Origin of the sequence: Streptomyces sp. NPDC006339, from assembly GCF_040612775.1 — a bacterium.
Classification (GTDB): domain Bacteria; phylum Actinomycetota; class Actinomycetes; order Streptomycetales; family Streptomycetaceae; genus Streptomyces.
Window position 1 is genome coordinate 1 of record NZ_JBEXQW010000048.1, and the last position, 57,008, is coordinate 57,008.

Genomic DNA, 57,008 nt, shown 5'->3' on the forward strand with positions numbered 1-57,008 from the left:
GTGGGGGGTGGTGCCGTGGGTCCAGGCGTGTGCGGTGGATTCGATGAAGTGGTGGAGGCTGCCGGCGTTGCGGTGGAGGGTGGGGACGACGGCGCCGGTGCTGTCGAGCGACTCCAGCGTCTCCGTGATGCCGGTGGCGAGGACGGGGTGGGCGCTGACTTCGATGAAGAGGGTGTCGGGGGTGGCGAGTTGGGTGATGGTGTCGGCGAGGCGGACTTTGCTGCGGAGGTTGCGGAACCAGTAGTCGGCGTCGAGTTGGGTGGTGTCGAGGGCTTCGCCGGTGACGGTGGAGTGGAAGGCGATGCGGCCGGGGCGCGGGGTGATGTCGCGCAGGTCGTGGGCGAGGGTGTCGCGGATTTCGTCGACGTGGGGGGAGTGGGAGGCGTAGTCGACGGGGATGCGTCGGGCCCATATGCCGTTGGTTTCGCAGTGGGTGAGGAGTTCGTCGAGGGCGTGGGGGTGGCCGGCGACGACGGTGGAGGAGGGGCCGTTGACGGCGGCGACGGAGATCTTCCCCGGCCAGGAAGTGAGAAGTTCCTCCGCCTCAGCTTCGGGGAGGCTGAGCCAGGCCATTCCGCCGCCTCCGGACAGGACGCGGAGTGCGCGGGAGCGGAGGGCGACGACGCGGGCTCCGTCTTCGAGGCTGAGGCCGCCTGCGACGACGGCTGCGGCGATTTCTCCTTGGGAGTGTCCGACGACGGCGGTGGGTGTGATGCCGCTGGTCTGCCAGAGTGCGGCGAGGCCGAGCATCATGGCCCAGGACGCGGGCTGGACGACGTCGACGCGGTCGAATCCAGGTGCGTCGTTCCCGCCGCGGAGTACGGCGGTGAGGGACCAGTCGACGTAGGGGGCGAGGGCGGTCTCGCATTCGGCGATGACGCGGGCGAACTCGGGGGAGGTGTCGAGGAGTTCGGTGGCCATGCCGGCCCACTGGGAACCCTGCCCCGGGAACACGAACACCGCACGGGAAGAGGACACCCCATGCCGGCCCTCGGCCTCGCCGGAGGCCAGCGCGTCCAGGCCGGCGAGCAGCCCGTCGCGCCCGTCGGTACCGGGCACGACGGCCCTCGACTCGAAGGCGGACCGGCCGGTGGCCAGGGAGTACGCCACATCGGCCGGGCGGAGCTCGGGCCGCTCCCGTACATACGCCGCCAACTGGCCCGCAGCCTCGGCCAGCGCACCGGCGGAACGCGCCGACACCACCCACGGCAGGGTGCTGCCGTCCAGGCGGCCGGCGTCGTCGGGCGCCGTGGCGTCCTCGACCGACGGCTCGATGGGGGCTTCCGCCAGGATGACGTGGGCGTTGGTGCCGCTGATGCCGAAGGAGGAGACTCCGGCCCGGCGGACGCGGTCGTCGCCGGAGGGCCAGGGGCGCGGCTCGGTCAGAATCTCGACGCCCCCCGATGCCCAGTCCACGAGCTCGCTGGGCTTGGTGACGTTGAGCGTGGCGGGAAGTTCGCCGTTGCGCAGCGCCATGACCATCTTGATGACGCCGCCGACACCGGCGGCCGCCTGCGCGTGCCCGAGGTTGGACTTCAGCGAGCCGAGCAGCAGCGGCCGGCCATCGCGCTCGCTGCCGTAGGTGGCGAGCAGGGCCTGCGCCTCGATCGGGTCGCCCAGGACCGTCCCCGTACCGTGGGCCTCGACGGCGTCGACCCCCGAGAACGACACCCCCGCGTCTTCGACGGCGGCGCGGATGACCCGCTCCTGAGCGGGCCCGCTGGGTGCGGTGAGCCCGTTGGACGCGCCGTCCTGGTTGACCGCCGTGCCGGCGACCACGGCGAGGACCTGGTGTCCGAGGCGTCGTGCGTCGGAGAGCCGTTCCACGACGAGGACGCCCACGCCCTCGGCCCAGGCGGTGCCGTCGGCGTCCGCCGAGAAGGACTTGCAGCGTCCGTCTTCTGCGAGTCCGCGCTGGCGCGAGAACTCCACGAAGATGCCGGGTGTCGACATGATGGTGACGCCACCGGCCAGGGCGAGGGAGCATTCACCGGATCGCAGAGCCCGCACCGCCAGATGCAGGGCGACCAGGGACGACGAGCACGCGGTGTCCACGGTCAGGGCCGGTCCCTGCAACCCGAGCGTGTAGGCGACGCGACCCGAGGCCACGCTCGTCGTCGTGCCGGTCAGGCCGAACCCGGCGGCGCCCGCGTCCGCCTCGCCCAGCCGCGGACCGTACTCCTGGGCGATCGCACCCAGGAAGACGCCCGTCGACGTCCCGTGCAGGGATTTCGGCGTGATGCCGGCTCGCTCCAGGGCCTCCCAGGACACTTCGAGGAGCAGACGCTGCTGCGGGTCCATCGCCAGGGCCTCGCGCGGCGAGATCCCGAAGAAGGCGGGATCGAACTCGGCCGCTTCGTGGAGGAATCCGCCGTTGCGGACATACGTCGTGCCGGAGTGGTCCGGGTCGGGGTGGTAGAGGCCGTCGAGGTCCCAGCCACGATCGGCCGGGAAGCCCGAGATCACGTCCCGCTGCTCGGCGACCACGCGCCACAGTGCCTCGGGCGAGTCCACCCCGCCCGGGAAGCGGCAGCCGATGCCGACGATCACGATCGGATCGTCGTTGCCCGCCTCCCGTTCGCCCGCCTCCAGCTCACGGACCCGCTGACGGGACTGGTGGAGGTCGACGGTGAGTCGCTTGAGGTAGTCGACGAGTTTGTCGTTGTCCGTTGTCGTCATGGTGGAGATGCCCCCCGAAGGCGTCGTGAAGTCGTGCGCGGGCGCGGCCCGGGCGCGGCTGCCCGGGGGACGTACCCGAAGGACGTCCCCCAGGGGCCGCGCGCAGTGCACCGGCTGAGCTGTGAGCTGTGAGCTGTGACCTGTGAGCAGATGAGTTGAGGAGAGTGGGCGGAAGGAGGGAAGGGAGGTCCGGCGGCGCGGGCCCGTGGCTCAGAGTTCGGCGTCGATGAAGGCGAGGAGTTCGTCGACCGAGGCCGACTGGACCCGTGCGCTCAGATCGTCGTCGGCACCGTCGCTACCACCGTCACGGCCCGCGTCCCCGCTGCCGGCGCCGTCGCCGATGTCGGACCGGGTCCGCTGAGCCGGTACCCGGGCCACGAGTGCCTGGAGCCTTTGGACGATCTCGACCCTGAGTTCGTCCTGAGTGTCCCCCGGCAGCCCGGCGAGGGTCGCTTCCAGCCGGTCGAGTTCGACCAGGGCGGATGAGGTCCTCGCGTCGGCCGAGTCGGCGGAGTCGGCGGAGTCGACGGACTCCGCTTCCGCCGGGGCCAGTTCGGTGTTCAGGTGGGCCACGACCGCCTGCGGGGTCGGGTAGTTGAAGAGGAAGGTGGCAGGCAGTCGCAGACCGGCGCTGGTCTGCAGCCTGTTACGCAGTTCCACGAGCGTGAGCGAGTCGCAGCCCAGGTCCTTGAAGGACCGGTCGGCGGGAAGGCCGGCCGCCGACGACCGACCGAGCACGGCGGCGGTCTGCACCCGGACGAGGTCCAGCAGCAGTTCCTCCCGCTCGGCCGGGCTCAGCACGGCGAGCCGGTCGCGCAGAGTCTCGGTCGTCGAAGCGGCGGCGGTGGCGGTGGCGGTGGCCGGGTCCTGGGCCGGTCGCGGTGCGGCCGGGGCCAGATCCCGTAGAACGGCGGGAAGCTGGGAACCGAGCGCGCCCAGTGCGGCCCGGTCGATGGGTGCGGGCACGAGCACGGCGGTGTCCCGGCGCAGCGCGGCGTCGAGCAGGGCCAGGCCCTCGGCCCGGTCGATGGGGGCGAGGCCGGTCCTGGCGATGCGCACCCGGTCCGCTTCGGACAGCGCGCCCGCCATTCCGGCGGCCCCCGGCCGCCCGGCGGTGTCCGCCCACATCCCCCAGGCCAGCGAGAGCCCCGGCAGGTGCCGCGCCCTGCGGTGCTGGGCCAGGGCGTCCAGGTAGGCGTTGGCCGCGGCGTAGTTGCCCTGGCCGGCGCCGCCGATGACACCCATGACGGAGGAGAAGAGGACGAAGGCGGCGAGGTCCTGATTGGCCGTCAGTTCGTGCAGGTTCCGGGCGGCCGTGGCCTTCGCGGCGAGCACCGTGTCGAGGCGCTCGGGGGTGAGCGCGGTGATCACACCGTCGTCGAGCACACCCGCGGCGTGCACGACGGCGGTGAGCCGTACCCCGGTCAGCAGCTCCGCGAGCGCGTCGCGGTCGGCGGTGTCACACGCGGCCAGCGTGACCCTCGCCCCCAACGCGTCCAGCTCGGCGGCCAGTTCGGCGGCACCGGGCGCGTCGGCACCGCGCCGGCTGACGAGCAGCAGCCGCCGGGCGCCGTGCTCGCTCACCAGATGGCGTGCGACCAGTCCGCCGAGGGCGCCGGTGGCCCCGGTGACCAGGACCGTGCCGTCCGGGTCGAGGGCGGGAGGCAGCGTGAGGACGACCTTCCCGACGTGCCGGGCCTGGCTGACGTACCGGAACGCCTCCGGTGCCCGGCGGACGTCCCACGTGCGCAGCGGCAGCGGGCTGAGCGCCCCCGACGACAGCAACCGCAGGACGGCCGTGAGCATCTCGGCGATCCGCTCGGTCGGCTCCTGGAGCAGGTCGAAGAAGCGGTAGTCCACACCGGGGTGGTCGGCCGCGACCAGCGCCGGGTCCCGGAGATCGGTCTTGCCCATCTCCACGAAGCGGCCGCCGCGCGGCAGCAGCCGCAGGGAGGCGTCCACGAACTCACCGGCGAGGGAGTTCAGGACGACGTCCATGCCGCGGTCTCCGGTGGCCGCGCCGAACGCGGTCTCGAAGTCCAGCGTGCGGGACGACGCCAGGTGCGCTCCGCCCAGACCGAGGGCGCCCAGCGCCTCCCATTTGCCGGGGCCCGCCGTGCCGTAGACCTCGGCGCCGAGATGCCGCGCCAACTGGACGGCGGCCATGCCGACACCGCCCGCCGCCGCGTGGATCAGGACGCGCTCGCCGGCGGTCAGGCCGGCGAGGTCGACCAGGGCGTGGTAGGCGGTGAGGAACACGATGGGCGCGGACGCGGCCTGGGCGTATGTCCAGTCCGCGGGCATCACGGCGACCCGCCGGTGGTCGGTGACCGCCACCGGGCCGAACGCCCCGGAGAACAGGCCCATGACCCGGTCGCCGACGGCGAGACCGGTGACGCCCGGCCCGACCTCGGTGACCACACCGGCCCCTTCGAGGCCCAGCAGGCCGGGATCGCCCGGGTACAGGCCGAGGGTGTTCAGGACGTCGCGGAAGTTGACGCCCGCGGCGCGGACGGCGACGCGTATCTCGCCGTCGCCCAGCGGGGCGAGGGCCTCAGGGCAGGGTTCGAGCGCCAGGTGGTCCAGCGTTCCGCGGTCGCGTACGGCGAGTCGCCAGGCCGATGCTCCGGCCGGGGGCACCAGCGTGCCGTCCGCCGTCGCCCGGACGAGCCTCGGCACGAGCAACCCCGCCTCGCGGACGGCGAGTTGCGGCTCGTCGCCGACCAGCGGCAGTGCGGTACGGCAGTCGGTGGCCGACTCCACGTCGAGGAGCCCCACCCGGCCCGGGTTCTCGGTCTGCGCCGAGCGGGCCAGACCCCATACGGCCGCGCCGTCGGGATCCACGTCGGCGTCCGGTGCCGTGGCCACCGCCGCACGGGTGACGAGCACCAGCCGTGAGTCGGCGAGCCGGTCGTCGGCCAGCCACTCCTGGAGCAGCGCGAGCGCCCGGTGCACGGCCGGCCGGCCGTCGCCCGTCGCCGGGCCGTCCCCGAGGCTCCCGAGCTCTCCAGGAGCCCCGCTCCGCCCGAGGTCCGCGAGCGGTGCCAGGACCGCGGCGGGAGCGGGAAGCCCCGCGTCGAGAGCGCGGCCCAGGTCCGCGAGATCGTCGTACCGCGGGCCCACGCCCAGGTCGGCGGAGCCGAGGGTGGCGACCGCGGGCATGCTCGTCTCCGCGCCCGGGCCCGCGCCCGTGCCCGTGCCCGTACGCGTGTCCGTACCCGCACCCGTGTCCGCGCCCGCACCCGTGTCCGCGCCCGTACGCGTGTCCGCACCCGTGTCCGGGCCCGTACCCAGGGCCGGCTTCCAGTCCAGGCGGTGCAGCGACCGAGGCACGGCCGCGTCGTCGCTCACCGGGCGCAGGACCAGCTCCTCGACCTCGGCGATCACCGCCCGGGACTCGTCCAGGAGGGTCAGCGACACCGCGTCCGGTCCGGTGGCGGCGAGGAGGACCCGCGCGGCGCGGGCGCCGGGCTGGTGGACGGTCACGCCGCGCCAGGAGAAGGGCAGCAGACGCCGGTCGCCGTCGCCCAGCGCGGCCAGCACGATCGGGTGCAGGGCCGCGTCGAGCAGCGCCGGGTGCAGCCCGTAGGAGGCCGCGTCGGTGACGGACGACGGCAGGGCGACCTCGGCGAGCAGGTCCGCGCCCTGCCGCCACGCCGCGCGCAGGCCCTGGAAGACCGGGCCGTATGCGTAGCCCGCGGCGGCCAGCTCGTCGTAGCAGCCCTCGACGGCCAGGGGTTCGGCGTCGGCGCCGAGACGGCCCGCGGTGGAGGTGGAGGTGGAGGTGGGGGTCGCTCCGTCGTGCGGGGCGAGGGCGCCGGTGGCGTGCAGGGTCCACGGCTCGGCGGCCCCGTCCGGCGTCTCGGTGCGCGCGTGCACGGTCAGTGCCCGCTGACCGTCGTCGCCCGGGGCGGCCACGACGACCTGCACCTCGGTGCGGCCGTCCGCCGGGATCACCAGCGGAGCGAGCAGCGTGAGTTCGGCGACCCGGGGCGTGCCGGTCTGCGCGCCGGCGTGGGCGGCGAGTTCGAGGAAGGCGGTGCCGGGCAGCAGCACCGAGCCGAGGACGGCGTGGTCGGCGAGCCAGGGGTGGGTACGGCGGCCGAGCCGGGCGGTCAGCACGACCTGACCGGATTCGGCGAGCTCGACGGCGGGGCCGAGCAGCGGGTGGCCGGCCGCCCCCTCCGTACCGCGCGCGGTCAGCCAGTAGCGCTCCCGCTGGAAGGCGTACGTGGGCAGGCCGGGCCTCCGCCCGGGGCCGAACACGGCGGTCCAGTCCGGGCCGCGGCCGCGGACGTGGAGGGCGCCGAGCGCGGCGGACAGGGAGCGTCGCTCGGACCGGCCACGGCGCAGGACGGGCACGAAGACCGACGCGTCGTCGTCCAGACAGTCCTGTCCCAGGGCCGACAGCACACCGTCGGGGCCCAGTTCGAGGAAGGTCCGGATCCCGAGCTCGTGGAGCGCGGTCAGACCGTCGGACATCCGCACCTCGCGGCGCACCTGCCGGACCCAGTAGTCGGCGGTGACCTCGACCGGGCGGCCGGTGACGGTGGACACCATGGTGATACGCGGCTCCGCGTACCGGATGCCCTCGGTCACGGCGGCGAACGCGTCCAGCATCCCGTCCATGCGGTGGGAGTGGAAGGCGTGACTGACGACCAGCCGGCGGGTCTTGCGGCCGTCGGCGGCGAACACGGCGGCGACCTCTTCGACGGCCTCGACGTCACCGGAGACGACGACGGCCAGGGGGCCGTTGACGGCGGCGATGCTCAGCTCGTGCTCGCGTCCTTCCAGCAGCGCGCGGACCTCGTCCTGTGATGCCTGGACGGCCATCATCGCGCCGCCGGGCGGCAGGGCCTGCATGAGCCGGCCGCGCGCCGTGACCAGGGCGCAGGCGTCCGGCAGGCTCAGGATCCCGGCGACATGGGCGGCGGCGAACTCGCCGATGGAATGGCCCAGTACGGCGTCCGGAGCCAGTCCACGGTGTTCGAGCAGCCGGAACAGCGCGACCTGGAGGGCGAAGAGGGCACTCTGGGTGTTCTCGGTCCGGTCGAGCGCCTCGGCGTCGTGGAACATCACCTCGCGGATCGGCGGCGAGCCGGGCACGGAGGCGCGACAGGCGTCGAGCTCCCGGCACACCGCGTCCAGAGCGGCGGAGAAGACGGGCTCGGACGCGTACAACTCACGCCCCATGCCGACGCGTTGGCTGCCCTGCCCGGTGAAGAGGTAGGCGAGCCCGTCGTCCGGGCGTGCCGTGCCGACGGTGAGCGCGGCGTGCGGTTCCCCGTGGCCGAGCGCGGTCAGCGCCGCCACGGCCTCCGCGCGGTCCTCGGCGACGACGGCCGCGCGATGGTCGAGCGCGGCCCGGGTGGTGGCCAGGGCACGACCGAGCTCACGGTCGGACACCTCGGGGCCGAGGGCGTCCAGCGCGCCGAGGAGCGCGGTGGCCTGGGCGCGAAGCGCCGGTTCCGTACGGCCGGACAGCACCCACACGGGCGTGGAACCGTCGCCGGACGGCGTGGCATCCTGGGCTGCCGGACCGGCCGGTGCCTCGGCGAGGATGACGTGGGCGTTGGTGCCGCTGATGCCGAAGGAGGAGACTCCTGCCCGGCGGACGCGGTCGTCGCCGGCCGGCCAGGGGCGTGGCTCGGTCAGGATCTCGACGCCTCCCGATGCCCAGTCCACGAGCTCGCTGGGCTTGGTGACGTTGAGGGTGGCGGGCAGTTCCCCGTTGCGCAGGGCCATGACCATTTTGATGACGCCACCGACCCCGGCGGCCGCTTGGGCGTGCCCGAGGTTGGATTTGAGCGACCCGAGCAGCAGCGGTCGGTCGCCGCGTTCCCTGCCGTAGGTGGCGAGCAGTGCCTGTGCCTCGATCGGGTCACCCAGCACGGTGCCGGTGCCATGTGCCTCGACGGCGTCGACTCCGGCGAACGACACGCCGGCGTCTTCGACGGCGGCGCGGATGACCCGCTCCTGGGCCGGTCCGCTGGGTGCGGTCAGTCCGTTGGACGCGCCGTCCTGGTTGACGGCGGTGCCGGCGACCACGGCGAGGACCTGGTGTCCGAGGCGTCGTGCGTCGGAGAGCCGTTCCACGACGAGGACGCCCACGCCTTCGGCCCAGGCGGTGCCGTCGGCGTCCGCCGAGAAGGACTTGCAGCGTCCGTCCTCCGCGAGCCCGCGCTGACGCGAGAACTCCACGAAGATGCCGGGTGTCGACATGATGGTGACGCCACCGGCCAAGGCCAGTGAGCATTCACCGGACCGCAGAGCCCGCACCGCCAGATGCAGGGCTACCAGGGACGACGAGCACGCGGTGTCCACGGTCAGGGCCGGTCCCTGCAACCCGAGCGTGTAGGCGACGCGACCCGAGGCCACGCTCGTCGTCGTGCCGGTCAGGCCGAATCCGGCGGCGCCCGCGCCCGCCTCGCCCAGCCGCGGCCCGTACTCCTGGGCCATGATTCCGGCGAACACCCCGGTCTGGCTGCCCCTCAGGGAATCGGGCGCGATGCCCGCCCGCTCCAGGGCCTCCCAGCACACTTCCAGGAAGGCGCGCTGCTGCGGGTCCATCGCCAGCGCCTCGCGCGGTGAGATCCCGAACAGCTCGGCGTCGAACTCGGCTGCCCCGTCGAGGAATCCACCGTTGCGTACATAAGTGGTGCCCACATGGGCCGGGTCGGGGTGGTAGAGGCCGTCGAGGTCCCAGCCACGGTCGGCGGGGAAACCGGAGATCACGTCCCGCTGCTCGGCGACCACGCGCCACAGCGCCTCGGGCGAGTCCACCCCGCCCGGGAAGCGGCATCCCATGCCGACGATCACGACGGGGTCGTCCTGCTCGGCGCGGGCCTCGGGGGCCGTCGCGTCCTGCTGTGTGTCGGCGAGCAGCGCGGCCAGCGCGGCGGGGCTCGGGTGGTCGTAGACGACCGTGGTGGGCAGCTTGCGCCCGGTGGCGGCGACGAGCCGGTTGCGCAGCATGACGACCATGGCCGAGTCGATGCCCAGCTCCTTGAACGTCCGCCGGGGCTCGATCTCGGCGGCGGAGTCGTAGCCGAGCACGGCGGCGGTGTGCGCCCGCACGAGCTCCAGGGCGGCCGGGCCGCTCAGCGACCGGCTCGGCCCGAGGCCGGGGTCGACACCGAGCCCGAGGCCGTCCCCTTCCGGCTCCGGAAGAACCGCGGTCTGCGCGGCCGACACCGCCTCCGTCGGGGCGACATGCGGCGGCAGGGCGGGTGACGGTACGGCCTCGGGCTGTGCGGTGATCCAGTGGCGGCGGCGCTGGAAGGCGTACGTCGGCAGTGCGACGCGGCGGCCGGTGCCGGCCGGCAGGACGGCGGACCAGTCCACCTCCGCGCCGTGGCAGAACGCCTCGCCGAACGCCAGCAGCAGCCGCTGCCGGCCGCCCTCGTCGCGGCGCAGCGTGCCCAGGGCGGCGACCGGCAGGTCCGCGGCCTCGGCGGTCTGCTGCACGGCGAGGGCGAGCACGGGGTGCGGGCTCATCTCGATGAACAGCTCGTGTCCCGCGTCGAGCAGCGCCCGTACGGCCGGCTCGAACCGCACCGGTTCCCGCAGGTTGCGGTACCAGTAGTCGACGTCGAGCTCGGAGCCGTCCAGCGCCGTCGCCGTCACCGTGGAGTGCAGCGGCACGCTTCCGGCGCGCGGCGTGATCCCGGCGAGCTCCGCCGGCAGCGTGTCCCGTACGGCGTCGACGTGCGGGCTGTGGGAGGCGTAGGCGACCGGGACGCGGCGGGTGCGGACGTCCGCGCCGTACCGGGCGGCGAGCGCGTCCAGGTCGGCGCCGTCACCGGCCACCACCGTCATGCCGGGGGAGTTGACGGCGGCCACGCTCAGTCGTGGGAAGGCGGCGAGGTCCGCGCGCACCCGGTCGGCGGGCAGCGACACGGTGAGCATGCCGCCGCCGCGCCCGGCGAGCGTGCCGAGGGCGGCGCTGCGTACGGCGATCAGCCGGGCCGCGTCGTCGAGGGTGAGGGCGCCGGAGACCGTCGCGGCGGCGATCTCGCCCTGCGAGTGGCCGACGACGGCGGCCGGTTCGACGCCCGCCGCCCGCCACAGGGCGGCGAGGCCGACCATCACGGCCCAGAGGGCGGGCTGCACGACGTCGTCGCGGTCGAGGGCGGGCGCGCCGGAGCGGCCGCGCAGCACGTCGGTCAGCGACCAGTCGCGGTACGGGCGCAGGGCGCGCTCGCAGTCCTCGACGACCCGGGCGAAGACGGGGGCGCTGTCGAGGAGTTCCGCGGCCATGCCGGCCCACTGCGAGCCCTGGCCGGGGAAGACGAACACGGCCTTGCGGACGGCCTGGTGGCTGCTGCCCTCGACCGCGGTCCGGGCGACCCGGCCCTCGGCGATCGCGTCCAGGGCGGTCAGGAGGTCGTCGCGGTCGGCGCCGACGATGACGGCCCGGTGGCTGAAGGCGGTGCGGTCGTGCGCGAGGGCCCGGGCGACGTCGGCGGCATCGAGGTCCGGGTGGGTGGCCAGGTTCTCGCGCAGCCGGGCGGCCTGGGCGCGCAGCGCCTTCTCCCCGCGCCCCGACACCACCCAGGCGACGGCGTCGGACGGGCCGGATTCCACGGGGCGTTCCGCATTTTCCCCGGCCGGCTCCGCGGCCCCGGCGGTGGTGTTTCCCGTCCACTCGCCGAGCACCATATGACAGTTCGTACCGCCCATTCCCACGGATGTCACGCCGGCCATCAGCGGGCCGTCGGGATTCGGCCATGGCTGGGTTTCGGTGACGGCGGCGATCCGCAGATCGTGGAAAGGAATCTGGGGATTGGGGGTGCGGTAGTTCAGGGTCGGGACGAGTTTCCGCTCTTTGATGCAGAGAATCGTCTTGATGAGCCCGGCAATTCCGGCGGCGCCTTCGAGGTGGCCTATGTTGGTCTTGACCGTGCCGAGACCGAGGGGATTCTCATCGGTGCGCGAGGAGGCGAACACGGCGCCCACGGCCGAGGCTTCTATGGGGTCGCCGAGCCTGGTTCCCGAACCGTGGATCTCGACATACTGCGCTTGTTTCACCGGTATTCGCGCGTTTTCCCAGGCTTGGCGTATGACGCGTTCCTGGGCTTTTCCGTCGGGAGTGGGAAGGGTCTCGCTCGCGCCGTCGCTGCCGACGGCCCCGCCGTGCAGGACGCAGTGGATGCGGTCGCCGTCGGCCAGGGCCCGGCTGAGGAGCTTGAGCGCCACCACACCGCCGCCCTCGCCCCGGACGTAGCCGTTCGCGCGGGCGTCGAGCGCGAAGCACCGGCTGTCGGGGGAGAGGCTGCCGAAGGCCGCCAGGGCGTGGGTGCTCTCGGGCGCGAGGTTGAGGTTGACACCGCCCGCCAGGGCCACGACGGACTCGTCGCGGCGGAGGCTCTCGCAGGCGAGGTGCACCGCGACCAGCGACGACGACTGCGCGGTGTCGACCACCATGCTGGGGCCGCGCAGGCCCAAGGCGTAGGAGACCCGGTTGGCGATGATGCCGCGGTGCAGGCCGGTCACGGTGTGCGCGGAGGTGGCGGCGGGGCCGGCGGCGTGGGTGAGGGCCGCGTAGTCGTCGGCGATCGCGCCGACGAAGACGCCGGTGGCGGTGCCGGCGAGGGTGGCCGGGACGATGCCGGCGTCCTCCAGCGCCTCCCAGGCCAGCTCCAGGACGAGCCGCTGCTGCGGGTCCGTCGCGGCGGCTTCGCGCGGAGAGATTCCGAAGAACTCGGCATCGAAGGTGTCGACCCGGGGAAGAAAACCGCCGGGGCGCGGAGAGCCATCGGCTAAGGAGGCGAGGTGGGCGCGATCCGCGGGCGGTTCGGCTATGGCGTCACGGCCGTTGCTGAGGAGGTCCCAGAATTCGGCGACGCTCTCCCCACCGGGAAAGCGACAGGAAAGTCCGACGACGGCCACGGTCCGGTCGTCCGGGTCGATGAGGTTTTTCGGGCCGCTCGGGCCGCTCCGGTCGTCGAGCCGATCGGTTCTCTGCTCAGGCTGCCCTGACGGCGATTCTGCTGCCTGAATCCGGGCATGGCGGATCATGGTTTTCTTGCTCCCCCCGTGAAGCACAACCAACGGCGCGACCGACTCGGCGGTCCAGCCTGATTCGATTCGGACCCTAGCATCGAGTCGGCGCTCCGTAAACCAATGGCCACGGCACGGAGTTGCTATGCGGAAATGAATATTCCGGGTAACCGGGGAGTAGTGTCGACGGTCCGCGTCGCCGTCCTGTCAATGCCGCGGAAACGGCCCGCTCCCCGCGGCGCTCGCCGCCGCGGGGACCGGGCCGCGCCGCGGATCGCGATTCAGGCCGCCGTGTCCGCCTTGGTGAGCGTGCAGACGCCGTCCACGCACTGCCGCTCCAGACGGCCGCGCGAGATGGTCTGCACCAGGCCGACCATCCAGCAGGTGGGGCAGCCCCGGAAGGCGATCAGGGCCAGCGGCGCCGCCAGCAGGGTGGCGGGGCCGGCCACCGGCACCATGGCGATCGAGCCGATGATCAGCCCGAAACCGATGGCGCCGCGCGCCAGATGGCGCGGGACCGACTTGCTGGCGAAGTTCGGCGCCGAGGCCGGGGCCGACGCGGAGCGGGGCGCCGGGGACGGTGCTTGGGCCGGCGCCTGGGCCGGCGCCGACGTGGGCGCCGTGGACGGCGCGGTGATGAGGTCTTTCGTGCTTGGGGCGGGCTTCACGATGTTCACGGTCGTGGGTCTCCTCCGGCTGGTGGGTCGATGGCTCGGTCGGGCGTCTGGTCGGGGACCGCCAGCGCGTCCCGCAGGGCGGCCCGCGCGCGGTGCAGCCGCGACTTCATCGCGGCGTTGCTCAGGCCGAGCGCGTGGGCGACGGTCCGGCCCGGCAGCCCCTGGACGTCCCGCATGACGAGCACCTGTCGCTGCTCCCGGGGCAGGGCGCTGACCGCGGCCGCGATCCGCTCCACCTCCAGCCTGTGCAGCACCGCGTCCTCGGCGGACGGTTCGGCGGACGCCTCCGGCCCGGCCGTCGTCTCGTCGTTCCGCGAGACGAGCAGCCGGACCTGCCGGAGGCACTCGTTGCGCACGATCCGGAACATCCACGAGGCGAGCGCGCCGGTCGCCCGCAAGGTGCCGATCTTCCGGTACAGGATGATCAGCGCCTCCTGCGCCGCGTCCTCCGCGTCCTGCGGCGAGGCGCACAGCGATATGGCGAACTTGCGCACATGAGGCTGCGATTCCATGACGACGGTGGTGAGCGACGTGACGTCGCCGTCCTGAGCGGCCTTGATCAGGCGCTCGTCAGGCCAGGGGAAACGTGGGTTCATGTGCTACTCATACCGGGAAGGCGCCCCGCGCGCAGGCGCCGCTCAGCCGCGGCTCTTGTTGTAGCGCCGCATCAGGTGCCAGCTACACGCGCCCACGAGCAGGACTCCCACGACGACGAGGGCAGTGACCATTGCTGTTTCCTCCCGGTTCCGCCGGCCCGTTCGGCCGGTACGCACATAAGAGGCGGGCGGGTTCGGAAAGGATTCGCCTCCGGGAGAAAAAATTTCGGAACCGGCCCCCGGCGCCCGGCCGGCGGGGGCCGGGGCCCTCGGTCGCCCGGCCCCGTCAGGAGGACTCGGGGAGGGGGCGGGGTTCGAGCGGGCGGACGGCGGGCCCCTGGAGCACGCTGCCGTCGGGGGCGAACCGCGAGCCGTGGCAGGGGCATTCCCAGGCCCGCTCGGCGTCGTTGAAGTGCACCAGGCACCCCAGGTGCGTGCAGCGCGCCGAGACGGAGTGGGGCGTCCCCTGCTCGTCCCGGTAGACCGCGCAGCGCCGCCCGCCGACCCGTACGACGGCCCCCGTCCCCGGCGGGATCTGCTCGACGTCGTCCACGTGGGAGGAGGCGAGCCGGTCCCCGACGAAGTGCTTGAGCACCGAGCCCTGGAGCTTGAGCAGGGAGGTCGCCTCACGCATGTGGAGGCGCCGCGGGTCGTACAGCGCGGACCACGGCAGCTCCTCGCCCGCGATGTGCGCCGCGAGCAGACGGCCGGCCATGACACCGTTGCTCATGCCCCAGCCGCCGAAACCGGTCGCCACGTGGACATGCCGCGAGCCCGGGTGGAAGCGCCCGACGAACGGCACCTTGTCCGTGGTCGAGTTGTCCTGGGCCGCCCACCGGTGCGTGATGCGCGCCTCGGGGAAGTGCTCCGAGGTCCAGGCGGCGAGCCGCTCGTAGCGCGCGCTCACGTCGCCGTCGCCCGGAGTGAAGCTCTCGCCGGTGACGATGAGCAGCCGCCGCCCCTCGCCGTACGGGGCGGTGCGCACGGAACGGGTGTTCCGCTCGTGCGTCAGATACGTCCCGGCGGGGGCGCGGCCGGCGGGCAGGTCCGCCGCGACGACGAGTTCCCGGCGGGGTTCGAGCCGGGAGAACAGCAGCGCCCGGTCGAAGACGGGGTAGTGCGTGGCCACGACGACATCCCGGGCGACGATCTCGGCGCCCTGCTCGGTGGTGAGCCGGCAGGGCTCGCCCTCGTCCAGCGAGACGACCCGCGTGCGTTCGCGGACGATGCCGCCCCGCTCGACGAGGTCGGCGACCAGGGCGAGCAGGTACTTCCGCGGATGGAACTGTGCCTGCCCCTCCACCCGTACCGCGCCGGCGACCGGGAACGGCAGCTCCGTGTCCTCGACGAAGGAGGCCGTCAGGCCCGCCTCGCGCGCCGCGTCGGCCTCCTCCCGCAGCTCGTCCACGCCGTCCGGCCGTTCCGTGTAGAAATGGCTCGGCGCGGACTCCAGCTCGCAGTCGATCCCGAGCTCCGCCGCCACCCGGCCCACATGGTCGACGGCCTCCTGCTGGGAGCGCGCGTACAGCCGGGCGCCCTCGGCGCCGAGCGACGCGCGCAGCCGTGCGTAGACCAGGCCGTGCTGGACCGAGAGCTTCGCGGTGGTGTATCCGGTCACACCCGCCGCGACGCGGTCCGCTTCCAGGAGCGCGACGCGCCGCCCCCGGCGGGCCAGCTCCCAGGCGACGCAGATGCCGGCGACACCCGCGCCGACGACGGCGACGTCGACCTCCAGGTCACCGGTCGGGCCGGGATACGCGGTCCCCGGTGCGCTCTCCATCCAGTACGACTCGTAGGTGCCGGGCTGAGCTGTCATGTCAGTGCCTCCACTTCGCACACGGTACGGGCGGGCCCGCGGGCCCCCCGGTGCGACGCGCTGTGAACCGTTCCCCTGATCGGGCGGACATGGCGCGGCTTCCCGCGACCGCCGCCGCTACCCGTCACCCGTACGTACGGGGAGGGGAACCGCGGCCGGACCGGAAGCCGGGCCCGAGGATCCGGGCCGGGAACCCGGGATCGGGAATCCGGGACCGGGCGGGCGTGGAGTGGCGCGCGCCGGGCAGGCGGATCGGGAACGTTCGCCCGAAAAGCACCCCCCGACACGAGAAAGGAGCGCATCGTGGCCCAGTCATCGAACAGCCGGTCGCAGGGCAAGGCGGCCGACGCCGAGCCCCGGCGCCCGCCGCCGGTCGCCGAGGTGAGCCGGACGGCGAGGGAGCAGCTCTCGGAGCTGCTGAACCAGCCGGCCGAGACCGTGAGCGCCTGCGCGCGGAACGAGGACGGCGGCTGGCGCCTCACCGTGGAGGTCCTCGAACTGCGGCGCGTCCCGGACACGATGAGTCTGCTCGCGTCCTACGAGGTCGACGTCGACCCCGACGGGTACCTCGTCGGCCACCGGCGCACCCACCGGTACGAGCGGGGGCGTGCGGACCGCCGCTGAGCGCCGCGCTCCCCGACCCACCCCCGAGAGAGGGAGAACGAGCATCATGACCGTTGTTCCCACGCAGACCGTTCCGGCCGCCTCCTCCGGCGGCGGCTCCAGCGGTCTCTACGACGTACTGGAACTGGTCCTCGACCGTGGCCTGGTGATCGACGCGTTCGTCCGCGTCTCCCTGGTCGGCATCGAGATCCTGAAGATCGACATACGGGTCGTCGTGGCCAGCGTCGACACCTATCTGCGGTTCGCCGAGGCGTGCAACCGGCTCGACCTGGAGGCCGGACCGCGCAAGAACCCCGGCCTGCCCGAACTGGTCGGCGAGGCCACCGAGTCCGGTGCCCGCTCCAAGACCAAGGGCGCCCTGAGCGGGGCCGCCCAGACCATCTCCGACGCCTTCCACCAGGCACGCGACGAGGCGGTCGAGGAGAAGAGCGGCAGTGGCGGTGACAGCGGCGGCAGCTCGCGCCGGCGCGGCTCGACCCGCGGGGAGGAGAAGGAATGAGCACGTACGTCTACGTCATCGCGCCCGCCGACCGGACGCTTCCCGAGGACATCGAGGGCATCGGCGACCCGCCGAGGCCGGTCCGCAGCGTGCGCAGCGGCGACCTGGTGGCGCTGTGCAGCGACGCGCCCGCCGAGCTGAAGCCGAAGCGCCGTGACCTGCTCGCGCACCAGCACGTCGTGATCCGGGCCGGCAAGGACGGCCCCGTGCTGCCCCTGCGGTTCGGCGGGGTCTCGCCCGACGACGAGACGGTCGCCGCCGTCCTGGCCGAGCACCACGACCGCTACATGGAGCGGTTGAAGGCGCTCGACGGCAAGGACGAGTTCAACGTGAAGGTCCACCACGACGAGGAGGGCGTGCTCCAGGCCGTACTCGCCGACGACGCCGACCTGATGGCCCGTCACACAGCCAACCGCGCGGCGGGCGGCGGCAGTCACGAGGACAAGCTCGCGTTCGGCGAGCTCGTGGCGCGCGCCGTCGCCGAGCGCGAGAGGACCGACGCGGCCCTCGTCGAGCGGACCCTCGCCCCGTACGCGGCGGCGGTGGTGCACGGGCCGGAGGGCACCGGCCGGCTGGCCAACCTGTCGTTCCTGGTGGAACGCGAACGGCGCCAGGAGTTCCTGGACGCCGTCCGCGCCCTCCACCAGGAGCACACGCACCTCCAGGAGCAGGTGACGGGCCCCCTGCCCCCGTACAGCTTCGTCGAGACGGACTGACTCCATGGGACTGCTCAAGGAGATCCTCCTGCTGCCGGCCGCGCCGGTGCGCGGCACCGCCTGGGTGCTGCGGCAGGTCGTAGACGTGGCGGAGCGGGAGTACTACGACCCGGCCGTCGTCCACCGCGAACTCGCGGCCCTCGTGGCGGCCTTCGAGGCCGGGGAGATCGACGAGGAGGAGTTCGACCGGCGCGAGGACGCACTCCTGGCCCGCCTCGACGCCCGCCCGGACGCGAGGAGGACCCCATGAGCGCGGCGCACCGCCGGTGGACGGCGACGTCCCGCCGGGATCGCGCGCGGGAGCACCCGGGCCGGGCGGCCGGCCCCTGGGCGGAGGGAGGCGCATGACCCGCACCGAACGACTCCTCGTCGGCGTCGCCCGGGTCGCGGGCCGGTCCTCCGCCCGGCTCCGGGGTCTCACCGGCGGTCCCGGCGGCCTCGCGTCGCTGACCCTCGCCTGCGCCCGGCGCGCGGGACGCGCCCGGGGAGCCCTCGATGCCGCCCGGGCCGCCGGCACCCGGCGCCTGCGGCGCCTCACCGCGCGGCTGCCCACTGGCCGCGGTCGCGGTCACGGCCCCGGTCGTGATCGTGACCGCGGTCGTGGGCGCGCCCGCGCCCCGGACCACGACCACGACCACCCCGCACGGAAGGAGGAACGGGCATGACGATGGCGTCGGGGCCGCCCCGCCCGTACGACGAACAATCGGCCAACCTCGCCGACATCCTGGAGCGCGTCCTCGACAAGGGCGTGGTGATCGCCGGCGACATCCGTATCAACCTCCTCGACATCGAACTCCTCACCATCAAGCTGCGACTCGTCGTGGCATCGGTCGACCGGGCCAAGGAGATGGGCATCGACTGGTGGGAGCAGGACCCCGCCCTGTCCTCCAAGGCCCGGCGGGGCGAGCTCGGCCGCGAGAACGAGGAGCTGCGCCGACGGATCGCCGAACTGGAGGCGAGGCAGGAGACATGAACGACGAACCGCTGCTGTACGTGTACGCCGTCGTCCGGGCCCCCTTCGGAGAAGACGGACCGCCCCCCGGCCCCGCGTCCGGCGAGACGCTGGGCACCGGGCTCACGACCGTCGAGCACCGGGGCCTGACCGCCGTCGTCGAAGCGGTCCCGGCGGCCGACTTCGACGAGGCGCCGCTACGGGAACGGCTGGAGGACCTGGACTGGCTCGCCGAGGTCGCCCGCGCCCACCACGGCGTGGTGGCCGCGGCGGGCCGTCGGGTCACCACCGTTCCGCTGCGGCTCGCGACCGTCTGCCGGGGCGAGTCCGGCGTCCGCAGACTGCTCGAAGAGGGGGAGCGCGGCCTGTCCGAGGCCCTCGCCCGGCTGACGGGCGTCCACGAGTGGGGCGTGAAGCTGTACGTCGACGAGTCGGCCGCCGCCCAGCGCGCGCCGGCCGTCGGCGTGCCCGGCGGCGCGAACGGCACGGCCCGTGCCGACTCCGGGCGCGACTATCTGCGGCGCCGCCTGGGGGAGCAGCGGGCCCGCCGGGACGCCGGCGACACGGCGGCCCGCACCGCACACCAGGTGCACGAGGTGCTCTCCCGCGCGGCCGTGGACACGGTCCTCCACCCGCCCCAGCAGGCACGGCTGTCCGGCGCCCCCGGCCGCAACGTCCTCAACGCCGCGTACCTCGTCCGCGACGAGGAGGAGCAGCGGTTCCTCGCCGCCGTGCCCCCGGTCGAGGACACGCACCCCGGGCTGCGCCTGGAGATCACGGGCCCCTGGGTGCCCTACTCCTTCGCGCGGACCCCGTCCGATGCCGAGGAAGGGCGGGACCGATGACCGACCAGCGGGAGATCGCGCTGGTCGACCTGCTGGACCGGCTCCTCGCCGGCGGTGTGGTGCTGGCCGGCGACCTCACCCTGCGGATCGCCGACGTCGACCTCGTACGCGTCGATCTGAAGGCGCTCATCAGCTCCGTCGGCGACGCCGTGCCCTCCCCGTGGCAGGAGGCGCCGTGACGGAACGACGACCGCGACGCGTGGAGCTGGACCCCGACACCGTCGAACGCGACCTGGCCTGCCTGGTCCTGACCGTGGTCGAGCTGCTGCGGCAGCTCATGGAACGACAGGCCCTGCGCCGGGTCGAGGCGGGTGATCTCAGCGAGGAGCAGGAGGAGCGGATCGGTCTGACCCTCATGCTCCTGGAGGACCGGATGGGGCTGCTGCGCGAGCGCTTCGGCCTGGAGCCGGAGGATCTGAACATCGACCTGGGGCCGCTCGGCAAACTCCTCTGAAGCCGGGTTTGTTCCGGCGAGGGCCGGTCAGACGAAGCACATGACTGCATCGGAGAAGAGCAACGAGACCCCGTCCCGCCGCAGCAACGGGCGCGCCGCCTCCGCCACGGCGAAGAAGACCGTCCGCGCCGTGGAGGAGACGGGCCAGGAGAGCACCGGAACCCTGACCGCCCTTCCCGCGCCCCTCGCGGAGAAGACCCTCGCGGCCGTCCACGCCGTCCGCGGCACCGGCGACATGGTGTGGAACGCCGTACGGGCCCGCAAGGCGGTCAGCGGAGGCGCGGCCGTCAGCGCCGCGGCCGCGCTCACCGGCGCGTACGCCCTGGGACGCCGGGCCGGGCTGCGGTGCCGCGGCCCGATCTCCCGGCTCACCGGAGGCCGTATCTGACCCCGTGACGCCACGCGCCGCGACGCCACGCGCCGAAGCGGCATGACCGAAGCGGCCACGACCGGCCGCGACACCGCGAAGGGGCGGCTCCGGAAATCCGGAGCCGCCCCTTCGCGGTGCGGCCGTGAGCGCCGTGAGCGTCACGCCATCACGCCATCAGGACCGAGTCGTCCTCGGGACGGGCGCCGGGAAGCTGGTGACGGGCGGCGATCAGTGCCGTGTCCACGTCGCGCGTGCCGGTGGAGACGCAGAGGGTGTACGCGAGGTCGTCCATCCGCTGCCGTACCTCCGCACTGCCGTTCTCGGCGTGCAGCACCCTGAGCGTCTCGTACTGCTCGATCAGATTGCTCAACACCACGGGGTGGGCCATCAGCACAGTGCCACTCCTCTCGTCGGTACGGGCGCCGACCGCCCGGTCCGCTGCGCCGCGTACCCCGCTTTCCGGTCCGTATGCCGGGTGCGACGGCCTTCGTGACCGGCGCCGCTCGTCAACGCCGTCGTGGCGCGCCGTATCCCCGCCCCATCACCGCCGTGTCGCCCGGGACGACCGTTTTCGTCCGGGTCTCCAGGGCAGACGGGGAGCGATGGATCAAGCCGAGGGGCGACGGCATCGGTCAGATGCCGCGATTCCCGGCCGATACGGGTGAGAGCCGCCCGGCCTCCGCTTGGCCGGGCCGCGTCCCGGTTATGGCTGGGAGGTCCCCCCACACCGTCTCTTGGGAGAAACGATGGCGACCGAGCACTCCGACGCCCACCCCGACGCGACCCCGGAAGCGGCCGACGGCGGCCTGCCGGGCAAGCCCGGTCCGGTGTCCCCCACCGTCGAGGAGCCGACCCGGTCGGCGGAGCCCCTGCCGGCCAAGCCGGACCAGAGCGGGCCGGAGACCGTCAGCCCGACCGGGCAGGCCACGGGGGCGGCCCAGGCGCGGGTGGCGCAGAGCGGGGCGTACCTGACGACGGCGCAGGGGGCGCGGCTCTACGACACCGACCACTCCCTGAAGGCCGGCGCGCGCGGACCGGTCCTGCTCCAGGACCACCATCTGCGGGAGAAGATCACCCACTTCGACCACGAGCGGATCCCGGAACGGGTGGTCCACGCGCGCGGCGCCGCCGCCCACGGTGTCTTCCGGGGCTACGGCACCGCCGGTGAGGTCTGCCGGGCCGCCTTCCTGGCGAAGGACGTGGAGACGCCGGTCTTCGTGCGGTTCTCGACCGTCCTGGGCTCCCGCGGCTCGTCGGACACGGTCCGCGACACCCGGGGGTTCGCGACCAAGTTCTACACCGACGAGGGCACCTTCGACCTCGTCGGCAACAACATCCCGGTCTTCTTCATCCAGGACGCGGTCAAGTTCCCCGACATCATCCACGCGGGCAAGCCGCACCCCGACCGGGAGATCCCGCAGGCCCAGAGCGCGCACGACACGTTCTGGGACTTCGTCTCGCTGCACACCGAAGCCACCCACCACACCCTCTGGAACATGTCGGACCGCGGCATCCCCCGCTCGTACCGGATGATGGAGGGCTTCGGCGTCCACACCTTCCGCCTGGTCAACGCCTCCGGGGACACCGTCCTTGCCAAGTTCCACTGGAAGCCGAAGCTCGGCGTGCACTCGCTGGTCTGGGAGGAGGCCCAGCTCATCAACGGGATGGACCCCGACTTCCACCGGCGGGATCTGTTCGACGCCATCGAGGCAGGCGCCTTCCCGCAGTGGGAACTCGGCATCCAGGTCTTCCCCGACACCCCCGACCAGACCTTCGAGGGCATCGACCTCCTGGACCCCACCAAGATCGTTCCCGAGGAGCGGGCCCCGGTCCAGCCCCTCGGCCTGATGACCCTGAACGCCAACACCAAGAACTTCTTCGCCGAGACCGAGCAGGTCGCCTTCCACCCCGGCCACCTCGTCCCCGGCATCGACGTGACGGACGACCCGCTGCTCGCGGGCCGGCTCTTCTCCTACCTCGACACCCAGATCAGCCGCCTCGGCGGACCGAACTTCGCCCAGATCCCGATCAACCGGCCGCACGCCCCCGTCAACGACATGCTGCGGGACGGCATGCACCAGACGGCCGTGCACACCGGCGTCGCGCCCTACCGCCCCAACAGCCTGGACGGCGGCTGCCCCTTCCTCGCCGGTGCCGACACGGGCGCCTACATCGAGACGCCCGTGCAGGTCAGCGAGGCGCGGAAGGTCCGCGAGGCACCTGCCTCCTTCGCGGACCATTTCTCGCAGCCGCGGCTCTTCTGGCTCAGCATGACCCCGGTCGAGCAGGAGCACATCATCGCCGCGTACACCTTCGAACTGGGCAAGTGCTACGAGCAGGCGGTGAAGGAGCGGGTCCTCCAGGTCCTGGCGAACATCGACCCGGTGCTGTGCGAGCAGGTCGCCACCGGCCTCGGCCTGCCGGCGCCCGAGCCCACCGTCCCGCTCGCCCAGGTGGAGCCCAGCCCCGCGCTGTCCCAACTGGGCTCCACCTGGCCGACGGACGGCCGGATCATCGGGATCGTCGCCGACGACACGGCCGACCTGGCCGGCGTGCGCGCCGCCCGGCAGGCCGTCCTGGACGCCGGCATGACCCCGCTCGTCATCGCCCCGACCGGCGGCACCCTCGACGGGGACGGCGAGCCCGTGCCCGTCCAGCGGACCTTCACCACCGCCCGCTCCGTCGAGTTCGACGCCCTGCTCCTGGCCGGCGCGCCCGCGGCGGGCGCCGACGCCTACGGCGCCCGCGACGCGAAGGCCGGCTCGCCCCGGCCGCCGCGAGGACCCGACCCGCGGCTCCTGCTGCTGCTCACCGAGGCGTACCGGCACGGCAAGGCCGTCGGTGGCTGGAACGACGCCACGGCCCTCCTGGAGACGGCCGGCATCGAGGCCGGCACCCCCGGTGTCATCACGGCCGAGAGCGGCGCGGCGGCGGTGGAGGCCACCACCACGGCCCTGGCGGAGCACCGGGCCTGGGACCGGTTCCCGCCCGCCGTCTGAGACCGGGACGGCTCCCCGTCGCGACCGCCCGGCACCGCCACCCACCTCTGGGGCGGCGGGGCCGGGCGGTCGCCGTCGAGCCCCTCACCCCGGCCGTCTCGTCACTCTGCCGACTTCGTCACTCCGCCGTCGTCACTCCGTCGTCTCACTCCGCCACGGGCACGCACTCGTCGAGCAGGTCGAGGACGTCGCGCCAGGCCCGCTCCGCGTGCCGGGCGTGGTAGCCGACGCCGGGGCGGACTTCCTGGTCGACCGGCGGGTGGTGGAAGGCGTGCAGGGCGCCGCCGTAGACCACCAGGCGCCAGTCGACGCCCGCGGCCTGCATCTCGGCGGCGAACGCCTCGCGTTGCGCGGGCGCCATGATCGGGTCCTCGGATCCGACCCCCGCCCACACCGGGCAGTGGATCCGCGCCGCCTCGCCCGGCCGGCCCGTATTCAGCCCGTTGACCGTCGCGATCGCGCGCAGGTCGACGCCGTCGCGCCCGAGCTCCAGCGCGATCACGCCCCCGGTGCCGTAGCCGACGGCGGCGATCCGGTCGGGGTCGGTACGCGGTTCCGCCCGCACCACGTCGAGCGCGGCATGGCCGATCTCCCGCAGGCGGCCGGGATCGGCGAGCAGCGGCATGCAACGGGCCAGCATCTCCTCGGGATCGGTGAACCAGCGGCCGCCGTGGATGTCGAACGCCAGCGCCACGTACCCCCGCTCGGCCAGGGCGTCGGCCCGGCGGCGCTGAACGTCGTTCAGCCCCGTCCCCTCGGGCCCGAGCAGCACCGTCGGCCGGCGGCCCGCACCGGCCGGCAGCGCGAGGTGCCCGACCATCGTCAGACCGTCGGCGGGGTACTCGACCGTGCGTGTGGTAACCGTCGTCATGGGGCCGGAGTGTAATGAGCCTCGAAAATCCGTGCCCTTGCTCCGTCGTCTTCTCGCCAACCCCTCCCGCCCCGCCCCTCCCGTCCCTCCCGACCCACGACCGGGCGACGGGTCACCGCGGGCCGTGCGGGTGGGGGCCGGCGGTCTTCACGGGAGAGGACGGGCCGGCCGCCGACCGGAGCATCTGGCCGGCCGCCAGCTCGCGGTAGGCGGGGCTGGACGCGAGCAGTTCCTCGTGGCGCCCGCAGGCCGCCGTGCGGCCGTTGTCCAGGACGACGATCCGGTCGGCATGCTGGACCGTGGAGAGGCGGTGGGCGATCACCAGAAGGGCGCACTCCTGGGCGATGTCCCGCATGACGGTGGTGAGCGCCGTCTCGTTGACGGTGTCGAGGTGGGAGGTGGGCTCGTCGAGCAGGAGGAGTGAGGGGCGGGCCAGCAGGGCGCGGGCCAGGGCGACACGTTGGCGTTCGCCCGCCGAGAGGGTGCCCCCTCGCTCGCCGAGCATCCCCGACAGACCGCCCGGCAGCCGCCGCGCCACCGTCTCCAGTTGGGCGAGCTCGACCACGCGCCGTACGTCGGCGTCGGTGGCCGCGGGCGCGGCGTAGGCGATGTTCTCGCGCAGGGTGCCGTGCAGGACGTGGGTGTTCTGGTCGACGACGGCGATGCGGGCGCGGCAGGCGGCGCGGCTCAGCTCGGTGGCGGGCCGGCCGTCGAACAGCAGGGTTCCGGCATCCGGTTCGTAGAACCTGGCGATCAGGGCGAAGATCGTGCTCTTGCCGGCCCCCGACCGGCCGACCAGGGCCGTCTGGCTCCGCCGGGGGACGGTGAAGGAGACGCCGCGCAGCACCGGCCGGTCCGGGTCGTAGCCGAAGTGGACGTCGCGGAGGTCGAGAGCCGACGGGGCGGCCGGGCGGTCGTCCCGCCGTCGAGGTTCGCGCGGGACGACGCGCGTCCGCGCACCGTACGGCCTGCCCGGCCCGGGCCGGGCAGGCTCGGCGGGCGGTGCCGGATCCGGGCGCGTGGACTCGGCGGACGGCGGCGGATCCGGGTGCGTGGGCTCGGCCGGAAGGTTCAGTGCCTGGTCGATGCGCTGGTAGGCGCCCATGCCGCGCTGGATGAGGCCGACCGCCCGGAACACCGACGACAGCGGCAGGACCAGGTAGGAGGCGTACAGCAGGAAGGCGACCAGGTCGCCGAGCGAGTTGGCGTGCCCGGTCACCCGCAGGCCGCCGATGACGAGGACGATCAGGAAGGAGCCCTGCACGGCGAGTTCGACGGCCGGACTCATCACGGAGGCGAGCTTCGCGGTCCGTACGCCGGCGCTGTACGCGGTCTCGACGCGCTCTCCGATGCGGGCCCCCTCCCGGTCCTCCGCGCGGTGGACGCGGACCATCGGCAGGGCGCCGAGCGCCCGTTCCAGGTCGGCGGCGATCGCGCCGACCGACGCCTGCATGCGTTCGGACGCGGCCCGGATGCCCTTGAGCAGGGAGGCGACGATCACGGCCGCGATGGCCACGGTCAGGGCCACCAGGAGCAGCAGCAGCGGATCGATCCACACCATGAGCGCGATCGCCCCCGCCGCGACGAGAGCCCCCGTCACCAGGTCGACCAGGGCCTGGGACACCACCTCCCTCAACAGGGTGGTGTCGGCGGTGACCCGCGAGATCAGGTCGCCCCTGCGGTGCCGGTCGTACTCCCTCATCTCCAGCCGGAGCAACCGCGCGACCAGACCGTGCCGCAACTGTCGTACGACTCCCTCGCCCATGCGCTCCAGAACGAAGCGGCCCACCGCGCCCGTGGCCGCCTCGGTGACGAACAGCGCCGCCAGGACCAACAGCAGGGGCCACGGCACCTGCCCCCGCCCGCTGGCGTCCACGACGTGTTTGGCGACGAGCGGCTGGGCGAGGCCCAGCGCGGAACCGGCGAGTGTGAGGACGGTGGCGGCGGCGACGGACGCCCGGTGCCCGTCGGTCAGCCGGTACATGGTGGCGACCGCGGCACGGGTGGAACGGTCGCTCTCGGGCGTCGGCCGTGCCCGGCCCGCGGTGACGTCGGTCATCGGCTCGATCGGCCCCCGGGGGCCACCGTGATGAGCCGGGTGAAGTAGTCGTCGGGAACGCCCTCGTCCACCGGGCGGCCGTCCGCCTCGATCCAGGCGTGTGCGGTGAACGGCGGCACCACGCGTACGCCGGTGCACCAGGTCGGCCAGGTCCCCGACAGACGGCACAGCAGGGCGGCTCCCAGGGAACGGGGCAGACAGCCCTTGGGGCCGGCGCAGCGCAGGCTCACCGCGCACAGGGCGTCCCGGGCGTTCTTGGCCTGCGCGGCGGTGGCCGGCGCGGCCCCGCGGCGGACCCGTTCCAGCACGGCGCGGATACGGCGTGGCGGCAGGAAGGAGAGGGCGAGGGCGGGGAGCAGGACGAGACGGGCGGCCAGGCGCCGCGCGAAGGGGACTCCGGTGGGCCTCTCCAGGGCGCTGGGCGTCGTCATTCGGCCAGCCCCGAGGTCCGTAGCTGCCGGACGAGGGTGTCGACGTCCCGGCTCGCCTGGTCGAGGTCGATGTCGAACTCCTCGACGAGCGCGGCGACCGCGTCCGCCTCGTCGCCGCCCGCCATCAGCGTCTTGACCACCAGGGTGCCGGTGGGGTTCAACTCCCAGTACTCCCCGGCGCGCTGGTCGAGGAGGACCGTGCCGTAATCGGTCTGGGCGGTGGAGACGTCGGCACCGAACTTCAATGCCATGGGTGTGCCTTTCCGCTGGGGGCTGTTGTCATGGGGACGCGGGCGCCGCGGGCTCGGTACGCCGGTCGAGGCCGCGCAGCCAGACTTCGGCGGCGATGGTCGAGTAGAGGATCGCCTCGCGCAGTTCGGGGGTGGCCGGCCGCTGCGCGAGCCGGCGCAGCGCGGCGCCGTCGACCAGACCCAGGCGTTCCAGCCGTGAGTCCTCCCACAGCGCCAGGAGTTCGGCGCGGTGTTCCCGCAGTCCGTTGGACGCGTCCATGGAGGCGGCGGCCTTGGTGGAGCGCCGCAGGCACGCCTCGGGCACGATCCCGGCCATGGCCGCGGCCAGGAGGGGTTTGTACCGCCAGGGCGTGACGCGTTCGCTCGGACGGACGGCGAGGCACGCCTCGATGACGCGATCGTCGAGGAAGGGCGACGCCATCGGTACGCCGGCGCGGGCGGCCATCCGGTCCCACTGACGGATGATGCGGGTGCAGGAGCGGATCTGGTCCAGGTCGGCGTGCAGGCCGCGGTCCGGATGCAGCGGGACCGCGTTCGCGGCGGCCTCGCGCAGCGCCCGCCGGGCCATCGCCTCGGCGTCCGGGGTGACCCAGTCGAAGAGGCGAGGGGGCATGCCCCAGCCCAGGCTGGTGCTGACGGTCGCGGGCAGCGGGTCGCGCAGGCGCCGGCCCGCGTCGGCCAGCCACGTCCCGTACGGCCGCGCGTCGGCCAGCGCGCGTGCGGTGGCGCCCAGGGGCCACTGCCACAGGGCCCGGAAGCCCCGCAGTTGCCGCAGCGCGAACAGCGGGCGGGTGCGCAGCAGCCGGTGGTAGTACGCCTCGGAGCACCAGGCCACATGGTCACCGCCGATGCCGGTCAGGTGCAGCCGGCTGCCGCGCTCGGCCATGCCCGGCAGGTGGTGCAGGACCCTCGACCGGTCCATGACCCCGATGGTCGGTTCGTCCAGCAGATCGTCGATGGCAAGCAGGTCGTCGTAGACGAGGGGGGAGGCGTCGGCGTCCCAGACGACGTGGTCGACCTCGGGCAGTGACCGGGCGGCCTGTTCGGCCCAGTACAGATCCGTGTCGGCCGGGTCGCGGCCCGGCCAGGTGCTGGCGACGACCCGGGCAGGGGAGCGGTCCGCCAGGAAGCAGATGGACGTGGAGTCGAGGCCGCCGGACAGGTCGCAGCTCACCACTCCTCCCTGCCGTGTCCGCGCGTCCACTGCCGTGGCCAGGGCCTCACGGACGAGAGGGGCGCCGTCGGCGAGGGTCCGTACCGGCTCGGGCGGGGTCCACCAGCGGGAGTGGCGTACGGTCCGGCCGTCCGCGGCGACGACGAGCGCGTCCTGCGGGGGCACAGCGGTGACCCCGCGCCACATGGGGGTCTCGGCGAGGGGGTGGGGCACCGGCCACAGCAGCCGGATCGCCACTTGCTCGGGGTCCGCTGCGGCACCGAGCGCGGCGGCGAGGACGTCGGCGCGGCTGGCGGCCACGCGCACCCCGTCCACGGTGGCGTGGAAGACCAGCCGGAGCCCGGACGCGGTGCCCTGCACCCTGAGCCGGCCGTCGAGCGCGGCGACGAGATGGAAGCTGCCGGGCAGCGAACGGGCCAGTGCGTCCACGTCGGCGAGATCGCGGAGCCGTCCGGCTCGGCGTTCGAGTTCCGCGGCGTCGACGGGGCAGCAGCCGATGACGGCGAGGGCCGCGGGGCCGGCGTGCGCGGTGACGACGTCCTGGTCGTGCCACTGTCCCACCAGCCAGGGCCGGCCCGAGGCGTGCGTCAGGACGCGCGTTCCGGGGCGGGAGAAGGAGCGGGCCACGGCGGCCGCGTCCTCCCGGTCGGTGAAGACCGTGAAGTGCGCGTCGCCGGGGCCCGTCCCCGCACTCTCGTGCAGTTCAGTCATGACGTCGGATCAGGACGGCCGACGTCAGTTCTTGCTCAGGATGAGCCGGTCGTTGCCGGAGCTCTGCAGGAGCCCGGTCTTCTTCCGGAACGTCCCGAGCTTGGCGAGCGTCGGCGCTTCGTAAGCCTTCTTCATGACGTCTCCTCACGTGCGGTGTACACGACCACTCCTTGCCGGCTGCGCACCGGAGGCCGGTTGGCAGCCGCCTGCCCTGGGTTCATCGGGAGCCCGGAGCGAGGAAGTGGCGTATGCAATAGCTATGCGCACTGGAGGAGGGCCCGACAAGAGCGCCAAAGTAAATACGACTATAGGTAAAGTGCATGTGCGGCTGAAATTGACCCCGGCCTGTTTGAAGGGCCACCTGAGAAATCTTCAACGAATGCGAGTGGCTTGCGCGAAGGAAAAAACCTTTTGACCTGCGCGCGGAGGAAGAAGGTGACCGCCCTGGTCAGGGGCGTGCGCCGGTAGCAGTGCGACGGAGCCACCGGGGCGCACTCCGACCGTTCCGCCGCACACCTTCCCCGCGGCCCTCATCGCCGATTGGCCGGATATCGCCACGTCCCATGAAGGCCCCTCGCCGAAGATTTAAGGAAGCGCTGCTCTGCCCGCGGTCGCGCCTGCCTCATGAGCACCCGCAAACGTCCGCGACTCTCGTCCCCTTCACCTCGGTAGTCTGCCGGGATGATCACCTCATATACGGGATCCGAGGATGCCGCGGTCGCGATAGCCGGGGCGCGGGCCGGTGCGGACGTGGTCCGCGCGATGTACGGCCGAAGGCTCGACCGCATCGACAAGGGGGACGGGGACTTCGCCACCGCGGCCGATGTGGAGGCCGAGAAGACGATCCTCGACGTCCTCCGTGCCGCACGCCCCGACGACGCAGTGCTCGGCGAGGAAGGCGGACGGCGGGGCGGCGCCGACGCCGGGCGCCAGTGGCTGGTCGATCCCCTGTGCGGCACGCTGAACTACGCCGTCGGCTCCCTGCTGGTGGCCGTCAACGTGGCGCTGCGCGACGGCCCGGCGGCGGTGGCCGACCCGTTCGGCGGCGAGGTCTTCTTCACCGACGGACAGCGCGCCTGGGTACGGCGGGACGGAGCCGACGACACCCCCCTGACGCCCTCGTCCGCCACCCGCTTGGTGGACGTCAACCTCGACCCGCCGTTCCCGAGCGCCCCCACCTTCCGAGCCGTGGACCTGCTGGCCCACCCCCGCTTCGTCGAACGCTTCCGCCCCCGCGTCGTGTCGACGACCCTGGCCCTCGCCTGGGTCGCCGCCGGCAAGCGCGCCGCATACGTCACCGACGGCGGCGACCTCTCCGACAGCGTCCACTTCGCGGCCGGCATCGCCTTGTGCCGCGCCGCCGGCTGCACCGTCACGACGATCGACGGCACCCCCCTGGCCGAAGGCGGCCGCGGCCTCGTGGCGGCCGCCGACGACGACACCCACGCGCTGCTGATGTCGCTGATCCGCGGCTGACTCCGGCCGCGTCGTGGTCCACATAGGCCGACGCTGTTGTGCACGTCCCTCAAGGGCTCGTCCTGCCTGGTGGCTCCCGGCCGTTTCGGCACCGGGCGCCTGCTCGATTTACCGGAAGCTGATTTTCCGGAAAAAACCGGGCCTGGTCATCCGGTTCACCGGCGCGGCAGGCTGCGCGTGCGGACCAGCAGGGCCCGCTTCGCCTGTACCTGGAAGGACGCACCGACGATGACCACCTCCGCCTCGGCCCGGCCCCCATCGCGCCCTTGCCCCCGAGAACGCCGACACTGGAGCCGCGCCGCACTCCGTCACTTCATCCGGGGCCTGAGTTACGGCACCGGCCTGACCCTCGCCGGCCTGGCCGGCTACTGGATCCGGCCCATGCTGTGACCCGGCTCCTCCGGGCCCCCGCCGCGACCGCGTAGTCGTAGCCCCAGTCATAGGGCCCCCGTGCGAGAAGACGCTCCGGTCCCGGTCCTGGGGCTGTCGCTGGGCACCACCTCCGCGTCGACCGCGAGCCGTGTGAGAGCGGGTGACGCGCCGGAGCTCCGCCCGGAAGTTCCGGCGGGGCTCCGGAGGGCGGGGGCCAAGCGCTGCTAAGGGCTGTCCCGTAACTGTCAGAAGGGGAAGAGTCGACCTCAGACTTCTTCGTGGTCTGCTGCTGCGGCCCAGCGCCGAATATGTGGGTCGCGGTGGACGCGGGCGGATGCGAGTGTGCTTTCAAGCAGTTCGTGCAGGGGTGGCGGGTATGCCGCGGCGGAGGTAGGCAGGTCCAGCAGGACACGGTGGCGCATCTGCAGGTCGGTGACTTCGGCGAACACCCGCAGGGATGCCTCCAGCCAGGCGGTCTTGATGTCCTGTGACTCGTCCAGTGCGGGATCACGTACCCCGCCGGGCCCGTATGCCGGAGACCGATCCGCACGCAACGGCACGTGGGCGCTGTACCAGGCCCGCACGGCACCAGCCCGCTCGGCGTCCGTTCCGGTCCGCAGGTAGTCGACCAGTGCCGCCATCACGCGGCGGCGTCCGAATGCGTAGACCGCGGGCTCGACGAACCAGCGGCAGAAGCTGGGGTCCGGGTCGTGTACGGCTGCCGCCATCAGCGGGGCGAACCACTCGTCGGGCAGACTCGCATGTCCGAGCAGGGGCTTGCGCACCGCATGGGCGAGGTGGCGGGCACGCCGGTCCTCCGGCTCCATACCGACGTCTCCGACGCCCAGTAGCTGGGCCACCTCTGTCACGCAGGTCAGGAATGAACGCGGCTCTATGCCGCTCTGCTCGTCTTCGGCCACGGCGGCATTCTGGACCGGCCCCGTCGGCAGGCACAGGCCCAGTGGCCGCCGGCGCTCAGGCGGAAGAGGACTCGCTCGGCCTCCCCTGGGTGGAACGATCACGGCGTGGCTGGTGTGATCACGGCGTCGGAGCCGTCCTGGATAGCCCCGTTCTCAGGGCTGAGCCCTCGCGCCTTCGGCAAGTTGGTGACCGTGCTGCGACAGGAGGGTGCGGATATGGTCCGCAAGGGCCGGCCGTGGAGCCTCCCACTGGAGGGCCGGGCCCTGTCGGTGGTCGCGTACGGGCGCACGAACCTGACCATGCGCCAGCTCGCGCCGCCGTTCGGGGTGTCGAAGTCGGCGGCGGAGCGGACCATCGACCATCCCGGGCCGATGCTCGCGCTCCAGCCCCGTCAGCGTTTCGCCAAGGACGCCGTGCTCATCGTGGATGGGACCTTGGTCCCCGACTAAGACGTCGTGACGGGAGACGGTCCGCCGGGGAGATGCGCCCGCCGGGTCCGGATGCTCCCCGGACGGGGGCCGCCGGGAACGGTGACCGACCGAGCCGACCGAGCCGACTGAGTCGACCGTGCCCCACACCTGCGGCCGCTCGGCCCCGCCCGGGCGGGCTCTCGGGCACTCACCCATCCCGGTGGCGGCGAGCGGTCATCCGTCACGTGCCTCCCCGTACCGTCGTTACGCAGCAGCACACATGGAGCAGGCCCGGGACTGACGGGCCTTGAAGACAGGTGACGGAAATGCGCACTGAGGCTGCCCAGCGGATCGAGCTGGTCTTTTCCCTCTTCGACGCCAACGGCAACGGAGTCGTCGGATCCGACGACTTCGATCTCATGACGGATCGTGTCCTGAAGGCGGCGGTCGCATCGGACGACGGTGCCAAGGCGGCCATCCGGGCCGCGTTCCGCCGCTACTGGACGACGCTGGCCACCGAGCTGGACGCCAACGGCGACGGTGTGATCACCGTTGATGAGTTCCGTCCGTTCGTGCTCGACCCCGAGCGCTTCGGTCCTACCGTCAAGGAGTTCGCCAAGGCGCTCTCCGCGCTCGGCGACCCCGATGGGGACGGCCTGATCGAGCGCCCGCTCTTCGTCTCGCTGATGAAGGCGATCGGCTTCGAGGAGGCGAACATCCACGCGCTCTTCGACGCCTTCGGCCCGGACGCCCAGGACCGCATCACTGTGGCCACATGGGCCGCCGGCATCGAGGACTTCTACGCGCCGGACCTGGCCGGGATCCCGGGCGACCGGCTGGTGTCCGCCCCGGTCGCCTGAGGTGACCGCCTGACACGGTCGCCCCCCGGCCTCAAACGCGCGTCGGGGGGCGGCCGCTCCCTGGCTCCGTGAAGGCCCGTCACGGCCGGGGCTTGTGCGCGAACACCCACCGGTTCCCCTCCAGCGCGTCGTTCGGCTCGGGGAGGGGACCGCGTCCGTGTCGGCGGGTGAAGTCGAAGGGGGTGCGTACCGAGGCGGACCAGCCCCTGGCCGTCAGGCCGCCCACGGAGTCGGGGCGCGGCCCCCGGTCGAAGAGACGGAGCAGATCAATGCCGATCTGTTCCCGCGTCGCTGTGTAGATCGCGCTGTCGCGGTACTCCCAAAGGTCCTTCTCCAGCTTGACCTCGAACGCCAGCGCGCTGCCCTCCACCGTCAACCGGTCCACCGCGTCGATGAGAGACGTCTCGACGGGCCCCGGCAGGTAGAAGAGCAGTCCCTCCGCCAGCCAGACGCTCGGTGCGGCCGGGTCGAAGCCGGCGGTGGTGAGCGCGGTGACCCAGTCGGCCCGCAGGTCGGCCGGTACGGGGACGCGCCTCGCCTTCGGGGCGGCCGCCAGGTCCGAGAGCACCCGCTCCTTGAACGCCAGCACGCCCGCCCTGTCGATCTCGTAGACCACCAGGCCGGACGGCCAGTCCAGCCGGAAGGCGCGGGTGTCCAGCCCCGCGCCCAGCAGGACCACCTGGCGGGCGCCCGTGCGGACCGACCGGAGGAGGAAGTCGTCGAGGACCCGGGTCCGCAGTCCGAAGTAGCGGGCGAATCGCCCCCACAACGGATCGGCGTCCCCGTCCGGTACCTGTTGGAGGCGCACCGGCCACTCGGAGCACGCCGGGGCGGCGCGCACGAAGTGTTCCGCGTGGATGTCCTGGGCCAGGCTGTCGTGGCGCTGGGTCTCGATCGCCCGGGCCGCGGCGACCAGGAGGGCGGTCAGACCCACGCCTCCGTCCACGCCGTCCACGCCGTCCACGCCGTTCACGCCGTCCACGCCGTTCCCGTCCGTGTGCCGGGATGCTGTGCCGGCCATGTTCTCCCCGTCGGCTGGAGTGGGGACCGTGGGGTGCCTCTTCGTCGGATGCGGTGAGTGCGCGGTGCCGAGTGTCTCGCTCATCGGCTTCCTCTCTCGGGGAGCAGGACGGGTTTGACCACGCGGCCCGCTTCGCAGTCGCGTTCGGCCTCGTTGACGTCGGTCAGCGGATAGGTGCGGATCAGCCGGTCGAAGGGGAAGCGCCCGGCCTGCCACAGCCCGGTCAGCCGGGGTATCAGCAGCCCGGGCACGGCGTCTCCTTCGCAGATGTGGCGGATGCTGCGGCCCCGGTCCAGGGTGCCCGGTTCGAGCGGCAGCGCGGTGGGGAGCCGTGCGACAAGGCCGAGGCTTCCGGTGGGGCGCAGCGCCCGGAGGGCGTCGTTGATGAGCGGGTACGAGGCCGTGGTGTCGAGCGCGTACTGCGCGCCGCCGTCGGTCAGCCGCCGGATCCGCTCGGGCAGCCCGGGCGTCGTGGCGAGCAGCGGGATCGCGCCGAACCGTTCGGCCAGGGCCAGCCGGCGGGGATGCCGGTCGACGGCCACGGTCAGCGCGCCGGCGGCGGTGGCCGCCATCACCGCGGCCAGGCCCACCGATCCCGCGCCGAAGACCGCGAGGGTGTCGCCGGGCCCGGCGCCGAAGGAGTTCAGCACGGCTCCGGCGCCGGTGAGGAAGCCGCAGCCGAGCGGTCCGAGCAGTTCGATGGGGAGCGCGGGGTCGACCCGGACGGCGTTGCGGGCCGGGACGAGCGCGTAGGTGGCGAAGGAGGACTGGCCGAACCACCGGGGGGCCAGCGCTTTCCCGGCCGCGTCGGTGAGGCGCGGCTCGTCCTCCTCGCGTCCTCCGAAGAGGTTGAGGGAGGCGAAGGAGTCGCAGTAGGCGGGGGCCGCGCCGCGGCAGTTCCGGCAGTGTCCGCAGGAGTCGAAGCTCAGCACGACGTGGTCACCGACGCGGATCGCGGTGTCCGGGCCGCCGCCCGTCCCGACCACGACCCCGGCCCCCTCGTGGCCGAGCACCACCGGCAGCGGGCTGCGGCCGGCTGATCGCCGGACCGCGAGATCCGTCCGGCACATCCCGCAGCCCGCGATCTCGACGAGGATCTCGCCGGCCGCGGGTTCCGCGCGCAGGGTCACCTCCTCGATCGTGAACGGGTCCTCGTACGAGCGCAGTACGGCCGCCTGGAGCCTCATCGCCGTTCCTCCTGGGGGCGGTGGACGACGAACGGCCGGAGGTTGCCGTAGAGCCCCCACGGGCCGCCCGCGACACCGACTCCGCTGTCCTTGACGCCGGCGAAGGGCTGGGCGAGGGACAGTTCGGCGTGGTGGTTGATCCAGGCCGTGCCGCATTCGAGCCGGTCGGCCACCGCCTCGGCCCGGTCGAGATCGGTGCCCCACACGGAACCGCCCAGTCCGAAGCCGGTGCCGTTGGCCGCGTCGACGGCCTCGTCGAGGCTCCGGTAGGGCAGAACGGGCAGGACGGGTCCGAACTGTTCCTCGGTCACCACCGGGCTGTCGGGCGGTACGTCGGTGAGGATCGTGGGAGCGAAGAAGTAGCCGGCCCCGTCCAGCCGGTGGCCGCCGGCCGCCGCCCGGGCGCCGTCCGCCAGGGCTCGCTGCGTGACCTGTTCGACCCGGGCCAGATGAGGGGCGTTGTTGAGCGGGCCCAGGCGGGTGTCCGGGTCGAGGCCGGGCCCGACGGCGACGGTCTTCGCACGCTGGGCGAGGGCCTCGACGACCTCGGCGTGCAGCCGGGTCGGCACGTAGACCCGTTTGACCGCCATGCAGACCTGCCCGCAGTTGCGAAACGCGGCCCAGAACAGCCGGTCCGCGATCCGGTCCACCTCGACGTCGTCCAGCAGGACGGCGGCGTCGTTGCCGCCCAGTTCCAGGGTGACCCGGGCGAGGGAGCCCGCCGCCGCTCGGGCGACGGCCCGCCCGGTGGGCACGGAGCCGGTGAAGGTGACGTGACGGATGCCCGGGTGGGAGACGAGGCGGGCGCCGAGGGGCTCGTGGCCGGTGACGACGCTCAGTACGTCCTCGGGCAGGGCGCGGGCGAGGACGGAACCGAGCAGCCGGGTGGCGAGAGGGGTGAACGGGGACGGTTTGAGCACCACGGTGTTGCCCGCCGCGAGCGCGGGTGCGAACTTCGCCGCCGCCAGTTGGATGGGGAAGTTCCATGGCACGATCGCGGCGACGGGCCCGAGGGGCCGCCAGCGGACCTCGCTGTGCACCGGTCGGCCGTCGGCGATCCGCCGGGTTCTGGGGGCCAGCTCCGCGAAGTAGCGCAGGCGGGCCGCCGTACGGGAGATCTCCGCGTACGACTCGGCCAGGGGCTTGCCCTGTTCCCTGGTGAGCAACCGGGCGAGGCCGTCGCCGGCCGCCTCCACGGCGTCGGCCGCGGCGTGCAGCGCGGTGGTACGGGCGGCGGGGTCGGCACGCCAGCGGCGCCAGGCCCGGTGGGCCCGGGCGACCACGTCGTCCAACTCGTCCGGCCGCTGGTCGGGGGCCTCGTCGAAGGTCTCCCCGGTGGCCGGGTCGACGACGGGGAAGCGCGCGGCGCGCCGTCCGGGGACGTGGCCGGGCTCGGATGTCGGCATGCCGGCGGTCAGTTCGGGGTGGCGACGACGGCCGCGTGTTCCCGGGCCTGCCGGTCCATCTCGGCCCGGAAGGCGGCCACCAGATGCGGCCGGATCCTTCCGGCGTTGCGGTCGCCGCCCTCGCAGACCGCACCGCGCACCCCCACGATGTCCGTGCCGATACGGGTCAGCGGACCGAGATCGGCCTGCCGGACACTGCCCGCGAGCGCGGCGAGCAGCCCGGAGGCGTGGGCCCGCCGGACGAACTCGGCACAGACGTCCGGCGGAAGGTGGTCGAACAGCCGCGTCCCGTCCTTGACGGCGGTGTCGAGCATGGCCGCATCGGCGCCCGAACGGGCGGCGATGTCGGGCACGGCCAGCGGGTTGACGCAGCCGATGCGGTGGGCGTCGGCATAGCCGGAGGCGACCACGAGCGCTTCGGGACGATGGTCCTTCACCGCCCGGACGACCGCGCGCATGACCTCGATGCCCTGATCGGGCGTGGTGCATCCGTAGAGGCCGACCTTGATGTACGTGGCACCGGAGACGACCGCACCGAGCGCCGCCTGCGCCACCGTCCCGGGCTTGTACGGGACGTCTCCCACCGTGGCGGACACCGGCTTGTCCGCCGGGACCGCCTCGCGGATCTCCCTGATGACCCAGGGGAAGTTGGCACCGAGCGAACCCTCATCGGGCTTCTTGACGTCGACGATGTCGAGGTGCTCCGCGGCCTTCGCGCAGTCGAGGGCCTCCTCGACGCCGTCCGGGGAGATGAGAAGCAACACCATGAGCTCCTTCCGCCGCGCGCCCGCCCGGCCGAAGGACGGAAGGGGTGCGGATCGCCTGGTTCATGTGCGGTCCGCTCATCATTTCCGCACCCCAACGGCGCCGGTAGAGCGCACGGAGTCCCCACCGGGCGCTCCCCCCATGCGCCGTGTGCTCCGGCATGAGCCGGACCGACGACAGAGCCGGCAGCGGGCCCCGCGCGGCAGCAGTGTGCGCCGGGGGCGCACGCCCCGTTCGCGTAGCGCATGACACGCGTGAGCCCGTGGGGACCCCCCCAGCGGGAGGCTCCGCCTCCGTCCCCTCCCGTGCCGGGCAGGGGAGGGGACGGAGCCGCCAGGTTCCACCCGGCGCTGTGAGGGATCGTGCGAGATGAGAGGGTCTTGCGGGTGAGCGATACATCGACGAACACCCTGCAATACCGCGTTGACGGGCGAGAAGACGCTCCGGTCCTGGTCCTGGGGCCGTCGCTGGGCACCACCTGGCACATGTGGGACCGCCAGATACCCGAGCTGTCCCGTAGCTGGCGGGTCGTCCGCTTCGACCTGCCGGGGCACGGCGGCGCGCCCGCCCAGCCCGCCGCCTCCGTGGCCGAGCTCGGCGACCGGCTGCTCGCCACCCTCGACGAGCTCGGGATCCAGCGCTTCGGCTACGCGGGCTGCGCCCTCGGCGGCGCGGTCGGTCTGGACCTCGCGCTGCGGGCCCCGCAGCGGGTCGCCTCCCTCGCGCTCGTCGCCACCTCGCCCCGCTTCGGGACCGCCGACGAGTTCCGCCAGCGGGGGGTGATCGTGCGCACCAACGGCCTCGAGCCGATGGCCCGCAGCGCGCCCGAGCAGTGGTTCACCCCGGCCTTCGCCGCAGCGCAGCCCGCCATCGTCGACTGGGCCGTGCAGATGGTCCGCACCACCGACCCCGGCTGCTACATCGCCGCCTGCGAGGCCCTCGCCGTCTTCGACGTGCGCGAGGCGCTCGGCCGCATCGGCGTGCCCGCCCTCGTCCTGGTCGGCGCCGACGACCGGGTCACCGGCCCGGCCGAGGCCCGTACCCTCGTGGCCGGCATCGCCGACGCCCGGCTCGCCGTCGTGCCCGGCGCCTCCCACCTCGCGCCCGTCGAGCAGCCCGCCGCCGTCACGGAGCTGCTCACCGGCCACTTCTCGGAGGTCGTGCACGACACCGGTGCGCTCAACGCGCCGCTCGCACCGCTCGCGCCGCCGGTCGCCGCGCCCGTCGTCCCGGCCGGCGACCTCGCCGCCGCCCCGCCCGCCGAGGTCCACGAGGAGCCGCGCCCCGACCCGTACGAGACGGGGCTCAGGCTCCGCCGGGAGCTCCTCGGCGAGGCCCGGGTCGACGCGGCGCTCGCCGACGACTTCGGCAGCGACCTCCAGAATCTCGTCACCCGCTTCGCCTGGGGCGAGGTGTGGAGCCGTGACGGCCTCGACCGGCGCACCCGCAGCGCCGTCGCCCTGGCCGCCCTGATCGCCGGCGGGCACCACGAGGCCCTCGCCGACCACACGCGCGCCGCGCTCCGCAGCGGTCTGACCCCGGACGAGCTGCGGGAGATCGTCCTCCAGACCGCCGTCTACTGCGGTCTGCCCGCGGCCGAGAGCGCGCTGCGGGTCGTCGGCCGCGTGGTCGAGGAGGAGACCACGCCCCAGGCGTAGGCTGCGGCCGTGAAGCTGACGAAGAACACCCACGCCTGCGTCCGCCTGGAGAAGGAAGGGCGGACGCTCGTCATCGACCCCGGGATGTTCACGGAGGAGGACGCCGCGCTCGGCGCGGACGTCCTCCTCGTCACCCACGAGCACCCCGACCACTTCGACGAGGGGCGGCTGCGGGCCGCCCTGGAGGCCGACCCGGCCGTCGAGGTGTGGACCCTGCGCAGCGTCGCCGAGCAGTTGACGGCGGCGTTCCCCGGCCGGGTCCACACGGTCGGCGACGGCGACACCTTCACCGCCGCCGGTTTCGACGTCCAGGTGCACGGCGAGCTGCACGCCGTGATCCACCCCGACATCCCCCGCATCACCAACATCGGTTTCCTCATCGACGGGTCCGTCTTCCACCCCGGGGACGCGCTGACCGTGCCGGACCGGCCGGTGGAGACCCTGTTCCTGCCGGTCATGGCCCCGTGGAACAAGATCTCCGAGGTGATCGAGTACGTACGGGAGGTCAAGCCGGTGCGTGCCTACGACATCCACGACGCCCTGCTCACCGATCTGGCCCGGCCGATCTACGACCGCCAGATCGGCGCCCTCGCCGGCACCGACCACCGGCGGCTCGCCCCCGGCGCCTCCACGGAGCTCTAGCACCGCTCCGACGTCGGCGGCCGCCCCTTGTCACACCCCCCGGTTAGGCTTGCGCTCATGCGCATCGCCACCTGGAACGTCAATTCGATCACCGCCCGGCTGCCGCGGCTCCTGGCCTGGCTGGAGAGCAGCGGCACGGATGTGCTGTGCATCCAGGAGACCAAGTGCACCGCCGAGCAGTTCCCCACCGAGGAGCTGCGCGAGCTGGGCTACGAGTCGGTGGTCAACGCGACCGGCCGGTGGAACGGGGTCGCCCTGGTCTCCCGGGTCGGCCTGGAGGACGTCGTCACCGGCCTGCCCGGCGGCCCCGACTACGAGGGCGTGGAGGAGCCGCGCGCGATCTCCGCGACCTGCGGCCCGGTCCGCGTCTGGTCGGTCTACGTGCCGAACGGCCGGGAGGTGGCCCATGACCATTACGCGTACAAGCTGCGCTGGCTGGAGGCGCTGAAGGCCGCCGTCGCCGACGACGCGGCCGGCGAGCGCCCCTTCGCCGTGCTCGGCGACTTCAACATCGCCCCCACCGACCAGGACGTCTGGGACATCAGCCTCTTCGAGGGCGCCACGCACGTGACCGAGCCGGAGCGGGCCGCGCTCGCCGGGCTGCGGGAGGCCGGTCTGAGCGACGTGGTCCCGCGGCCGCTGAAGTACGACCACCCCTTCACGTACTGGGACTACCGCCAACTGTGCTTCCCGAAGAACAAGGGCATGCGCATCGACCTGGTCTACGGCAACAAGCCGTTCGCCGACGCCGTCAAGGACGGCTACGTCGACCGTGAGGAGCGCAAGGGCAAGGGTGCGTCCGACCACGCCCCGGTCGTCGTCGACCTCGACGTCTGAGCCGGCCGGCGGCAGGGCCGGGCCGCCGCGGTGACCCGCCCGGCGGTGACCCGCCCCTGCTGCAGTCCGGCGACCCCGGCCCCGCCTCCTGCCGCCGGACGATCTCCGCGCGCCGGGTGGTGCGCGCGGGGGCGGAATGCGACGCTGTTCGGATGAACATCCCGTTCCTGGACAACTGGCTCAAGCGGCACGAGGCCGAGCGGTCCCCGCTGGTCCCGGTCTTCGACCGGGACCCGGCCGGGGCGGCCGAACTGCTCGCCGAGTGCGAGCTGCTGCGCGCCCGCGCCCAGGAGGCCGGAGTGACGCTCGACGACACCCCCCGCTCCCTCACCGCCCTCGACCAGCTCCCGCCCCGCTGGCGGGACGACCCCGAGGAGCTGCCCTGGGTCGGCAACGACGCGGGCCTCTACCTCGGCACGGTCCTCGTGCGCACCGTGCCCGGCGCCGGCTGGCGGCTGCGCCCGGACGGCCAGCCGGTGGTTCTGCTCGCCTCGGGGCGGGAGATCAACGTGGTGGAGGCGGGGCTCGACTGGGCCACGACCGGGACGCCCCAGCTCTCCCAGGTCTATGCCGAGGCCGCCGAGTTCTGACCCCCGGCCGGCCCCACCCCCACCGCCGTACCCTCCCGCACCCACCCCCGTACCCGCCCCTCCCCACGCCCCTTTTGCAGTAAATACGGCTTATCTCCCTTTCATGCGTGTCGGGCGTGAAGTCCCTTTTTCTGCTGGATAGTTTGCGCTGACCTCGACACCAGCGGAGAACACAGGGGGCAGGGCAGCACATGGCCGTCGTCGATCGCGATCCGTTGATCGAACTGCGGGGCGTCAACAAGCACTACGGCACGTTGCACGTCCTCCAGGACATCCACCTCACCGTCGGCCGCGGGGAGGTCGTCGTCGTCATCGGCCCGTCAGGGTCCGGCAAGTCGACGCTCTGCCGGGCCGTGAACCGGCTGGAGGCGGTCGAGTCCGGCGAGATCGTCATCGACGGCCGGCCCCTCCCGGAGGAGGGCAAGGCGCTCGCCCGGCTCCGCGCAGAGGTCGGGATGGTCTTCCAGTCCTTCAACCTCTTCGCGCACAAGACCGTCCTGGCCAACGTCTCCCTCGCCCAGATCAAGGTCCGCAAGCGGAGGAGGGAGGAGGCGGACCGGCGTTCCCGCGAGCTCCTCGAACGGGTCGGCCTCGCCGCGCACGCCGACAAGTTCCCCGCCCAGCTCTCCGGAGGCCAGCAGCAGCGCGTCGCCATCGCCCGCGCCCTCGCCATGGACCCCAAGGCGCTCCTCTTCGACGAGCCGACCTCGGCGCTCGACCCCGAGATGATCAACGAGGTGCTGGAGGTCATGCGGCAGCTCGCCGACGAGGGCATGACGATGGTCGTCGTCACCCACGAGATGGGCTTCGCCCGCTCGGCCGCCCACCGTGTCGTCTTCATGGCCGACGGCCGCATCGTCGAGGACCGCACCCCCGAGGACTTCTTCACTGCACCGCGCAGCGAGCGGGCCAAGGACTTCCTGTCCAAGATCCTCACGCACTGACGGGAGCGGAAGCATGCAGCGTACGCAACGAACCCTCGCCGTGCTCGCCCTCCTCCTCGCCGCCGCGCTCGCCGGCGCCGGCTGCGGCAAGGAGGGCAGCCCGCCCGTCAAGGGACCCGAGCCCGGCCGACTCCCCGTCTACCAGGTGCGGTCCGGCTTCACCCTGCCCGACTCGCCCACCTGGAACCGGGCGAAGAAGCGCGGGCACCTGGTCGTCGGCGCCAAGGAGGACCAGCCCTACATGGGCGAGAAGGACCCCGCCTCGGGCCGCTACTCCGGCTTCGACATCGAGATCGCCAAGATGATGGCGGCCTCCCTCGGCTTCGACCCGGCCGGCATCCGCTTCCGCACCATCGCCTCGGCCAACCGCGAGACCGCCCTGCAGAACGGCCAGATCGACTACTACGTCGGCACCTACACCATCAACGACAACCGCAAGAAGCTCGTCGGCTTCGCCGGCCCCTACTACATGGCCGGACAGTCCCTCCTCGTCCGCACCGACGAGAACGACATCCACGGCCCCCAGGACCTCGACGGCAAGCGCGTCTGCTCGGCCGCCGGCTCCACCCCGTTCCAGCGGATCCAGAAGGAGTACCCGAAGGCCGACCTCGTCGCGTACGACACCTACTCCGTCTGCGTCGACAACCTGCTCACCTACCAGGTCGACGCCGTCACCACCGACGACACCATCCTCATGGGCTACGCCGCCAAGGTCCCCGACGAGCTCAAGATCGCCGGAAAGCCGTTCTCCAAGGAGCCGTACGGCATCGGCGTCCCGCGCGAGGACACCGCGCTGCGCTTCGCCCTCGACGACGCCCTCGCCGCCCACGAGAAGAACGGCGACTGGAAGAGGGCCTACGACGTGACCCTCGGCCTCTCCGGGGTGCCCGCCCCGGCTCCGCCCGCCATCGACCGCTACCCGGCGAGCTGAGGAAGGAGCACCACCCACCCATGGACGTCCTGACGGACAACTTCTCCACCTACGGCGACGGCTTCCTCGGCACCGTCGAACTCACCGTCTACGCCTCGCTCCTGGCCCTCGCCCTCGGCTTCCTCATGGCCTCCTTCCGGGTCGCGCCGGTCGGCTCCCTCCGGGTGCTGGGCACCGTGTGGGTCACGGTGCTCCGCAACACCCCGCTCACCCTGCTCTTCTTCGCGGTGATGCTGGGCCTGCCCCGCTTCGGCATCGTGCTGCCCTTCCGGCTGTTCGCGGTCCTCGCGCTCGGCTGCTACACCTCCGCCTTCGTCTGCGAGGCACTGCGCTCGGGCATCAACACCGTCCCGCTCGGTCAGGGCGAGGCCGCCCGCAGCCTCGGCATGACCTTCGGCCAGACCCTCGGCACCGTCATCCTTCCGCAGGCATTCCGCTCGGTCATCCCGCCGATCGGCTCCACCCTCATCGCCCTCGCCAAGAACTCGGCCATCGCCGGGGCGTTCAGCGTCACCGAACTCCTCGGCACCTACAAGACGTTGAGCGAGCTCGGCTACAACATCATCTGGACCTTCGTCTGGATCGCCGTCGGCTACCTCATCATCACCCTCGCCATCAGCGCGCTCTTCCACTTCCTGGAGAACCGCTGGGGAGTCGCCCGATGACCACCGCCTCCACCGCGCTCTACGACATCCCGGGCCCGCGCACCCGCAGACGCCATCTCCTCTACGGCCTGATCTCGACAGCGGCCATCCTCGGCATCGCCGCCTGGATCCTCTTTCTCCTCTTCGACACCGGCCAGTTCACCGCCACGAAATGGTCGCCCTTCGCCTACGAGGGCATCCAGGAACTCCTGCTGCGCGGCCTCGGCAACACCCTCAAGGCGTTCGCGTACGCCTCGGTGCTCTCGCTCGCGCTCGGCGGGGTCCTCGCCACCGGACGGCTCTCCGAGCACCGGGTCTTCCGCTGGACCGCCACCCTGTTCGTGGAGTTCTTCCGGGCCATGCCCGTCCTCGTGATGATCTTCTTCATCTTCGTGGCGCTCAAGGTCCAGCCGCTGCCCGCCCTGGTCGCCGGGCTCACCCTGTACAACGGCTCGGTGCTCGCCGAGGTCTTCCGCACCGGAGTCCACGCCGTGGCGCGCGGCCAGCGCGAGGCGGCGTACGCGCTCGGCATGCGCAAGACGCAGGTGATGACCTACGTCCTGGTGCCGCAGGCGCTGCGGGCGATGCTGCCCGCCATCATCAGCCAGTTGGTGGTGGCGCTGAAGGACACCTCACTCGGATTCCTCATCACCTACGAGGAGTTCCTGCACGCGGGCAAGCTGATCGCGTCCAACCTGGACTACGACCTGCCCTTCATCCCGGTCGTGATGGTGATCTCGCCGATCTACATCGGGATGTGCATCCTGCTCTCCTGGTTCGCCACCTGGGTGGCGAAGCGGGAGCGGCGCAGCCCCAAGACGAGAGCCACGGACGTCGCTCCCGCCGAACCGGCCACGCTGCTGCCGGGCCGCGAGTAGCCCCGCACGGGACCCCGCACGGGCCCTGCCCGCCCGGCAGCAGCCGGTGATCACTCCTTCCGCAGCGGTACCGACACATAACTCGGGTCGGACGCGGGGGAGGAGAAGGTCAGCTGCGCGCCGGTCGGGTTGTGCTCGATGTACAGCGGGTCGACCGTGTCGACGACCAGGGCGAGCCGGTGCCCGGCCGGCACGTCGTACGCCGTGGAGAACAGCTCCAGGTCGACGGGGAACGGCTTGCCGGGGGTCTTGTCGTGGAAGGTGTACGGGGCGTTGCTGATCAGCTTGCCCGTGCCGAGGGGGCCCACGTCGTAGAGGTACGCGACGAAGGTGCCGCTCGACGCGGTGGGCGTGACCGTGGTGTGCAGCAGCGCCGTGCCGCGCACCCGCTGCGGGGAGTCGTAGCGCTCGGACTGCCAGACACCGGCGAAGGCGCGGGGGAGCAGCGGGATCGAGGCGACCGGCGGGGCCTGGAAGAACTGGTCCAGGAGGTTGGAGAGCATGACGACCCCGCCGTTCGCGCCGGAGTCGACGTTCGCCCACAGATGCTCGGAGTCGTCGAGCAGGAACTTCCGCCGGTCGGCGCCGACCGACTTCCAGTCGGGGTAGGTCTCGTAGCCGGCGTCGGAGCGCGGCTTGAGGCGGACCGGCTGCTCGCGGTCGACGCCGTTGGCTTCGCCCTTGAGGTGGTGGTCGAACCAGCGCTGGGTGCTGGTCCAGGTGTCGTTGGGCAGTCCGAGCAGGCCGGTGGCCTCGGCGGTGGCGTGGTCGCCGGGCCGGAACTCCAGGCGCTTGGGGCCGGTGAGCTTCTCGTAGAAGCTCGCGAACTGGTTGGGCGGGAAGATGGTGTCGCCCCAGGCGTTGCCGAGCATGACGGCCGGGCGGTTGGCGTTGAGGGCGTCGACGTAGGTCACCGCGGAGCGCTTGCGGCCCCAGGTGATCATCTCGTCCTCCTTCTCCAGGTTGGAGGAGAGGAAGTCGCCCAGGATCTGGCGGAGTTCGGGTCCGGGCCGCCCGGTGAGGTAGCCGGCGCCGCCGAGCAGGGCGGCGGCCTGGAGGTGCTGGGTCCGGCCGCTGTAGATGGAGTCGATGAGATCGGCCCAGCCGCTCAGCGCGGCGACCGCTCTGATCCGCTTGTCGTGCGCGGCGGCGAGCAGGCTGATCCCGGCCCCGTAGGAGACGCCGGCCATGCCGACCCGGGCCGGGTCGGCCGGGGTGTTGGCCAGGGCCCAGTCGATGACGAGGGAGGCGTCGGCGACGTCCTTGGGCCCCGCGGTCTCGATCTCGCCGCCGGACTGCCAGAAGCCGCGCGAGTTGTAACTCACCACGACGTAACCGGAGTCGGCGAGCTTCCGCGCCTGCGCCAGGTACTCGATCTGGGGCATGGACCAGCTCGTGGGCAGCACGATCACCGGGTAGCGGGCGGAGCCGTCGGCGCCGGCCGGGGCGACGACATTGGCCTTGAGGATCGTGCCGCCGTCCCCGGCGATGTCGACGAAGCGGATGGAGCCGGCGGTCTCGGCCTCGGTGTCCGTCGGGGCGGCGTGGGCGGCGGGGGCGAGCCCGAGCGCCGTGCCGGCGACGAGGGCGGCGGTGCAGGCGAGGGTCAGGGCGGTGCGCACGGGTCACTCCTCACTGGTTCACTGAAGGGGGGGGCAGTGAAAGTGACCCGACGGTAACCGCGACGGCTTACCCGTGGTAACCAGTCGGTATGTTACGCATGAGTAACGATTGGCGGAATCCCGTCCCGAGTGCGGCTCAGCGCAGCGCGCTCTTAGCCCTCCACTCGTCCCAGGACAGGTTCCACTCGCCGTATCCGTTGTTCAGCGCCTGCGTGCCCTTGGCGTCCGCGCCGGTGATCTCGAACGGGTCCCCGACCTGCACCGCCTCGTACACGGCCCTCGCGTTCGCGTCGCTCATGCCGATGCAGCCGGAGCTGCGGTTGGCGTTGCCGAAGTAGGCCGCGTTCCAGGGAGCCGCGTGCGCGTACATCCCCGACCAGGTCAGCCGCATCGAGTAGTCGACCATCTTGTCGTAGGCGTCACCGAGACCGACCGTCTCGGAGCGCATGTTGATCGTGCCCTCCTTGGACATCAGGACCGTCGTGCCCCGCCAGGACGCCTTCTCCCCGCCGGGCGTCCCCGCCGACATGGCCACGTCCTTCACCACCCGACCGTCCCGCAGCAGCTTCAGCCGGTGGCCGTCCAGGTCGACCTTGACGACCTGGTTCCGGCCGACCGTGAAGGTGGTGGTGTAGTCGCGGACGAACCAGCCGCCGTCCTCCCCGGAGTCCACACCGTTCAGCTCCGCGGCCAGGGTGACCTCGGTGCCCGGCTTCCAGTACTCCTTCGGCCGCCAGTCCACCCGGTCCTTGCCCGACCAGTCCCGCATCCAGCCCCAGGAGCCCTCGGTGCCGTTCGAGGTGGTGACCTTCAGCCGCCGCTCCACCGCCGCCTTGTCCTTCACCGGGTGGTCGAACACGATCGACAGCGGCTGGGCGATGCCGACCGTGGTGTTCTTGCCCGGCGCCAGGGTCAGCTTGTTCACCTTCCCGGGCGCGGCGGTCGCGAACTCCGCCTTCGCGCCGCCGCCCCCGGTGTCCCGCGCCTCCACGGCGTACGAGGTCCCCGGCGCCGCCGGCCGGCGCGAGGTCCAGGTCCTCCCGTCGGCCGACACCTCCCCGGCCAGGTTCCCGCCCTTGGAGTCCGTCACCGTCACCTGCTGGAGCCGCGGCCCCTCGGTGAGCGTGACCACCACCGGGGCGCCCGCCTTCGCCTGCCGCCCGGTCAGATTCACGGCGATCCGGGTGGGCGGCTCCTCCTGCGCGGAACCGCCACCCGACCCGCCCGGCCCGCCGGAACACGCCCCGAGCGTGAGCGTCAGGGCGGTGGTGGCGAGCAGAGCGGGCACGGGTATGCGGTTCAGGTTCACGCGAACGACCTCCGGTGGTGATCTCTTACTGGAGGTGAGAGCCCCGCCGGCCGGAGATGGTTCCGTACATGTGCCCTATTTCTGCGATGTCGGATGTGAGATGGGCGATACGGGCCGGGCCGGGCCGTCCTGGAGGGCGACGGCCTCCGCGAAGTCCCGCCGGGCCTCGCCGTAGCGCTTGACGGCGAGCAGGAACAGGGCGCGGTCGGTGAGGGCCCGGGCGAGGACGCCCTCGGAGTCCCCGAGACGGCGGGCGAGGGTCACGCCCTCGTCGAGGACCGGACGGAACGTCTCCTCGGCGCGGCGCCCCGAGGTCTCCCAGCGCAGCGCCTGACGGATCGCCAGGCGCCGGTGCAGGGCGACCAGCCCCGCCAGGTCGCCGGACGCGCGCAGAGCGGCGGCCTCCCGTTCGAGGGAGGGGATCGCGGCGAAGAAGGACTCCCTCGTGTCCGGCGACCAGCCGTGGACGGCATAGGCGCCGAACGGCGGCGCCGGCGCCTCCGGGGTGGCCGCCGGTTCCCCCGGCCTGCCCGACAGGACGAACAGGGTGACCCACCATGCCTGGAGGTTGCTCCAGCTCACCGGCTCGCCCGCGCCCGCGAGACGCGTGAGCACCGCCAGCGCCTCCTGCCGGGCCGCCATCGCCTCCGCCTCGCGCCCGGCCGCCGACAGCATCCGGGCCTGGTGGGCGAGCTGCCACACCAGGCAGGCCAGCGGGGTCCGGTCCTCCGCCGCCTTGCGCCGCTTGTCGGCCACGAGACGCGCGAACACCGCCAGCGCCTCCTCGTGCCGGCCGGCCGCGTCGAGCTCCGCCGCCCACTCGACCAGGCTCCAGCCGGACGCGGCCGCCCCCTCCGGCCCGAGGTGCCGGCCGTACAGTGCGGCCGCCTCCGCGTGCCGCCCCTCCTCCGCCAGCACCCTCGCGAGCCTCCCGTACGCCCCGGACCGCGCCAGCTCCTCGCACACCGCGCGCCCCTCCGCCCGCCGGCCGGCGGCGAACAGCGCCCGCTCGTACGACTCCAGCGCACGGCCCAGCAGTTCGGGCCGCCGGTCGTCCTCGATCCGCCGGGCCACGTCCACCGCCTCGGCGAAGAGCCGGACCCGCGGCTCCTGATCCCGCAGTTCGTACCCACGCCGCGTCAACGCGCCCACCAGCTTGGGCAGATACGCCCGCGGGCTCACCCGCGCGAGCACCCGGTACGCACCGACGTACTCCCACGTGCTCAGCCGCCCCGACCCCAGCAGCAGCACCCGCGCCCGCAGCACCGCGTCCTGATCGATCTTTCCCGTGTCCGCCACGTTCCCCCTGCTCTCCGCGCTCTCCGTGTGAGGCACGAAGGGAGATTCTGGGAGTCGGGGCACAGGCCGGACAAGGCTCTCGAACTGTGCGTTCCGTCCTACGAAAAACGGCCCTGACCTGTCATGATGGTGACGTCTTCACTCCGACGGGAGGGCCGATGGGGCACACGGACGGCGTCCCCGACGTCTTCGACCCGCGGATCTACGCCACCGGCATCCCGCACGACCGCTTCCGGATCCTGCGCGACCACCACCCCGTCGCGCGCCAGGAGGAGTACGAGGTCCTCGGCTGGCCCGCCGGGCCGGGCTTCTGGGCCGTGACACGGCACGCCGACGTCGTCCGGGTCCTCAAGGACACCGCCGGCTTCTCCTCGTACCTCGGCGCCACCCAGATCCGCGACCCCGACCCCGCCGACCTGCCCTTCATCCGCCGGATGATGCTCAACCAGGACCCTCCCCACCACGGGCGGCTGCGGCGGCTCGTCAGCCGCGCCTTCACCCCGGGGCGGATCGAGCGGTTCGCCGAGACCGTGCGCCGACGCGCCCGCGAACTCCTGGACGCGGCAAGGGAGTCGGGCGAGGAGGTGGACCTCGTGCGGGCCGTCACCGACGACTACGCCCTGCTCAACCTCACCGACCTGCTCGGCGTGCCCGCGAGCGACCGGGGGCTGCTGCTCGCCTGGACCGAGCGGGTCATCGCCTACCAGGACCCCGACGAGCCGCCCGTCCTGGACGCGGAGGGACGGCCGGTCAACCCCCGCTCACCCGCGATGCTGGCCGAGATGTTCGCCTACGCGCAGGAGCTCGCCGCCCACAAGCGCCGGCACCCCGCCGACGACATCATGACCACGCTCGCCACCGGCGAACTCCGGGACGCCGAACTGGAGATGTTCTTTTTCCTGCTGACCGTCGCGGGCAACGACACCGTGCGCAGCGCCGCACCCGGCGGACTGCTCGCCCTTGCACAAAACCCGGAGCAGCGAAGGGAGTTGTGGTCAGGGAAGGTCGGGATGGACACGGCGGTGGACGAACTCCTGCGGATCCACCCGCCGGTGCTCTCCTTCCGGCGCACCGCCGTCCGGGACACCGAACTGGCCGGGGTGCCGATCGCCGCGGGGGACAAGGTCGTCGTCTTCCACGCCTCCGCCAACCACGACGAGCGGGTCTTCACCGACCCCCACCGCCTCGACCTCGCCCGCACCCCCAATCCGCACGTCTCCTTCGGCGACGGCCCCCACGTCTGCCTCGGCGCCCACTTCGCCCGGCTTCAGCTCCGCATCCTGTACGAGGAGGTACGGGACGCCTGCGCCGGCCTGGAGCTCGCCGGGCCGCCCCGGCGCCTCGTCTCCCACTTCATCAACGGCATCAAGTCGCTGCCGGTGCGGGTGGAGCCGTACGCGCCTCGCGGGTGATGTCGGCGACCACCTCCACCACATCGGGACCGTACGCGTCGGAGTTGACGACCTTCAGCAGCAGCGCGAACGTGCCGTCGCGTCCATGGGTGCGGGCCAGTGCCTCGTGGTGGCGCGACAGATGACGGGCTGCCGCCTGATTGGCGACCGCGGCCTGACCGCAGAGCAGGAACAGCGGCCGCTCGCCCTCTCCGCCCGTCAGCCGGGCGAGGACGACGTACTCGGTGGTGCCCCACTGCGCGCGGTAGGACTGGCCGCCGACGGTGAACATGCCCCGGTCCTCGCGCGGATCCGGCTCCACGTTCATCGTCAGGCCCGGCAGCAGGTTCGCGAGGTGCGCCCCCATACGGTGATTCGAATAGGGCCCGCCGATGCAGAACTCCGTCGTCTCGCCCAGTCCCCGGCGGGCCGTGTCGTGCTGGACGATCCGCAGCCGTGCGCCACAGTCCTTGATCAGGGCCGAGAGTTCGAGCAGCGCCGACACGTCGGTGGCGTGCACGGCCCGATCGTTGCCCGCCTGCCGGTTCACCACCAGCACGCACTCGGAGCCGGTCGGAAGCCCGAAGAACGCCTGCTTCCTGCGGAGTCGGCGCCGCAGGACGGAGGTGCGGGCCAGCCAGCCGAGGGAACCGCTGATCCCGGTGGCGAGGACACCGAGGACGACGTTCCACAGGTCTTCATTCATGGGCGCGCATGTTATCGGCGATCGGGTGACCGTTCGACAGGCGGTCCTGACGGCGGGCGAGACGGGGCGTTACGCTGCGCGGACGGTCATCGACTGGAGGTAAGGATGCGTCGTTCCGTCGTACGCCGCCCCGCCGTACGTGCCGCGTCGATCGTGGCCCTCGCCGCCACGGTGCTCTCGGTCGGGGCCGCCGCCCCGCCGACGACCGCCCCGTCGGCGGCGCCCCCTCGGGAGGCACCGGCCAAGGTGCCCGTCGCCACCGGCTGGGGCGGCGCGGTCGCCAGCGTCGACGCCGACGCCTCCGCCGCCGGCATCGAGGTGCTGCGCCAGGGCGGCAACGCGGTCGACGCCGCCGTCGCCGTGGCCGCCGCCCTCGGCGTCACGGAGCCCTACTCGGCCGGCATCGGCGGAGGCGGCTACTTCGTCCGCTACGACGCGAAGACCCGCACGGTCCACACCATCGACGGCCGCGAGACCGCGCCCGCCTCGGCGGACGCGAACCTCTTCGTCGAGAACGGCAAGCCCATCCCCTTCGAGGAGGGCATGACCAGCGGCCGCGGCGTCGGCACCCCCGGCACCCCCGCCACCTGGAAGACCGCCCTCGACGCCTGGGGCAGCAAACCCCTCCGCACGCTGCTGCGGCCCGCCGAGCGGCTCGCCCGCGACGGCTTCACCGTGGACGCCACCTTCCGCGCGCAGACCGCCGCCAACGAGGCCCGCTTCCGCGACTTCCCCGCCAGCTCCGCGCTCTTCCTGCCCGGCGGACAGTTGCCGGTCGTCGGCTCGACCTTCAAGAACCCCGATCTCGCCCGTACGTACGAGAAGATGGGCCGGCACGGGGTCGGCGTGCTCTACGAAGGGCCGATCGCGCGCGACATCGTCGACACCGTCCGGCATCCTCCGGTCCGCGCGGGAGCCACCCGGGTGGTCCGCTCCGGCGACCTGACCGAGGACGACCTCGCCGCCTACCGGACCATCGAGCGCCGCCCCACGAAGGTCTCCTACCGCGGCCTCGACGTCTACTCGATGGCCCCGTCCTCCTCCGGCGGCACCACCGTCGGCGAGGCCCTCAACATCCTGGAGGGCACCGACCTCTCCCGCGCCTCCCAGGCCCGCTATCTGCACCGCTTCATCGAGGCCAGCCGGATCGCCTTCGCCGACCGCGGCCGCTGGGTGGGCGACCCGGCCTTCGAGGACGTGCCCGTGCGCGGACTGCTCTCCCAGCGCTACGCCGACTCCCGGGCCTGCCTGATCCGCGACGACGCCGCCCTGACCAGCCCGCTCGCCCCCGGCGACCCGCGCCGGCCGGTGCCCTGCGCGAGCGGCGGAACGGCGGCCCCGACGACGTACGAGGGCGAGAACACCACCCACCTCACCGTCGCCGACAAGTGGGGCGACGTCGTCTCCTACACCCTCACCATCGAGTCCACCGGCGGCAGCGGCATCACCGTGCCCGGCCGCGGCTTCCTGCTCAACAACGAGCTGACCGACTTCTCCTTCGCCCCGGCGAACCCGGCCGTGCACGACCCCAACCTGCCCGGACCCGGCAAGCGCCCGCGCTCCTCGATGTCCCCGACGATCGTGCTCGACAAGACCGGCCGGCCGGTGCTCGCGCTCGGCTCCCCGGGCGGCGCCACCATCATCACCACCGTGCTCCAGACCCTCACCGGAGTCGTGGACCGCGGCCTGCCGCTCGTCGACGCCATCGCCGCGCCCCGGGCGAGCCAGCGCAACCAGACCACCACCGAGCTCGAACCGGCCCTCTGGAACAGCCCGCTCCGGACCGAGCTCGAAGCGCTCGGCCACGGCTTCCGGCAGAATCCGGAGATCGGCGCGGCCACCGGCGTCCAGCGCCTGCCGGACGGGCGCTGGCTGGCCGCCGCCGAAACGGCGCGCAGGGGCGGCGGCTCGGCGATGGTGGTGAAGCCGGCGCCCTGACCGGCTGCCGGAACTAGAGGGCCGTCAGGACGCGCGGGCCGTCGTCCGTGATCGCGACAGTGTGCTCGGTGTGGGCCGCGCGCGAGCCGTCGAGCGTACGGATGGTCCAGCCGTCCCCGGCCGTGTAGTGGTGGTCGCCGCCGCCGGCGATCAGCATCGGCTCGATCGCGATCACCATCCCGTGCCGCAGCGGCATGCCCCGGCCCGGACGTCCCTCGTTGGGGATGTCCGGGCCCTCGTGCATCGTGCGGCCCACGCCGTGGCCGCCGAAGCCGTCCGGGATGCCGTAGCCGGCCCGCCGGCAGACCCGGCCGATCGCGTGCGCGATGTCGCCGACCCGGTTGCCGACCCGCGCCGCCGCGATGCCGGCCTCCAGGGCCTCGTACGCCGTGTCGATCAGCCGGGCGTCCTCGGGGCGGGCCCGGCCGACCGTGAAGCTCACGGCCGCGTCGCCGACCCAGCCGTCGAGCACCGCCCCGCAGTCCGCGCTCAGCAGATCCCCGTCCGCGAGCCGCGTCCCGTCCGGGACGCCGTGCACGATCGCGTCGTTGACGGAGAGACAGACCACCGCCGGGAAGGGCACCGGCGCCCAATCGGGGCGATAGCCCAGGAACGGCGACCCGGCCCCCGCCGCCGCGAGCACCTCGCGCGCCGCCCGATCGAGCTCGTCCAGCGTCACCCCGGGCGCCGCCTTCTCCTTCACGGCCGCCAGGGCCTGTGCCACCACCCTGCCGGCCTCGCGCATGAGCAGCAGGTTCGCATCCGTCTTGATCTCCACCATGCCAATTACTATACCGGTATTAGAATGGGTGCCATGGTGCGCACACCCCTGACCCCCGAAGAGCGCGAGCGCGGCGAGCGGCTCGGCCGCCTCCTGCGCGAGGCGCGCGGCGACCGCTCGATGACCGAGATCGCCGCGGCGGCCGGCCTCTCCGCCGAGACCCTCCGCAAGATCGAGACCGGCCGCGCCCCGACCCCCGCCTTCTTCACCGTCGCCGCGCTCGCCGGCGTCCTGGAGCTGTCGATGGACGAACTGGTGACGAGCTGCGCGCTGGTCCCCGTCTAGGGGGCGGGGGCTTTGCCCGCCCGGCGCGTCCGGGGACAGGTCGAGCGGCGGTGCCACCATCAGCCGGTCGCCGCTCCCTGCGCGGCCCCCTCGACACCGCCTGCGCCTGGGCCCGCGCCGACGGGGCGCGGATCGCCGCGGCGCGGGACGACTGCGACACCGGCGTCCGGGGCCCGGACGCGGCTGCGTAGGCTCCCACGCATGAAGCCCGACACGATGCCCGAAGAGCTGCGGCGCGGCCGCTACGTCAGCCTCACCACCTTCCGGAAGGACGGCACCGGCGTCGCCACCCCCGTCTGGTACGCGGTCGAGGGCGACGAGCTGTACGCCTGGACCCGCACCGACTCCTGGAAGGTGAAGCGGCTGCGCCGCGACGCCCGGGTCGTGGCCGCCGTCTGCGACGTGCGCGGGAACGTGCCCGAGGGTGCCGTACGGGTGGAGGGCACGGCCCGGCTCGTCACGGGGGAGGAGCTGCGCCGGGTGCGGAGGCTCCTCTCCCGCAAGTACACCTGGCAGTTCTGGGCGGTCGACTGGCCCGCCACCCTCGCCCGCCTCGGGAAGCGCCCCCACACGGGCATCGTCGTGAGCTTCCCGGGCGCCTGACCGAAAACTCTGCGTAGCCGTCCCGTAACACGGCTGAGGTCCAATGGTGGTGGACCGAAAGGCAGTGGTATGGCGGTGCGTCAACTCCCGGCGGAAGTCGCGGCGTTCACAGGATGGCTGAGCGAGCTGGCCGGCCGGCTCACCCCGGGCGAGGGCTGGTACGGCGTCTTCTCGGTCCGCGACCCCGACGGGCTGCGCGCCTGCTTCGCCGGTACGGACGTCCTGCCGTGGGACGTCGTCGAGTCCCTGCTCCAGGACCTCGCCGAACCGCTCGACGGCCCCCGCGCCCTGCGTGGCCGGGCCCTCCACGAGGCCGCCGCCACCGCCCACGACCGCGCCGCCCCCGGCGGAGCGGCGGCGCTCGCCGAACGGCGGGACCTGATGCGTCGCGAGGCCCGTCACGCCGAGGCCCGCATCCACGAACGGACCGCCCGCCCCGCCCCCGACGACACCACCCTCGCCTGGGCCCACGACGACCTCCGCCGCGCCCACGCCCGCATCGCCGAACTCACCGCCCGGCTCCGGCGCCTGGAGCGGGAGACGGTCGCAGAGGCCCTGCCCGCCGGGCCTCAGCGGCGGCACCCGGACGCGGCGACGGCGGGGGTGGGCGGGGGCTCCGTGCCGACGGGGCGGGCGGGGGCGTCCACGCCGACCCCGTCCGCCGGAACCGCGACCTCAGCCGCACCCGCGGCACCGGCCCCCGCCCCCGCCCCGCCCGCGGCCTCGGTCCGGCGTCGGCCCCGTGGGGCCCGTTACGCGGGGCTGGAGGAGGTGGATCCGTCGACCGCGGTCGCGGTGCCCGTACCCGAGCTGCCCACCGCTCCGGCCGGCGCGCCGCGTGGGGCCCGGTTCGGTGGGGTGCCCGGTCCGGCCCTCCGGCCCGCTCCCGCCGCCGACGACGGGGGAGAGGCCGCCCGTGCCGCGGGCAACGCCGTCTACGCGCTGCGGCGGCTGAGGGCCCAGGGCCGCAGCGGCGAGGCGCACGCGCTGCTGTGCGAGGCGCTCGCCGGGCCGCCCGCGTGGCTGCCGGTGCTCGCCGCCGAGCTCCACGGCGCCGGACTCGCCGCCGACTGGGCCACCCTGTTGTGGGAGGCCGCCACGCTGCCGCCCGCGCGGCTGGCCGCCGTCGCCGGGGCGCTCGCGGACGCGGGCCGCCCGCAGGACTGCGACCAGTTGCTCCGGCAGGGCGTGGCCCGACCGGTGGAGGAGCTGGCGGGGGCCTGCGCCGCCCTGTACGCCGAGGCCCGCCACGCGGAGGCCCACGCGCTGCTCACCGCCTTCGTCCGCAGCCGGACACCCGAGGACGCGGCCCGGCTCGCCGCCGCCGGCCCGGCCGGTGGCAAGGCCGCCGCCCTCACCGCCGGACTGCTGGCCGCCGCCCGTTCCGTCTCCCCGTCGCGCGAACGGGACGTGCTGCACGCGCTGCGCGTCGCCCGACTCGCGTGACGCGCGCGGCGACGGCGGCGTCGATCGTCATCACTCGGGACGTGTCGGTACGTGTCCGACGTGGACCACTCGGGTATGAAACATGATCGACTCCGCCGCTTCACGGCAGTGGTCTTGCTCCGGGCTGTGACGGGGCTTACGTTCTCCTCCTACGCATCGCGTCTACGTGCGTAGAGGCTCTCTGACGCCGTGCCGAAGGAGCAGCTCATGACCGACGTCGTACGCGCCGCGCTCGTCCAGGCGACCTGGACCGGCGACACCGAATCCATGATCGCCAAGCATGAGGAGCACGCCCGCGAGGCCGCCCGGCAGGGGGCGAAGGTCATCGGGTTCCAGGAGGTGTTCAACGCCCCGTACTTCTGCCAGGTGCAGGAGCCCGAGCACTACCGCTGGGCGGAACCGGTGCCCGACGGGCCCACCGTGCGACGGATGCGGGACCTCGCCCGGGAGACCGGGATGGTGATCGTCGTGCCCGTCTTCGAGGTGGAGGGCGCCGGCTTCTACTACAACACCGCCGCCGTCATCGACGCCGACGGCACCTACCTCGGCAAATACCGCAAGCACCACATCCCGCAGGTCAAGGGCTTCTGGGAGAAGTACTACTTCCGTCCCGGCAACGCCGGCTGGCCCGTCTTCGACACCGCCGTCGGCAAGGTCGGCGTCTACATCTGCTACGACCGCCACTTCCCCGAGGGCTGGCGGCAACTCGGCCTCAACGGCGCCCAGTTGGTCTACAACCCCTCGGCCACCCACCGCGGCCTCTCCTCCTACCTCTGGCAGCTCGAACAGCCCGCCGCCGCCGTCGCCAACGAGTACTTCGTCGCCGCCATCAACCGCGTCGGCGTCGAGGAGTACGGCGACAACGACTTCTACGGCACCAGCTACTTCGTCGACCCGCGCGGCCGGTTCGTCGGAGACGTCGCCTCCGACAAGGAGGAGGAACTCGTCGTCCGCGACCTCGACTTCGGCCTCATCGACGAGGTCCGGCAGCAGTGGGCCTTCTACCGCGACCGCCGCCCCGACGCCTACGACGGGCTGGTGCAGCCGTGAGCAGCCTCTACGCACGCCACCGCGCCGTCGCCCCCGACTGGCTCGCCCTGTACTACAAGGACCCCATCGAGCTCACCCACGGCGAGGGCCGGCACGTCTGGGACGCCGACGGCAACCGCTACCTCGACTTCTTCGGCGGCATCCTCACCACCATGACCGCCCACGCCCTGCCCGAGGTCACCAAGGCGATCGCCGAACAGGCCGGGCGGATCATCCACTCCTCCACCCTCTACCTCAACCGCCCCATGGTGGAGCTCGCCGAGCGCATCGCCGCCCTCTCCGGCATCCCCGACGCCCGCGTCTTCTTCAC

51 protein-coding genes and 1 pseudogene are annotated in these 57,008 nt (G+C 73.0%); 30 read left to right on the forward strand and 22 right to left on the reverse strand.

Features of this window, described 5'->3' with window-relative positions:
• The 5 genes from ABZ135_RS30620 to ABZ135_RS30640 form a co-directional block, all read right to left on the reverse strand.
• Window positions 1–2,679, reverse strand: a 2,679-nt coding sequence (locus ABZ135_RS30620) for a type I polyketide synthase (RefSeq protein ID WP_356700224.1), incomplete at its 3' end; no start/stop codon positions are given.
• Between the two features lie 210 nt (window positions 2,680–2,889).
• Complete coding sequence (locus ABZ135_RS30625) at window positions 2,890–12,570, reverse strand: SDR family NAD(P)-dependent oxidoreductase (RefSeq protein WP_356700226.1); 9,681 nt, start codon at window positions 12,568–12,570, stop codon at window positions 2,890–2,892.
• A 392-nt stretch (window positions 12,571–12,962) separates the two neighbouring features.
• A complete protein-coding gene (locus tag ABZ135_RS30630) occupies window positions 12,963–13,187 on the reverse strand; it encodes a hypothetical protein (protein WP_356700313.1) in 225 nt (74 codons plus the stop codon).
• A 167-nt stretch (window positions 13,188–13,354) separates the two neighbouring features.
• Window positions 13,355–13,954 carry an RNA polymerase sigma factor gene (locus ABZ135_RS30635; protein WP_356700228.1) on the reverse strand — a complete coding sequence of 200 codons (600 nt, stop codon included), beginning with the start codon at window positions 13,952–13,954 and terminating at the stop codon, window positions 13,355–13,357.
• A gap of 286 nt (window positions 13,955–14,240) precedes the next feature.
• Entirely contained in the window at window positions 14,241–15,770 is a 1,530-nt protein-coding gene (locus ABZ135_RS30640) for an FAD-dependent oxidoreductase (RefSeq protein ID WP_356700229.1), read from the reverse strand.
• A gap of 303 nt (window positions 15,771–16,073) precedes the next feature.
• Between ABZ135_RS30640 and ABZ135_RS30645 the strand changes: the two genes are divergently transcribed.
• The 10 genes from ABZ135_RS30645 (at window position 16,074) to ABZ135_RS30690 (ending at window position 20,248) form a co-directional block, all read left to right on the forward strand.
• On the forward strand, window positions 16,074–16,394 hold the full coding sequence (locus ABZ135_RS30645) for a gas vesicle protein (RefSeq protein ID WP_356700231.1): 321 nt from the start codon (window positions 16,074–16,076) through the stop codon (window positions 16,392–16,394).
• Between the two features lie 46 nt (window positions 16,395–16,440).
• Complete coding sequence (locus ABZ135_RS30650) at window positions 16,441–16,893, forward strand: gas vesicle structural protein GvpA (protein WP_356700233.1); 453 nt, start codon at window positions 16,441–16,443, stop codon at window positions 16,891–16,893.
• On the forward strand, window positions 16,890–17,609 hold the full coding sequence (locus ABZ135_RS30655) for a GvpL/GvpF family gas vesicle protein (RefSeq protein WP_356700235.1): 720 nt from the start codon (window positions 16,890–16,892) through the stop codon (window positions 17,607–17,609). The genes ABZ135_RS30650 and ABZ135_RS30655 overlap by 4 nt, the downstream gene beginning before the upstream one ends.
• 4 nt (window positions 17,610–17,613) lie before the next feature.
• Window positions 17,614–17,859: a gas vesicle protein GvpG gene (locus tag ABZ135_RS30660; RefSeq protein WP_356700237.1), complete on the forward strand. Its 246-nt coding sequence runs from the start codon at window positions 17,614–17,616 to the stop codon at window positions 17,857–17,859.
• A 94-nt stretch (window positions 17,860–17,953) separates the two neighbouring features.
• The gene (locus ABZ135_RS30665) at window positions 17,954–18,274 is read left to right on the forward strand and encodes a hypothetical protein (RefSeq protein ID WP_356700239.1); all 321 of its coding nucleotides are present in this window, start codon (window positions 17,954–17,956) and stop codon (window positions 18,272–18,274) included.
• Window positions 18,271–18,582, forward strand: a complete 312-nt coding sequence (locus ABZ135_RS30670; RefSeq protein ID WP_356700241.1) for a gas vesicle protein — start codon at window positions 18,271–18,273, stop codon at window positions 18,580–18,582. Before ABZ135_RS30665 ends, ABZ135_RS30670 begins: the two co-directional genes overlap by 4 nt.
• Window positions 18,579–19,406, forward strand: a complete 828-nt coding sequence (locus ABZ135_RS30675) for a GvpL/GvpF family gas vesicle protein (protein ID WP_356700242.1) — start codon at window positions 18,579–18,581, stop codon at window positions 19,404–19,406. Before ABZ135_RS30670 ends, ABZ135_RS30675 begins: the two co-directional genes overlap by 4 nt.
• Complete coding sequence (locus ABZ135_RS30680; RefSeq protein WP_356700244.1) at window positions 19,403–19,585, forward strand: gas vesicle protein; 183 nt, start codon at window positions 19,403–19,405, stop codon at window positions 19,583–19,585. The genes ABZ135_RS30675 and ABZ135_RS30680 overlap by 4 nt, the downstream gene beginning before the upstream one ends.
• Window positions 19,582–19,860: a gas vesicle protein K gene (locus tag ABZ135_RS30685; protein ID WP_356700246.1), complete on the forward strand. Its 279-nt coding sequence runs from the start codon at window positions 19,582–19,584 to the stop codon at window positions 19,858–19,860. Before ABZ135_RS30680 ends, ABZ135_RS30685 begins: the two co-directional genes overlap by 4 nt.
• A 40-nt stretch (window positions 19,861–19,900) precedes the next feature.
• Complete coding sequence (locus ABZ135_RS30690) at window positions 19,901–20,248, forward strand: hypothetical protein (protein ID WP_356700248.1); 348 nt, start codon at window positions 19,901–19,903, stop codon at window positions 20,246–20,248.
• A gap of 148 nt (window positions 20,249–20,396) precedes the next feature.
• Here the strand turns inward: ABZ135_RS30690 and ABZ135_RS30695 are convergent, their stop codons facing one another.
• Window positions 20,397–20,624 (reverse strand): DUF5133 domain-containing protein, encoded by a 228-nt coding sequence (locus ABZ135_RS30695; protein WP_356700250.1) that lies wholly within the window; start codon window positions 20,622–20,624, stop codon window positions 20,397–20,399.
• A gap of 352 nt (window positions 20,625–20,976) precedes the next feature.
• Between ABZ135_RS30695 and ABZ135_RS30700 the strand changes: the two genes are divergently transcribed.
• Window positions 20,977–23,229 (forward strand): catalase, encoded by a 2,253-nt coding sequence (locus ABZ135_RS30700; protein WP_356700252.1) that lies wholly within the window; start codon window positions 20,977–20,979, stop codon window positions 23,227–23,229.
• Between the two features lie 145 nt (window positions 23,230–23,374).
• On the opposite strand, the gene ABZ135_RS30705 is transcribed toward ABZ135_RS30700, so the two are convergent.
• The 6 genes from ABZ135_RS30705 to ABZ135_RS30730 all read right to left on the reverse strand — a co-directional run bounded on the left by ABZ135_RS30705 (window position 23,375) and on the right by ABZ135_RS30730 (window position 28,861).
• A complete protein-coding gene (locus tag ABZ135_RS30705) occupies window positions 23,375–24,100 on the reverse strand; it encodes a dienelactone hydrolase family protein (protein WP_356700254.1) in 726 nt (241 codons plus the stop codon).
• Window positions 24,101–24,212: 112 nt separating this feature from the next.
• The gene (locus ABZ135_RS30710) at window positions 24,213–26,159 is read right to left on the reverse strand and encodes an ABC transporter ATP-binding protein (RefSeq protein WP_356700255.1); all 1,947 of its coding nucleotides are present in this window, start codon (window positions 26,157–26,159) and stop codon (window positions 24,213–24,215) included.
• Window positions 26,156–26,590: a lasso peptide biosynthesis B2 protein gene (locus ABZ135_RS30715; RefSeq protein ID WP_356700257.1), complete on the reverse strand. Its 435-nt coding sequence runs from the start codon at window positions 26,588–26,590 to the stop codon at window positions 26,156–26,158. The genes ABZ135_RS30710 and ABZ135_RS30715 overlap by 4 nt, the downstream gene beginning before the upstream one ends.
• A complete protein-coding gene (locus ABZ135_RS30720; protein ID WP_356700259.1) occupies window positions 26,587–26,841 on the reverse strand; it encodes a lasso peptide biosynthesis PqqD family chaperone in 255 nt (84 codons plus the stop codon). The genes ABZ135_RS30715 and ABZ135_RS30720 overlap by 4 nt, the downstream gene beginning before the upstream one ends.
• A gap of 28 nt (window positions 26,842–26,869) precedes the next feature.
• Window positions 26,870–28,726 (reverse strand): lasso peptide isopeptide bond-forming cyclase, encoded by a 1,857-nt coding sequence (locus ABZ135_RS30725; protein WP_356700261.1) that lies wholly within the window; start codon window positions 28,724–28,726, stop codon window positions 26,870–26,872.
• Window positions 28,727–28,750: 24 nt separating this feature from the next.
• A complete protein-coding gene (locus ABZ135_RS30730; protein WP_215072813.1) occupies window positions 28,751–28,861 on the reverse strand; it encodes a keywimysin-related RiPP in 111 nt (36 codons plus the stop codon).
• Window positions 28,862–29,407: 546 nt separating this feature from the next.
• Here ABZ135_RS30730 and ABZ135_RS30735 point away from each other — a divergent pair.
• Complete coding sequence (locus tag ABZ135_RS30735; RefSeq protein WP_356700263.1) at window positions 29,408–30,202, forward strand: inositol monophosphatase family protein; 795 nt, start codon at window positions 29,408–29,410, stop codon at window positions 30,200–30,202.
• 638 nt (window positions 30,203–30,840) lie between these two features.
• On the opposite strand, the gene ABZ135_RS30740 is transcribed toward ABZ135_RS30735, so the two are convergent.
• Window positions 30,841–31,494 carry a hypothetical protein gene (locus ABZ135_RS30740; RefSeq protein WP_356700265.1) on the reverse strand — a complete coding sequence of 218 codons (654 nt, stop codon included), beginning with the start codon at window positions 31,492–31,494 and terminating at the stop codon, window positions 30,841–30,843.
• 105 nt (window positions 31,495–31,599) lie between these two features.
• Here ABZ135_RS30740 and ABZ135_RS30745 point away from each other — a divergent pair.
• Window positions 31,600–31,938: pseudogene (locus ABZ135_RS30745) on the forward strand (transposase family protein); the annotation flags it as partial.
• 293 nt (window positions 31,939–32,231) lie between these two features.
• Window positions 32,232–32,765 (forward strand): EF-hand domain-containing protein, encoded by a 534-nt coding sequence (locus ABZ135_RS30750; protein WP_356700267.1) that lies wholly within the window; start codon window positions 32,232–32,234, stop codon window positions 32,763–32,765.
• Window positions 32,766–32,844: 79 nt separating this feature from the next.
• On the opposite strand, the gene ABZ135_RS30755 is transcribed toward ABZ135_RS30750, so the two are convergent.
• From ABZ135_RS30755 to ABZ135_RS30770, 4 genes are all read right to left on the reverse strand, one after another.
• Entirely contained in the window at window positions 32,845–33,720 is an 876-nt protein-coding gene (locus ABZ135_RS30755; RefSeq protein ID WP_356700315.1) for a class I SAM-dependent methyltransferase, read from the reverse strand.
• A 146-nt stretch (window positions 33,721–33,866) separates the two neighbouring features.
• Window positions 33,867–34,973 carry an NAD(P)-dependent alcohol dehydrogenase gene (locus ABZ135_RS30760; protein WP_356700269.1) on the reverse strand — a complete coding sequence of 369 codons (1,107 nt, stop codon included), beginning with the start codon at window positions 34,971–34,973 and terminating at the stop codon, window positions 33,867–33,869.
• The gene (locus tag ABZ135_RS30765) at window positions 34,970–36,379 is read right to left on the reverse strand and encodes an aldehyde dehydrogenase family protein (protein WP_356700271.1); all 1,410 of its coding nucleotides are present in this window, start codon (window positions 36,377–36,379) and stop codon (window positions 34,970–34,972) included. Before ABZ135_RS30765 ends, ABZ135_RS30760 begins: the two co-directional genes overlap by 4 nt.
• An 8-nt stretch (window positions 36,380–36,387) precedes the next feature.
• Window positions 36,388–37,143: a (5-formylfuran-3-yl)methyl phosphate synthase gene (locus ABZ135_RS30770; RefSeq protein ID WP_356700317.1), complete on the reverse strand. Its 756-nt coding sequence runs from the start codon at window positions 37,141–37,143 to the stop codon at window positions 36,388–36,390.
• 387 nt (window positions 37,144–37,530) lie between these two features.
• On the opposite strand from ABZ135_RS30770, the gene ABZ135_RS30775 reads away from it, so the two are divergent.
• The 8 genes from ABZ135_RS30775 to ABZ135_RS30810 all read left to right on the forward strand — a co-directional run bounded on the left by ABZ135_RS30775 (window position 37,531) and on the right by ABZ135_RS30810 (window position 44,268).
• A complete protein-coding gene (locus ABZ135_RS30775; protein WP_356700273.1) occupies window positions 37,531–38,802 on the forward strand; it encodes an alpha/beta fold hydrolase in 1,272 nt (423 codons plus the stop codon).
• Between the two features lie 9 nt (window positions 38,803–38,811).
• Window positions 38,812–39,444: an MBL fold metallo-hydrolase gene (locus ABZ135_RS30780; RefSeq protein WP_356700275.1), complete on the forward strand. Its 633-nt coding sequence runs from the start codon at window positions 38,812–38,814 to the stop codon at window positions 39,442–39,444.
• Window positions 39,445–39,501: 57 nt separating this feature from the next.
• Entirely contained in the window at window positions 39,502–40,281 is a 780-nt protein-coding gene (locus tag ABZ135_RS30785) for an exodeoxyribonuclease III (RefSeq protein ID WP_356700277.1), read from the forward strand.
• Between the two features lie 152 nt (window positions 40,282–40,433).
• Entirely contained in the window at window positions 40,434–40,871 is a 438-nt protein-coding gene (locus ABZ135_RS30790) for a DUF6278 family protein (RefSeq protein WP_356700279.1), read from the forward strand.
• Window positions 40,872–41,062: 191 nt separating this feature from the next.
• The gene (locus ABZ135_RS30795; protein WP_356700281.1) at window positions 41,063–41,815 is read left to right on the forward strand and encodes an amino acid ABC transporter ATP-binding protein; all 753 of its coding nucleotides are present in this window, start codon (window positions 41,063–41,065) and stop codon (window positions 41,813–41,815) included.
• A 13-nt stretch (window positions 41,816–41,828) separates the two neighbouring features.
• Complete coding sequence (locus ABZ135_RS30800) at window positions 41,829–42,746, forward strand: glutamate ABC transporter substrate-binding protein (RefSeq protein WP_356700283.1); 918 nt, start codon at window positions 41,829–41,831, stop codon at window positions 42,744–42,746.
• Window positions 42,747–42,766: 20 nt separating this feature from the next.
• Entirely contained in the window at window positions 42,767–43,411 is a 645-nt protein-coding gene (locus ABZ135_RS30805; protein WP_356700285.1) for an amino acid ABC transporter permease, read from the forward strand.
• Window positions 43,408–44,268 carry an amino acid ABC transporter permease gene (locus ABZ135_RS30810; protein ID WP_356700287.1) on the forward strand — a complete coding sequence of 287 codons (861 nt, stop codon included), beginning with the start codon at window positions 43,408–43,410 and terminating at the stop codon, window positions 44,266–44,268. The genes ABZ135_RS30805 and ABZ135_RS30810 overlap by 4 nt, the downstream gene beginning before the upstream one ends.
• Window positions 44,269–44,318: 50 nt before the next feature.
• Here the strand turns inward: ABZ135_RS30810 and ABZ135_RS30815 are convergent, their stop codons facing one another.
• From ABZ135_RS30815 to ABZ135_RS30825, 3 genes are all read right to left on the reverse strand, one after another.
• Window positions 44,319–45,890, reverse strand: coding sequence for an alpha/beta fold hydrolase (locus ABZ135_RS30815; RefSeq protein ID WP_356700289.1), 1,572 nt, complete (start codon window positions 45,888–45,890; stop codon window positions 44,319–44,321).
• 136 nt (window positions 45,891–46,026) lie between these two features.
• Complete coding sequence (locus ABZ135_RS30820) at window positions 46,027–47,193, reverse strand: Ig-like domain-containing protein (RefSeq protein ID WP_356700319.1); 1,167 nt, start codon at window positions 47,191–47,193, stop codon at window positions 46,027–46,029.
• Between the two features lie 81 nt (window positions 47,194–47,274).
• On the reverse strand, window positions 47,275–48,498 hold the full coding sequence (locus ABZ135_RS30825; RefSeq protein ID WP_356700291.1) for a hypothetical protein: 1,224 nt from the start codon (window positions 48,496–48,498) through the stop codon (window positions 47,275–47,277).
• Window positions 48,499–48,656: 158 nt separating this feature from the next.
• Here ABZ135_RS30825 and ABZ135_RS30830 point away from each other — a divergent pair, with 158 nt between their 5' ends.
• Complete coding sequence (locus ABZ135_RS30830) at window positions 48,657–49,910, forward strand: cytochrome P450 (protein ID WP_356700293.1); 1,254 nt, start codon at window positions 48,657–48,659, stop codon at window positions 49,908–49,910.
• On the opposite strand, the gene ABZ135_RS30835 is transcribed toward ABZ135_RS30830, so the two are convergent.
• Window positions 49,864–50,595, reverse strand: a complete 732-nt coding sequence (locus ABZ135_RS30835) for a hypothetical protein (RefSeq protein ID WP_356700295.1) — start codon at window positions 50,593–50,595, stop codon at window positions 49,864–49,866. The genes ABZ135_RS30830 and ABZ135_RS30835 overlap by 47 nt on opposite strands.
• Before the next feature lie 105 nt (window positions 50,596–50,700).
• Here ABZ135_RS30835 and ggt point away from each other — a divergent pair, with 105 nt between their 5' ends.
• Window positions 50,701–52,533, forward strand: a complete 1,833-nt coding sequence (ggt, locus tag ABZ135_RS30840; RefSeq protein WP_356700297.1) for a gamma-glutamyltransferase — start codon at window positions 50,701–50,703, stop codon at window positions 52,531–52,533.
• Window positions 52,534–52,546: 13 nt separating this feature from the next.
• Here the strand turns inward: ggt and map are convergent, their stop codons facing one another.
• Entirely contained in the window at window positions 52,547–53,314 is a 768-nt protein-coding gene (gene map / locus ABZ135_RS30845) for a type I methionyl aminopeptidase (protein ID WP_356700299.1), read from the reverse strand.
• A gap of 33 nt (window positions 53,315–53,347) precedes the next feature.
• Between map and ABZ135_RS30850 the strand changes: the two genes are divergently transcribed.
• From ABZ135_RS30850 to ABZ135_RS30875, 6 genes are all read left to right on the forward strand, one after another.
• On the forward strand, window positions 53,348–53,599 hold the full coding sequence (locus tag ABZ135_RS30850) for a helix-turn-helix transcriptional regulator (protein ID WP_356700301.1): 252 nt from the start codon (window positions 53,348–53,350) through the stop codon (window positions 53,597–53,599).
• Window positions 53,600–53,649: 50 nt separating this feature from the next.
• A complete protein-coding gene (locus ABZ135_RS30855) occupies window positions 53,650–53,790 on the forward strand; it encodes a hypothetical protein (RefSeq protein WP_356700303.1) in 141 nt (46 codons plus the stop codon).
• A gap of 10 nt (window positions 53,791–53,800) precedes the next feature.
• Window positions 53,801–54,202, forward strand: coding sequence for a PPOX class F420-dependent oxidoreductase (locus ABZ135_RS30860; RefSeq protein WP_356700305.1), 402 nt, complete (start codon window positions 53,801–53,803; stop codon window positions 54,200–54,202).
• A gap of 69 nt (window positions 54,203–54,271) precedes the next feature.
• Entirely contained in the window at window positions 54,272–55,648 is a 1,377-nt protein-coding gene (locus ABZ135_RS30865) for a UL36 very large tegument protein (protein ID WP_356700307.1), read from the forward strand.
• Window positions 55,649–55,855: 207 nt separating this feature from the next.
• The gene (locus ABZ135_RS30870) at window positions 55,856–56,698 is read left to right on the forward strand and encodes a nitrilase-related carbon-nitrogen hydrolase (RefSeq protein ID WP_356700309.1); all 843 of its coding nucleotides are present in this window, start codon (window positions 55,856–55,858) and stop codon (window positions 56,696–56,698) included.
• Window positions 56,695–57,008 (forward strand): aminotransferase class III-fold pyridoxal phosphate-dependent enzyme (locus ABZ135_RS30875; RefSeq protein WP_356700311.1); only part of this gene is annotated, 314 nt, incomplete at its 3' end. The genes ABZ135_RS30870 and ABZ135_RS30875, both read left to right, overlap by 4 nt.

Coding starts and splice junctions, on each gene's coding strand:
- ABZ135_RS30635 (WP_356700228.1), bottom strand. CDS start 13,954: ATGAACCCACGTTTCCCCTGGCCTGACGAGCGCCTGATCAAGGCCGCT.
- ABZ135_RS30640 (WP_356700229.1), bottom strand. CDS start 15,770: ATGACAGCTCAGCCCGGCACCTACGAGTCGTACTGGATGGAGAGCGCA.
- ABZ135_RS30650 (WP_356700233.1), top strand. CDS start 16,441: ATGACCGTTGTTCCCACGCAGACCGTTCCGGCCGCCTCCTCCGGCGGC.
- ABZ135_RS30655 (WP_356700235.1), top strand. CDS start 16,890: ATGAGCACGTACGTCTACGTCATCGCGCCCGCCGACCGGACGCTTCCC.
- ABZ135_RS30660 (WP_356700237.1), top strand. CDS start 17,614: ATGGGACTGCTCAAGGAGATCCTCCTGCTGCCGGCCGCGCCGGTGCGC.
- ABZ135_RS30665 (WP_356700239.1), top strand. CDS start 17,954: ATGACCCGCACCGAACGACTCCTCGTCGGCGTCGCCCGGGTCGCGGGC.
- ABZ135_RS30670 (WP_356700241.1), top strand. CDS start 18,271: ATGACGATGGCGTCGGGGCCGCCCCGCCCGTACGACGAACAATCGGCC.
- ABZ135_RS30675 (WP_356700242.1), top strand. CDS start 18,579: ATGAACGACGAACCGCTGCTGTACGTGTACGCCGTCGTCCGGGCCCCC.
- ABZ135_RS30680 (WP_356700244.1), top strand. CDS start 19,403: ATGACCGACCAGCGGGAGATCGCGCTGGTCGACCTGCTGGACCGGCTC.
- ABZ135_RS30690 (WP_356700248.1), top strand. CDS start 19,901: ATGACTGCATCGGAGAAGAGCAACGAGACCCCGTCCCGCCGCAGCAAC.
- ABZ135_RS30700 (WP_356700252.1), top strand. CDS start 20,977: ATGGCGACCGAGCACTCCGACGCCCACCCCGACGCGACCCCGGAAGCG.
- ABZ135_RS30705 (WP_356700254.1), bottom strand. CDS start 24,100: ATGACGACGGTTACCACACGCACGGTCGAGTACCCCGCCGACGGTCTG.
- ABZ135_RS30710 (WP_356700255.1), bottom strand. CDS start 26,159: ATGACCGACGTCACCGCGGGCCGGGCACGGCCGACGCCCGAGAGCGAC.
- ABZ135_RS30715 (WP_356700257.1), bottom strand. CDS start 26,590: ATGACGACGCCCAGCGCCCTGGAGAGGCCCACCGGAGTCCCCTTCGCG.
- ABZ135_RS30720 (WP_356700259.1), bottom strand. CDS start 26,841: ATGGCATTGAAGTTCGGTGCCGACGTCTCCACCGCCCAGACCGATTAC.
- ABZ135_RS30725 (WP_356700261.1), bottom strand. CDS start 28,726: ATGACTGAACTGCACGAGAGTGCGGGGACGGGCCCCGGCGACGCGCAC.
- ABZ135_RS30730 (WP_215072813.1), bottom strand. CDS start 28,861: ATGAAGAAGGCTTACGAAGCGCCGACGCTCGCCAAGCTCGGGACGTTC.
- ABZ135_RS30735 (WP_356700263.1), top strand. CDS start 29,408: ATGATCACCTCATATACGGGATCCGAGGATGCCGCGGTCGCGATAGCC.
- ABZ135_RS30750 (WP_356700267.1), top strand. CDS start 32,232: ATGCGCACTGAGGCTGCCCAGCGGATCGAGCTGGTCTTTTCCCTCTTC.
- ABZ135_RS30760 (WP_356700269.1), bottom strand. CDS start 34,973: ATGAGGCTCCAGGCGGCCGTACTGCGCTCGTACGAGGACCCGTTCACG.
- ABZ135_RS30765 (WP_356700271.1), bottom strand. CDS start 36,379: ATGCCGACATCCGAGCCCGGCCACGTCCCCGGACGGCGCGCCGCGCGC.
- ABZ135_RS30785 (WP_356700277.1), top strand. CDS start 39,502: ATGCGCATCGCCACCTGGAACGTCAATTCGATCACCGCCCGGCTGCCG.
- ABZ135_RS30790 (WP_356700279.1), top strand. CDS start 40,434: ATGAACATCCCGTTCCTGGACAACTGGCTCAAGCGGCACGAGGCCGAG.
- ABZ135_RS30795 (WP_356700281.1), top strand. CDS start 41,063: ATGGCCGTCGTCGATCGCGATCCGTTGATCGAACTGCGGGGCGTCAAC.
- ABZ135_RS30800 (WP_356700283.1), top strand. CDS start 41,829: ATGCAGCGTACGCAACGAACCCTCGCCGTGCTCGCCCTCCTCCTCGCC.
- ABZ135_RS30805 (WP_356700285.1), top strand. CDS start 42,767: ATGGACGTCCTGACGGACAACTTCTCCACCTACGGCGACGGCTTCCTC.
- ABZ135_RS30810 (WP_356700287.1), top strand. CDS start 43,408: ATGACCACCGCCTCCACCGCGCTCTACGACATCCCGGGCCCGCGCACC.
- ABZ135_RS30830 (WP_356700293.1), top strand. CDS start 48,657: ATGGGGCACACGGACGGCGTCCCCGACGTCTTCGACCCGCGGATCTAC.
- ABZ135_RS30835 (WP_356700295.1), bottom strand. CDS start 50,595: ATGAATGAAGACCTGTGGAACGTCGTCCTCGGTGTCCTCGCCACCGGG.
- ggt (WP_356700297.1), top strand. CDS start 50,701: ATGCGTCGTTCCGTCGTACGCCGCCCCGCCGTACGTGCCGCGTCGATC.
- map (WP_356700299.1), bottom strand. CDS start 53,314: ATGGTGGAGATCAAGACGGATGCGAACCTGCTGCTCATGCGCGAGGCC.
- ABZ135_RS30850 (WP_356700301.1), top strand. CDS start 53,348: ATGGTGCGCACACCCCTGACCCCCGAAGAGCGCGAGCGCGGCGAGCGG.
- ABZ135_RS30860 (WP_356700305.1), top strand. CDS start 53,801: ATGAAGCCCGACACGATGCCCGAAGAGCTGCGGCGCGGCCGCTACGTC.
- ABZ135_RS30865 (WP_356700307.1), top strand. CDS start 54,272: ATGGCGGTGCGTCAACTCCCGGCGGAAGTCGCGGCGTTCACAGGATGG.
- ABZ135_RS30870 (WP_356700309.1), top strand. CDS start 55,856: ATGACCGACGTCGTACGCGCCGCGCTCGTCCAGGCGACCTGGACCGGC.